Source organism: Hydrogenophaga flava NBRC 102514 (assembly GCF_001571145.1).
Taxonomy (GTDB): Bacteria; Pseudomonadota; Gammaproteobacteria; order Burkholderiales; family Burkholderiaceae_C; genus Hydrogenophaga; species Hydrogenophaga flava.
This window is the reverse complement of sequence record NZ_BCTF01000037.1, coordinates 1-46,043: the sequence shown is the minus strand read 5'-3', so window position 1 is coordinate 46,043 and position 46,043 is coordinate 1. Positions and strand designations below refer to the sequence as shown.

39 protein-coding genes and 2 tRNA genes are annotated in these 46,043 nt (G+C 67.6%); 10 read left to right on the top strand and 31 right to left on the bottom strand.

Features of this window, described 5'->3' with window-relative positions; translation table 11 throughout:
* The first annotated feature begins 126 nt into the window (after window positions 1–126).
* The 4 genes from HFL01S_RS23035 (at window position 127) to yidD (ending at window position 4,838) form a co-directional block, all read left to right on the top strand.
* The gene (locus HFL01S_RS23035) at window positions 127–636 is read left to right on the top strand and encodes a phage integrase N-terminal SAM-like domain-containing protein (protein WP_084383590.1); all 510 of its coding nucleotides are present in this window, start codon (window positions 127–129) and stop codon (window positions 634–636) included.
* Between the two features lie 82 nt (window positions 637–718).
* A complete protein-coding gene (gene hemE, locus HFL01S_RS23030) occupies window positions 719–1,816 on the top strand; it encodes a uroporphyrinogen decarboxylase (RefSeq protein WP_066263280.1) in 1,098 nt (365 codons plus the stop codon).
* A 390-nt stretch (window positions 1,817–2,206) separates the two neighbouring features.
* A complete protein-coding gene (priA, locus tag HFL01S_RS23025) occupies window positions 2,207–4,333 on the top strand; it encodes a replication restart helicase PriA (RefSeq protein ID WP_066263278.1) in 2,127 nt (708 codons plus the stop codon).
* 58 nt (window positions 4,334–4,391) lie between these two features.
* Window positions 4,392–4,838 carry a membrane protein insertion efficiency factor YidD gene (gene yidD / locus HFL01S_RS23020; protein ID WP_169802371.1) on the top strand — a complete coding sequence of 149 codons (447 nt, stop codon included), beginning with the start codon at window positions 4,392–4,394 and terminating at the stop codon, window positions 4,836–4,838.
* On the opposite strand, the gene HFL01S_RS23015 is transcribed toward yidD, so the two are convergent.
* The 7 genes from HFL01S_RS23015 to peaA form a co-directional block, all read right to left on the bottom strand.
* Window positions 4,835–5,401 carry a histidine phosphatase family protein gene (locus HFL01S_RS23015; RefSeq protein ID WP_066263273.1) on the bottom strand — a complete coding sequence of 189 codons (567 nt, stop codon included), beginning with the start codon at window positions 5,399–5,401 and terminating at the stop codon, window positions 4,835–4,837. The two genes, yidD and HFL01S_RS23015, sit on opposite strands and share 4 nt — an antisense overlap.
* 33 nt (window positions 5,402–5,434) lie before the next feature.
* A complete protein-coding gene (locus HFL01S_RS23010) occupies window positions 5,435–5,821 on the bottom strand; it encodes a response regulator (RefSeq protein ID WP_084383589.1) in 387 nt (128 codons plus the stop codon).
* Window positions 5,809–6,315, bottom strand: a complete 507-nt coding sequence (locus HFL01S_RS23005) for a GAF domain-containing protein (protein WP_066263271.1) — start codon at window positions 6,313–6,315, stop codon at window positions 5,809–5,811. Before HFL01S_RS23005 ends, HFL01S_RS23010 begins: the two co-directional genes overlap by 13 nt.
* 88 nt (window positions 6,316–6,403) lie before the next feature.
* Complete coding sequence (gene peaD, locus HFL01S_RS23000; protein ID WP_066263268.1) at window positions 6,404–7,531, bottom strand: quinohemoprotein amine dehydrogenase subunit beta; 1,128 nt, start codon at window positions 7,529–7,531, stop codon at window positions 6,404–6,406.
* Between the two features lie 20 nt (window positions 7,532–7,551).
* Window positions 7,552–7,872, bottom strand: a complete 321-nt coding sequence (qhpC, locus tag HFL01S_RS22995) for a quinohemoprotein amine dehydrogenase subunit gamma (RefSeq protein ID WP_066263262.1) — start codon at window positions 7,870–7,872, stop codon at window positions 7,552–7,554.
* A 1-nt stretch (window position 7,873) separates the two neighbouring features.
* On the bottom strand, window positions 7,874–9,304 hold the full coding sequence (peaB, locus tag HFL01S_RS22990) for a quinohemoprotein amine dehydrogenase maturation protein (protein WP_066263260.1): 1,431 nt from the start codon (window positions 9,302–9,304) through the stop codon (window positions 7,874–7,876).
* Window positions 9,305–9,327: 23 nt separating this feature from the next.
* Window positions 9,328–10,911 (bottom strand): quinohemoprotein amine dehydrogenase subunit alpha, encoded by a 1,584-nt coding sequence (gene peaA, locus HFL01S_RS22985; RefSeq protein ID WP_066263258.1) that lies wholly within the window; start codon window positions 10,909–10,911, stop codon window positions 9,328–9,330.
* A 189-nt stretch (window positions 10,912–11,100) separates the two neighbouring features.
* Between peaA and HFL01S_RS22980 the strand changes: the two genes are divergently transcribed.
* Window positions 11,101–12,096 (top strand): helix-turn-helix domain-containing protein, encoded by a 996-nt coding sequence (locus tag HFL01S_RS22980; protein ID WP_084383588.1) that lies wholly within the window; start codon window positions 11,101–11,103, stop codon window positions 12,094–12,096.
* A gap of 20 nt (window positions 12,097–12,116) precedes the next feature.
* On the opposite strand, the gene qhpG is transcribed toward HFL01S_RS22980, so the two are convergent.
* From qhpG to HFL01S_RS22965, 3 genes are read right to left on the bottom strand one after another with little or no spacing between them, the layout of a single operon-like run.
* A complete protein-coding gene (gene qhpG, locus HFL01S_RS22975; protein WP_218008665.1) occupies window positions 12,117–13,463 on the bottom strand; it encodes a flavin-dependent monooxygenase QhpG in 1,347 nt (448 codons plus the stop codon).
* Window positions 13,460–14,122: a subtilisin-like serine protease QhpE gene (gene qhpE / locus HFL01S_RS22970; RefSeq protein ID WP_066263255.1), complete on the bottom strand. Its 663-nt coding sequence runs from the start codon at window positions 14,120–14,122 to the stop codon at window positions 13,460–13,462. The genes qhpG and qhpE overlap by 4 nt, the downstream gene beginning before the upstream one ends.
* A complete protein-coding gene (locus HFL01S_RS22965) occupies window positions 14,115–15,854 on the bottom strand; it encodes an ABC transporter ATP-binding protein (protein WP_157539056.1) in 1,740 nt (579 codons plus the stop codon). The genes qhpE and HFL01S_RS22965 overlap by 8 nt, the downstream gene beginning before the upstream one ends.
* Window positions 15,855–16,039: 185 nt before the next feature.
* Between HFL01S_RS22965 and HFL01S_RS22960 the strand changes: the two genes are divergently transcribed.
* Window positions 16,040–17,731, top strand: a complete 1,692-nt coding sequence (locus HFL01S_RS22960; protein ID WP_066263254.1) for an AMP-binding protein — start codon at window positions 16,040–16,042, stop codon at window positions 17,729–17,731.
* Between the two features lie 75 nt (window positions 17,732–17,806).
* Here the strand turns inward: HFL01S_RS22960 and katG are convergent, their stop codons facing one another.
* A complete protein-coding gene (gene katG / locus HFL01S_RS22955; protein ID WP_066263251.1) occupies window positions 17,807–20,023 on the bottom strand; it encodes a catalase/peroxidase HPI in 2,217 nt (738 codons plus the stop codon).
* 326 nt (window positions 20,024–20,349) lie between these two features.
* Here katG and HFL01S_RS25465 point away from each other — a divergent pair, with 326 nt between their 5' ends.
* Both HFL01S_RS25465 and HFL01S_RS22945 read left to right on the top strand, forming a co-directional pair.
* On the top strand, window positions 20,350–20,910 hold the full coding sequence (locus HFL01S_RS25465; RefSeq protein WP_066263246.1) for a hypothetical protein: 561 nt from the start codon (window positions 20,350–20,352) through the stop codon (window positions 20,908–20,910).
* 2 nt (window positions 20,911–20,912) lie between these two features.
* Window positions 20,913–22,250: a phospholipase effector Tle1 domain-containing protein gene (locus tag HFL01S_RS22945; RefSeq protein WP_169802370.1), complete on the top strand. Its 1,338-nt coding sequence runs from the start codon at window positions 20,913–20,915 to the stop codon at window positions 22,248–22,250.
* Between the two features lie 10 nt (window positions 22,251–22,260).
* Here the strand turns inward: HFL01S_RS22945 and HFL01S_RS22940 are convergent, their stop codons facing one another.
* On the bottom strand, window positions 22,261–23,223 hold the full coding sequence (locus HFL01S_RS22940) for an AEC family transporter (protein WP_066263242.1): 963 nt from the start codon (window positions 23,221–23,223) through the stop codon (window positions 22,261–22,263).
* A 112-nt stretch (window positions 23,224–23,335) separates the two neighbouring features.
* On the opposite strand from HFL01S_RS22940, the gene HFL01S_RS22935 reads away from it, so the two are divergent.
* Window positions 23,336–25,408, top strand: coding sequence for an ATP-dependent helicase (locus HFL01S_RS22935; protein ID WP_066263240.1), 2,073 nt, complete (start codon window positions 23,336–23,338; stop codon window positions 25,406–25,408).
* Between the two features lie 59 nt (window positions 25,409–25,467).
* The gene (locus HFL01S_RS22930) at window positions 25,468–25,905 is read left to right on the top strand and encodes a hypothetical protein (RefSeq protein ID WP_157539054.1); all 438 of its coding nucleotides are present in this window, start codon (window positions 25,468–25,470) and stop codon (window positions 25,903–25,905) included.
* A gap of 12 nt (window positions 25,906–25,917) precedes the next feature.
* Here HFL01S_RS22930 and HFL01S_RS22925 read toward each other — a convergent pair whose 3' ends face one another.
* From HFL01S_RS22925 to HFL01S_RS24905, 19 genes are all read right to left on the bottom strand, one after another.
* Window positions 25,918–26,301: a hypothetical protein gene (locus tag HFL01S_RS22925; protein ID WP_245644909.1), complete on the bottom strand. Its 384-nt coding sequence runs from the start codon at window positions 26,299–26,301 to the stop codon at window positions 25,918–25,920.
* Between the two features lie 5 nt (window positions 26,302–26,306).
* Window positions 26,307–26,729 (bottom strand): YkgJ family cysteine cluster protein, encoded by a 423-nt coding sequence (locus HFL01S_RS22920; protein ID WP_066263234.1) that lies wholly within the window; start codon window positions 26,727–26,729, stop codon window positions 26,307–26,309.
* A 54-nt stretch (window positions 26,730–26,783) separates the two neighbouring features.
* Window positions 26,784–26,859 (bottom strand) — tRNA-Phe (locus HFL01S_RS22915).
* A 38-nt stretch (window positions 26,860–26,897) separates the two neighbouring features.
* The gene (locus HFL01S_RS22910) at window positions 26,898–27,590 is read right to left on the bottom strand and encodes a response regulator (RefSeq protein ID WP_066263232.1); all 693 of its coding nucleotides are present in this window, start codon (window positions 27,588–27,590) and stop codon (window positions 26,898–26,900) included.
* Window positions 27,591–27,620: 30 nt separating this feature from the next.
* Window positions 27,621–29,882 carry a sensor histidine kinase gene (locus HFL01S_RS22905; RefSeq protein WP_066263285.1) on the bottom strand — a complete coding sequence of 754 codons (2,262 nt, stop codon included), beginning with the start codon at window positions 29,880–29,882 and terminating at the stop codon, window positions 27,621–27,623.
* Between the two features lie 13 nt (window positions 29,883–29,895).
* Window positions 29,896–30,501 (bottom strand): DUF4390 domain-containing protein, encoded by a 606-nt coding sequence (locus HFL01S_RS22900; RefSeq protein WP_066263229.1) that lies wholly within the window; start codon window positions 30,499–30,501, stop codon window positions 29,896–29,898.
* 64 nt (window positions 30,502–30,565) lie between these two features.
* A complete protein-coding gene (rsmB, locus tag HFL01S_RS22895) occupies window positions 30,566–31,903 on the bottom strand; it encodes a 16S rRNA (cytosine(967)-C(5))-methyltransferase RsmB (protein ID WP_084383586.1) in 1,338 nt (445 codons plus the stop codon).
* Between the two features lie 4 nt (window positions 31,904–31,907).
* Window positions 31,908–32,891 carry a M48 family metalloprotease gene (locus HFL01S_RS22890; RefSeq protein ID WP_066263227.1) on the bottom strand — a complete coding sequence of 328 codons (984 nt, stop codon included), beginning with the start codon at window positions 32,889–32,891 and terminating at the stop codon, window positions 31,908–31,910.
* Between the two features lie 20 nt (window positions 32,892–32,911).
* Window positions 32,912–33,505, bottom strand: coding sequence for a LemA family protein (locus tag HFL01S_RS22885; RefSeq protein WP_066263225.1), 594 nt, complete (start codon window positions 33,503–33,505; stop codon window positions 32,912–32,914).
* 161 nt (window positions 33,506–33,666) lie between these two features.
* Window positions 33,667–37,881 carry a DNA-directed RNA polymerase subunit beta' gene (rpoC, locus tag HFL01S_RS22880; protein WP_066263223.1) on the bottom strand — a complete coding sequence of 1,405 codons (4,215 nt, stop codon included), beginning with the start codon at window positions 37,879–37,881 and terminating at the stop codon, window positions 33,667–33,669.
* A gap of 26 nt (window positions 37,882–37,907) precedes the next feature.
* On the bottom strand, window positions 37,908–42,032 hold the full coding sequence (gene rpoB / locus HFL01S_RS22875) for a DNA-directed RNA polymerase subunit beta (protein WP_066263221.1): 4,125 nt from the start codon (window positions 42,030–42,032) through the stop codon (window positions 37,908–37,910).
* A 262-nt stretch (window positions 42,033–42,294) separates the two neighbouring features.
* Window positions 42,295–42,672 carry a 50S ribosomal protein L7/L12 gene (gene rplL / locus HFL01S_RS22870; protein ID WP_066160529.1) on the bottom strand — a complete coding sequence of 126 codons (378 nt, stop codon included), beginning with the start codon at window positions 42,670–42,672 and terminating at the stop codon, window positions 42,295–42,297.
* 41 nt (window positions 42,673–42,713) lie between these two features.
* A complete protein-coding gene (gene rplJ / locus HFL01S_RS22865; protein WP_066263219.1) occupies window positions 42,714–43,241 on the bottom strand; it encodes a 50S ribosomal protein L10 in 528 nt (175 codons plus the stop codon).
* A 248-nt stretch (window positions 43,242–43,489) separates the two neighbouring features.
* Window positions 43,490–44,185 (bottom strand): 50S ribosomal protein L1, encoded by a 696-nt coding sequence (gene rplA / locus HFL01S_RS22860; protein ID WP_066160536.1) that lies wholly within the window; start codon window positions 44,183–44,185, stop codon window positions 43,490–43,492.
* Between the two features lies 1 nt (window position 44,186).
* Complete coding sequence (rplK, locus tag HFL01S_RS22855; protein ID WP_066160539.1) at window positions 44,187–44,618, bottom strand: 50S ribosomal protein L11; 432 nt, start codon at window positions 44,616–44,618, stop codon at window positions 44,187–44,189.
* Between the two features lie 113 nt (window positions 44,619–44,731).
* Window positions 44,732–45,301: a transcription termination/antitermination protein NusG gene (gene nusG, locus HFL01S_RS22850; protein WP_066263216.1), complete on the bottom strand. Its 570-nt coding sequence runs from the start codon at window positions 45,299–45,301 to the stop codon at window positions 44,732–44,734.
* Window positions 45,301–45,684 carry a preprotein translocase subunit SecE gene (secE, locus tag HFL01S_RS22845; RefSeq protein ID WP_066160545.1) on the bottom strand — a complete coding sequence of 128 codons (384 nt, stop codon included), beginning with the start codon at window positions 45,682–45,684 and terminating at the stop codon, window positions 45,301–45,303. The genes nusG and secE overlap by 1 nt, the downstream gene beginning before the upstream one ends.
* 152 nt (window positions 45,685–45,836) lie before the next feature.
* Window positions 45,837–45,912, bottom strand: a tRNA-Trp gene (locus tag HFL01S_RS22840).
* Between the two features lie 34 nt (window positions 45,913–45,946).
* The coding region (locus HFL01S_RS24905) for an EF-Tu C-terminal domain-related protein (protein ID WP_084383521.1) at window positions 45,947–46,043 on the bottom strand (97 nt) is incomplete at its 5' end.

Below are 46,043 nucleotides of genomic sequence, written 5' to 3'. Positions count from 1 at the left end.
ACCATCCCTAACTTTGATTTAAACCGGCGAAACGGCGGATAACACCGCGGGCAGTCGTTCAACAAAGTCGCATGGCATCCTAAAAATTTGTTTGAAATCAAGCCTGTAGCGAATCATGCTGGATGTATGAACAGGCTTAACAGATCCGACAAACCCGACTGGGTCCCTCCCAGGTCCGCCAGGCTGCTGGATCAGGTGCGCGAACGGGTTCGCTACCTGCATTGCAGCCTACAGATCGAAAAGGTTTACGTCTACTGGGCCAAGGCGTTTGTGTTCTGGGCCGCCCGCAGCGGCGACGAATTCCGGCACCCACGCGACATGGGACAGCCCGAAGTGGAGGGTTTTCTGATCATGCTGGCGACCGAAAAGCAGGTGGCGCCGGCCACACACCGGCAGGCATTGAATGCGCTGTTGTTCCTGTATCGGCAGGTGCTGGGTATGGATCTGCCGTGGCTGCAGCAGATCGGCCGCCCTCCCGAGCGCAAACGCATACCGGTGGTGCTGACGGTGCAGGAGTTGCTGGGGCATGCCGACGTGTCAACCACCAGGATCTACACACATGTGCTGCAGGTGGCGGCCGGGGGCACGGTCAGCCCGCTGGATGCTCTGGCGTCGACGCTAGCCCTGCACGCCTGACCCCTGCGCCACCGCAAACCCGGCGCGAGAGTCCACGCGGGATAATCGCCGCTTCCTCCCGCAGCCCGACCCGGACACCCCCATGAGCTTTGCCCCCCTGCAGAACGACACCTTCCTGCGCGCCTGCCTGCGCCAAGCCACCGACCACACGCCGGTGTGGCTGATGCGCCAGGCCGGGCGCTACCTGCCCGAGTACTGCGCCACGCGCGCCAAGGCGGGTTCGTTCATGGGGCTGGCGACGAACGTGGACTACGCGACCGAGGTGACGCTGCAGCCGCTGGAGCGATACGCGCTGGACGCGGCGATCCTGTTCTCCGACATCCTGACCGTGCCGGACGCGATGGGCCTGGGCCTGTCGTTCGCGCAGGGCGAGGGCCCGAAGTTCGCGCGCAACGTGCGCACCGAGGCCGACGTGGCGACGCTGGCCGTGCCGGACATGGACAAGCTGCGCTACGTGTTCGACGCAGTCACCAGCATCCGCAAGGCGCTGAACGGCCGGGTGCCGCTGATCGGCTTCTCGGGCAGCCCCTGGACGCTGGCCTGCTACATGGTGGAGGGCGGCGGTTCGGACGACTACCGCGCCGTCAAGAGCCTGATGTACAGCCGCCCGGACCTGATGCACCGCATCCTGGCCATCAACGCCGATTCGGTGGCGGCGTACCTGAACGCGCAGATCGACGCCGGCGCACAGGCGGTGATGATTTTTGACAGCTGGGGCGGTGTGCTGGCCGACGGCAAGTTCCAGGAGTTCTCCCTGGCGTACACCAAGCGCGTGCTGGCGCAGCTCAAGCGCACGGACAGCTCGGGCGCGACGATCCCGAGCATCGTGTTCACCAAGGGCGGTGGGCTGTGGCTTCAGGATATGAAGGGTCTGGACTGCGAGGCGCTGGGTCTGGACTGGACGGTGAACCTCGCCAAGGCCCGCGCGGCCGTGGGCGACAGCAAGGCCTTGCAGGGCAACATCGACCCGAACGTGCTGTTCGCGCCGCCGGAGGCGATCGAGCGCGAGGTGGCGGCGGTGCTGGAGAGTTTCGGCACACCGCACCAGGGCGCGGGCACGGGCCCCACGCACATCTTCAACCTGGGCCACGGCATCAGCCAGTTCACCCCGCCAGAGAACGTGAAGGTGCTGGTGGACGCGGTGCACGCGCATTCGAAGCGCCTGCGTGCGCAGTCTTAAGACTCCATCGGCCTGGAAGCCGCGCCGGGCCTAGCGGAGCGCCGCCGTGGCCCCGTGTCAAGCCACCCGGCGCAAATTTTTCTGAAAAACAGCGCTTGACAGGCCTTGGTTATGCACAAATTTTTTGCTGCGGTGCGGAAGGTACATTGCATCACCATCGCCCACTACCCCGGAGGGGTTAGTTTTGCAAGCCATTGATTTCATTGGGTTTTGTGGTTTGCCGTTTTTCCGGGCAGTTTAAGAAAGCCCTTGATTTACAAGGGCTCCCGAGCGCAAAAACACACCTATCAACAAAGTTATCCACAGAAATTCTGGAAAGCTGTGGAAGCCATGACAAATCAATGACTTACCCGGCTTTTCGACAGTTCAACTGAGGAAAAAGCGCCAAATATGCCTACTTGGTCCAGCGTGGTCGTTGCGACCCCGGCCCACAGCGGTCTGGGGCCAGCGCTGAGCTACCGAAGTGAGTTGTCGCTCGCGCCGGGAACGCTGGTGCGTGTGCCGCTGGGCGCGCGCGAGGTGCTGGGCGTGGTCTGGGGCGGGCCGGACGAACCGCCGCCGGGGCTGGACCCGGCGCAGGCGAAGTCGGTGATCGGGGCACTGGAAGGGCTGGCGCCGCTGAGCGCCGCCTGGCAACAACTGGTCACATTTGCGGCGCGCTACTACCAGCGCAGCCTGGGCGAGGTGGCGCTGGCGGCGCTGCCGCCGCAGCTGCGCGAGCTGGACGCGGTGCAGCTGGCGCGGCGGCTCAAGCGCCGGGCCAAGGCTGCGGCGCCAGCAGACCAGGCCGAGGCCGCCGCGGCGGCGGTGCCACCGGCCAGCGAGGAACAGGCGGCGGTGCTGGCCGCCTTGCCGACGGCGACCGAGCCGGTGCTGCTCTACGGCGCCACCGGCAGCGGCAAGACCGAGGTCTACCTGCGCGCGACCGAGGACGCGCTGGCGCAGGCCGCGCCCGACGGCGAACCGCCGACCCAGGTGCTGGTGATGGTGCCGGAGATCAACCTCACGCCGCAGCTCGAAGCCCGCTTCCGCGAGCGTTTTGCCCCGCTGTACGGCGAGGGCGCGGTGGTGTCCATGCACAGCGGCATGACGCCGGCACAGCGGCTGGGCAGCTGGCTGGCGGCGCACAGCGGGCAGGCGCGCATCGTGCTGGGCACGCGCATGGCGGTGTTCGCGTCCATGCCCGGGCTACGCCTGATCGTGGTCGACGAAGAACACGACCCCAGCTACAAGAGCCAGGACGGTGCGCGCTATTCGGCGCGCGACCTGGCGGTGTACCGCGCCAAGGTGGAGAGCGAGACGCTGGCGGCCAAAGGCCAGCGCTGCCAGGTGATCCTGGGTTCGGCCACGCCCTCTCTGGAGAGCTGGCACGCGGCGGACCAGGGGCGTTACAAGCGGCTGGAGATGCCGGCGCGTATCGGCGGCGGCGCCCTGCCCCGGCTGCGGCTGGTGGACATGAACCACCAGCCCAAGGGCGCGAGCATTGCGCCGCCGCTGCTGGCGGCGATGGAGGCGCGCATCGCGCGTGGCGAGCAGTGCCTGGTGCTGCTCAACCGCCGCGGCTACGCGCCGGTGCTCTCGTGCGACGCCTGCGCCTGGAAAAGCCAGTGCCCGCACTGCAGCGCCTTCCGCGTGTTCCACAAGCTCGACCGCACGCTGCGCTGCCACCACTGCGGCTTCAGCTCACGCGTGCCGCGGTCCTGCCCGGACTGCGGCAACCTGGACATCGCGCCCGTGGGCCGCGGCACAGAGCAGATCGAGGAACAGCTGGCCGGCCTGCTTTCGGACGTCAAGCGACCCGACGGACAGACGGCCAAGGTGGCGCGCATGGACGCCGACACCACGCGGCTCAAGGGCAGCCTGGAGCAGCAGCTGGCCGCTCTGCACAGCGGCGAGGTGGACGTGCTGGTGGGCACGCAGATGGTGGCCAAGGGCCACGACTTCCGGCGCATCACCCTGGTCGCCAGCGTGAACGCCGACGCTGCCCTGTTCGCCAGCGACTACCGCGCGCCCGAGCGCCTGTTCGCGCTGCTGATGCAGGCGGCGGGCCGGGCCGGGCGCGACGCGGCGCAGGCCGGCGCCAGCGAGATGTGGTTGCAGACCTGGCACCCGGAGCACGCGCTGTTCGCATCCCTGCGCAAATACGACTTCCCCGGCTTTGCCGCCGCCCAGCTGGCCGAGCGCGAGGCCGCAGGCATGCCGCCCTTCGGCGCCCAGGCGCTGCTGCGCGCCGACGCGCGCACGCAGGAGGCGGCCCAGGCCTTCCTCAACGCCGCCGCCGAAGCCGCGGCCAGCCTGCCGTACCGCGACGAGGTGACGCTCTACCCGGCGGTGCCGCTGACCATCCAGCGCGTGGCGAACGTCGAGCGCGCGCAGCTGCTGGTGGAAAGCGCCTCGCGCGCGGCGCTGCAGCGCTTCCTCGCGGCCTGGCAGCCGCTGCTGCTGGACGGCCGCAGCGTGCCGGGCGCGCGTGGCCTGATCCGCTTCGCGGTGGACGTGGACCCCTTGTCGATATGACGCCCCACGCTCCGCCGCTGCGCGGGTCGCGGCCCCCTACACTGGGCCGATGGATCTGATGCGTTCTGCGGCGCTGGGCGCCATCCGTCTCTATCAGCGCTGGCTCTCGCCCCACAAGGGTTTTGCCTGTGCGTACCGCGTGCACACGGGCCGCTGCAGCTGTTCGCAGCTCGGTTTCCGCGCCATCCGCCGCTTCGGCGTGGCCGGGGGCTGGCACCTGCTGCGGCAGCGCACGGCGCTGTGCGGGGTGGCCCACCGCCGGCTCAGCCCGTTGCCGCGCCGCCCGCCGGCGCGCGAGCGGGGCGACTGCGACCTGGGCTGCGACTTCGACTTTCTGCCGGGCAAGGGCCTGGACCTCTGGGACATCTTCAGCTGCTGCGATGTGGGCAGCTGCGACTGGGGCAGCGACAGGAAGAAAAAGCGCCAGCAGGAGCGGCACGTCCACATCCCGCCCTACGCGGATCTGGGGCAGCGCCGCCGGCGCGGCGACGGCGCGGCCCGTTAGGGCGCCAGGGTCCGCGTCAGGAAGTGGCCGTTCGGGATGCGCGCGGCGGTGAAGAACTCGGCCTCGGGCACGCCGTCGATCAGGTGGCGCAGGCAGCGCACCACGAAGCCGTGCGAGACCAGCAGCACGGTCTGGCCCGCGTGCCGTTCGCGCAGGCGCTGCAGGCCGCGTGCCACGCGCCCGACCACATCCCGTGTGGGCTCGGCGCCGGGCGGCTCCAGGTCCCAGCGGTAGGCGGCGTTGCGCGCCGCGAGTTCGGGGAACTGCGCCGCGGCCTCGGCTTCGGTCAGGCCGTCGAACACGCCGAAGTCGCGTTCGCGGAAGTCGGCGTCAAAGGCGATGGGCAGGCCCAGCCGGGCGGCGGCGGGTTCGGCGGTCTGGCGCGCGCGCTGCATCGGCGAGGCGACGATGGCCCCGATGCCGGCCGGCAGCTCGTCCGCCAGGCGCTGCGCCTGGGCGAGGCCGGCGGCGTTCAGAGGGGCGTCGATGCGCCCCTGCCAGCGCTCTGCGCTGTTCAGATCGGTCTCTCCGTGGCGGGCCAGCAGCAGGGTCAGGTGGGTCATGCGGCAGCATACCCGTCCGGGTGCAGGCGCCTCTCAGCCGGACACCGTGGCGACCAGATCGCGGATCTTGAACGGCTTGAGCAGCAGCCGCCGGATGCGCAGTTCCTTGAGCCGCGCGGCCATGGTGGCGTCGATGCCGGCGGCCGTCATGGCCACGGGCATGCCGGCCGGGCAGGCGAACGATCCCTCGCGCAGCTGGGTGAGCAGGTCCAGACCCGATCCACCGTCCGACAGGGACAGGACGCCGGCCTGCAGCGAATCGTCCTGCAGACACTTCAGCGCCAGGTCGCAGCTGCCCGCCTGGACCACGTCGGCCAGCTGGAGGTCGCGGCAGACGGACACCACCGTCCCCCGGACCAGACCGTCCGGTTCGACCAGCAGGATGCGCGGCAACCGGCGGGCCCCGATCACGGTTGGCATGGGGCGGCCTCCTGGCGGAGCATCTCTTCCACCACGAGGTCTCGCAGGGACCCCAGGATGGACAGGTCCACCGGGTCCATCTGGCGCGGCCGGGTGTCCATCACGCACAGGGTCCCAAGCGCCGCGCCATAGGGCATGCGCAGCACGGCCCCTGCGTAGAAGCGGATCCAGGGCTTGTTGATCACCAGCGGGTTGTCGTGGAAGCGTTCGTCCTTCAGCGCGTCCGGGATCACCAGGATGTTGCGCTCCAGGATGGCGTGGCCGCAGAAGGAGATGTCCCTCGGCGTCTCACGCTCCTCGATGCCGAAGTTCGACTTGAACCACTGCCGGTCCCGGTCCACCAGGGAGACCAGGGCCATGGGCATGTCGAACTCCCGCATGGCGAACTGCGTGATGCGGTCGAACCGCTCTTCCGCGGGCGTGTCGAGGATGAGCAGCTTGCGCAGCGCCTTCAGGCGCTGGCTGTCGTACTCGGGAATCGGGGCCAGGATCATGGTTGCGCTTCCGGGGTGGATTGCACCCTTTCCGGCGTTTTCGGCCGCAACGGCCGAAAACTTGAACCACGACCCCGCCCCTACTGCCTCAGCGCGTGAAGGTCTGCGGCGCCGCCGCGCCCATGTCGCCGCCCGGCAGCGCCAGCGTGCTCAGCGGCTTGAGATCGGCCGCGTCGTACACCGCCAGGTTGTTCCAGGTGCCTCCCAGGTACACCTTGCTGCCGTCCCGGTTCATCGAGACCGTGTAGTGCGAGTGCGGGATCTCGGCGGCCTTGAGCAGCTTCTTCTGCTTGATGTCGTACTTGGCGAGCCGGTTGAGCACGCCGTACATCAGGCTCGGGTCCTTGGGCGAGCGCACGCCGGTGAAGTAGATCTCGGTGAAGGGCCCGAAGTCGCGGGTCTCGGTCTTGCCGGTCTTGAGGTTGACGTTGAAGTAGCCGTAGATCCAGTCGGCCGTGGCCGGGTCGTCGGTCTTGCCCTTGAACTTCGCCGTGGTGTAGAGGATGGTGAAGTCGTCGTTGGCGTTGCGCAGCGGCCAGACGCTCAGCACGTCGGGCTGGGCATAGCGCGCGCGCTTCCAGTTGCGCGAGGGGATGGCGACGGTCTTCTCGCCGGTCTCGGGGTTGAACTTGTAGATGTCGGGCCCGACCATGTAGAGCGAGCCGTCGTGGCCGGTGGCCATCACCGTCACCTGGCGCGGCGCGGGCAGGGTGCGCAGCGGCTTGGCGCCCTCGCCGGCCAGCGCGTCGTAGACCGCCAGGCGCGGCTCGCCGACGCGGTAGTGGTCGGCGTTGAGCGTGGTCGGCGTCTGGATGACGTAGAGCTGCTTGCTGTCGTTGCTCAGCGAGAGCGCGAACAGCGCCTTGGCGCGCTCCTCGGGCTTCTGCGACATCTTGGCGCGGAACACCAGCTTGCAGCTGTCCAGCGCGATGCCGTGCACCTCGTCGAAGCGGTTGGTGATGAGGTAGGCCGTGGCCTTGTCTGGCGACATGACCAGGGTGGCGGGGCCAACCGAGCCGGGCACGGCGCAGGTCTTGTAAAGGCTGTCGGTCTTGAGGTCGACGACGTGCAGGTTGTCGGGGTAGTTGCCGACCACCAGGTACTCGTCGCCCGGGACCAGGGGCTTATCGGTGTTGAGCGGCGCAGCGTGCACGGCGGCGGGCAAAGCGGCGGCCAGCGCGAGGGCCTGCCACGCGGGGGCAAAGGTCTTGTTCATGCGGGTTCTCCGGTGGCGGGTCACTCGTTGGGGAAGACGGAGCCGAGGTTGCGCCAGTCGTCCCTGGTGCTGGCGGTCTGCTTGCCCCAGTCCGGGTAGGTGTTCATGGTGTCCGGCACCTGGGCCGGCCACCAGCAGGGGTCGGCGCAGCCGTAGAGGTCGGACTCCATCGGCTGGCACAGCGAGGCGACGCCGCCGAAGGCGTCTACTTCCCAGCCGGGGTCGAAGGTGGCGGTGCAGCCGGCCACGCTCTGCATGGCGACCACGTCTTCCACTTGGTTCTGTTCGGCCGCCTGGTCCAGCAGCTGGGCCTTCTGGTTGATGGCTTGGAGGTGTTTCATGTCAGTGCACCTTTCGCGGTGAGATGAAGCGGTCGATGAAGGACGGGTTCTTGGCCATGATTTCGCTGTAGACGCCGATGCCGAAGTCGACCCAGTCGCGCATGAGTTCGCAGTAGTGGTAGGTCGGGTGGATCGGGTCCTGGTAGCGGGCGTAGCTCTCGTGGTAGCAGCCGCCGGCGCAGAAGTTGCGGATGCGGCAGGTCTCGCAGCCGGTGCCGGTGCGGTCCAGCCGCTGGTCGAGGAACGCGCCCAGGGCCTCTTTCTCGATGCCGGTCTTGACGTCGCCGAAGGTCGGCAGCGAGGAGCCGGTGAAGCGGTGGCAGAGGTTGAGGCCGCCCTCGTGGTCCACCGCCAGCATCTTCAGCCCCGCGCCGCAGGGCAGCGCCTTGCGCTGGCCTTCGTGCAGGTCGGTGATGAGCTGGTGCAGGTTGGAGAAACCGGTGGTGCGGCCCTGCAGCGCTTCGGCGAGGTAGCGCTCACCGAGACGCTTGAAGCCGGCGAAGACCTCGTGCAACTCTTCCACCGAGAGGTTGAAGGTGTCGATATCGCCCGAGGTGACGGGCGCGAAACCGACCTCCGCAAAGCCCAGTTCGTTGAACAGGTGGTCCCAGATGCGCTCGACCTCGGTGGTGCCGTGGGTGAGCGTGACGCGAGCGCCGATGGGCCGCGCGTGGTAGCGGGCCAGCAGCTTGCGCGCCTTGTCGCTGACCGTGCGGTAGGTGCCCTTGCCGCCCACCGTGCGCCGGTTGCGGTCGTGGATCGCCTCGGGGCCGTCCATGCTGATCGAGAGGCCGAAGCGGTGCTCGTCCAGCCAGTCGACGATCTCGTCGGTCAGCAGCGTGGCGTTGGTGGTCATGACGAAGTCCACCTGCTTGCCCAGCTGGGCGAAGCGCGCCTCGCAGTATTCGACCACCGCACGGATCAGCTTGAGGTTGGACAGCGGCTCGCCGCCGAAGAACACCACGGAAAAGCGCTTCTCGTTGGGCGACTCGGCCAGCATCAGCTCGATCGACTGCTTCGCGGTCTCCAGCGACATGCGCCGCCCTTTGTCGGGCGTGTCGAGGTCTTCCTTGTAGCAGTAGGTGCAGCTGAGGTTGCAGCCGGTGTTGACGTTCAGCACCACGGTGTTGATCGCCAGGTTGCCCACCGTGGTGACCGGCTTGGCGGCGGGCGCGGGGCGGCCGTCGCTCAGCAGGTCCAGCGTCAGCAGCTCGCCGACGGTCTCGCGCAGGTCCTGCTCGTCGAACCGGCCGCGCAGTTGCTGCACCAGCTGGTCGGCCGAGAGGGATTCGGCGCGCACCCGCTCCAGCACGGTGTCGGTCATCTCGTCGATGCCGTACAGCGCGTTGGTCGGGATGTGCAGCATCATCGTGCGCTCGCCCACCCGCACCTTGTGCAGGTTGTGTTCGCGCAGGCTCAGGATCTCACTCATGTTGTGCTCCTTGTGGTGTGCGCTCAGGGCAGCGGCGGGTTGTTCCAGCGCTGCACGGTCACGATGAAGTGGCCCTTGCCGGTCAGCGTCTTCTTGCCTTCGGTTACCGTCGCCACCGCGTTGAGGTTGCCGGCGTTGTTGGTGCTCATGCGGCGCTTGGGGTTGGGGCCCGCGCCGGCCGGGGTGAAGACGCCGGTGTCGGCGTCCATCAGGCCGGCGAACTCGGCGTCGCGGTCTTCCTTGGCCACCTCGTTGAAGGGCTCGACCGACCACTTGGCGGGCACCGGGCCGATGGCCCAGTCGTCCTTGGTGCCCTTCTTGCCGTCGCGCCCAACCGAGTGGGCGATGGCCTCGAAGCGGCCCTGCACCACCGGCGTCGATCCGCCGTTGCCGCCGATGCGGCCGACCGCGTACTCGGGCGCCACCTTCACATAGTCGATGCGGTCGTACACCGCCAGCGGGCTGCTGGCCGCGCCCACCTGCAGCGCCTTCACGCCCTTGGCTGCGGACTTCGCCGCGCTCACCTTGAGCACCAGCTGGTTCGCATCGCGCGAGACCGTCTCGGCCACGCTCAGGCCCTTGGGCAGCTTCACCTCGCCGTCGAGCCCGGTGCCGACGATGCGCAGCGTGGCCGTCTCGCCAGCGCGGATGAGCGCCGGCTGCACCGCCAGCACCACCGCGCCCTTGTCCTGCCGCGCCGCGTTCAGGTCACCGCCGCTGGCGTCCTGCTCGCGCTCGTACATGCGGCCGCTGGCGCGGTCACCGTCCAGCGCCATCACCTGGCGCATCTTCACGCCGCCCACGTCGAGGTCGGCGCGCCATTCGTAGCCGGTGTAGACCAGGGCCGCGCCGCTGCCCTTGAGCGGGCTGCCGTCGGCCCAGCTGCCGTCCAGCTCCACCGCGTAGCGGTCGGCCGAGCTGCCTGCGGCTACCGTCATCACGCCCGCGTAGTCGCCCTTGCCGGGCCAGCGGCCGGCCACCGTCCAGCGGCCCACCGGGCTCACCGGCGCACTGGCCTTCCATTCGTCCCAGGCCTTGGACTCGTAGGGGTAGGTCTTGGCGAGGTAGGGCACCATCTCTTTCAGCGCAATGCCCAGCCAGTCGCGGTCGCGGCCGCCGGCCTGGTACTCGGTGGTCGGGAACTGGCCGAGGTGGAAATGCACCAGGTGCTCCCACTCGGCCATCGGGCGCCGTTGCAGCTCCACGCGGGCGCCGGAGTGGCAGCGCGCGCACATCTGGCCAAACAACTCGTTCTTGTGCTGCTCGATGGTGTTCAGGCGCCGCTCCATCGCGAAGCGCGCGCCTTGCGTTTCCGATGGCGCCAGGCCCTGCGTGTCGGCCAGGTGCTTCACCACGGTGCGCACCTCCTCGGGCGAGAGCTGCGCGCCGTGCATGGTGCGCATGCGCGTGACGGTCATCAGCCAGCTCTCTGGCGATTTGCGCTGCTGCAGGCGGTTGACCTGGTCGCCCACCTTGGTGTGGCAGGCGACGCACTTGCTGTTGATGATCTCCTGCGCAGTGGCGGCGCCCGCAGCCGGCGTTGCCGCCAGCCACGCCAGCGCCGCGCCCAGCGGCAGCAGCGACCTGAGTGTCTGTTTCCAGTTCATGGGGGTTCTCTCCTCGCAAAGTCACCGCCTTCGTGGCGGCGTGCGATTCACTGTAGGGAGATTCCCGATGGCGCCGTATCCACTTTTGGCAAACGCTTGCGCACCTGCCCGGCGGCATGTTTTTTGCACCGCAGCACAGGCGCGCACCACCCGTGTGCAGATCCCGCCCCACGAATTGCGAGTCGCCCCATGAACCGCTTCCTAGGTCCCAGCATCCCGCGCAACGCCACCGCCGACGTGGTGGACGTGCGCGTGAGCGACACGCACGACGCCGACGAACAGGCCGCCTGCCTGACCGACTGGGGCCAGTGCTACGAGCAGATGAGCCACGGCAGCTTCGACGGCCACTTCGAGAGCTACCGCTTCGACGGCATCGAGATCTTCCGGGAAGACACCAACCAGGTGGTGCAGCAGTACGGCCAGCCGCAGGCCGGCACCATGACGCTGGCGACGCTGCTGGACACCAGCGACGACGGGCGCTTCTGCGGCACCCAGGTCACCCCCGCGCACTACTTCTTCCTGCGCGGCGGCAAGGAGTTCCACTTCCGCACGCCGCAGCGCCTGACCCTGGCCGCGGTGACGATGGACATGGAGCGTTTTGCCGCCTACTGCCAGCGCGTGGGCGAGCTGCCACCGCCCGGCGCCTGCGTGGACAACGGCCTGATCCGCAAGGGGGCGCAGGACGAGCTGGGCGGCGTACTCACCAGCCTGATGCAGAGCCTGCGCCATTCGCCCGACAGGCTGCGCCACGACACGCTGCGCCGCTGCCTGGCCGAAGGCCTGCAAAGCACCGTGCTGGGCCTGTGCGGTCCGACCGAAAACACCAGCAAGGATCTGACCGCCTGCACGCGCCAGTACGTGGTGAACAAGGCACGCGACTACATGCGCGAACACGTGGACGAGCCGATCACCGTGAGCGACCTGTGCGCGCACATCCGCGTCTCGCGCCGCACGCTGCAGTACTCGTTCCAGGACGTGCTGGGCACCAACCCGGCGCGCTACCTGCGCAACATGCGCCTGAACGGCGCGCGGCGCGAGATCCGCCGCCAGACCGACGAGCGCGCGCCGGTGGCCGACATCGCGGCGCGCTGGGGCTTCTGGCACCCCTCGCGGTTTGCGTCGGAATACAAGTCGCTGTTCGGCGAGCTGCCCTCGGCCACGCTCAAGGCCGCGGTGAAGCACTGACCGGCCGCCGGTCGCGGCCCCTACAGCCCGCCTTGCGCGCGCAACCAGCGCAGCGCAGCCTGCGCCCGCGGCACCGAGCCACCCAGCAGCGGCGCCAGCGCCTCCACTTCGCGCCCCGGCGCGGCCTGCGCGGCGCGCCACAGCGGCGCCACCTCGACCCCGTCCACATGCCAGATGCCCAGCGGCTGGTCCGTGGTGACCAGCACCTCGGCCAGGCGGATGCGGTCGCGGTCGACCACCGGCCGTTCTTCGATGTGCGGTGGCACGTGGCCCGCCGCCCCATGCGCCGGCAGCGCGTCGGGCCAGGCGCGGCGTGCGGCCCAGAATGGCTCGCCGGCCCAGCGCGCCTCCTGCGCGTAGAAGTCGCGGCCGATGCGCGCGAAGCGATGGAACAGGCCCTGCACCCGCTCGGTGTGGAAACGCCGCGCGTGCGGCGCGTCGGCCGGGTGGTTCAGCAGGGTGTGCACCACCATCGGCGCCTGCAGCGCGGACGAGAGCGACTGGAAGATGCCGTTGCCCGAGAGCGGGTCGGCCGCCATGGCCGCGTCTCCCACGCGCAGCCAGTTCTCCGCACACACCTCGGGCGCAAGCACGGCGCCGCTGGTGCGCGCCAGCGCGTGCACCTCGGCTGCCGCGGTATCCAGAAATGGCAAGGCCGCGTCGACCGCTGCCAGCCGTTCTCGGATGAAGGCCCCGAGTTGTACGCGCGGCGGCAGCTCCACCGCCGACGGATCGACCGTGAGCTGCAGCGCGACGGCGCCCGTGGGCAGCCGCGCACACCAGGCCCAGCCGCCTGGCAGGCTTTCCACCGCCGAGCCCGCCTCGCCACCCGCCGCGCCCTGGCCGCGCCAGAGCAGGGCCACGGTCTCGGGCCCGCGGACGACGCCCTGCGGCGGGTGCGGCGCGAGCCGGCCGCGCGCCTCGACCACGAAACGCGCGCGCAGGGTCTGCGACTGCGCATCGCCGGGACGCTGGACCTGCAGCGTGTGGCCTTGGTCACCGTGCTCGCCAGGCGTCCAGCGCATCACGCGCGCGGCCAGGCACTCGACGCCGTGGTCTTGCTGCTCCTGCCACAAAAGCCGGTCGAAGGCGGCGCGGTCGACCAGGCGTTCGCTGTTGAGCGCGGTGGTCTGGCCGGCCCAGGTGGCAAGGCGCGGCGACGGTTCGGCGATGGCCGCCAGCGCCGCTTCGATGCCGACACCGCTCAGCCCCGCCACCACGCGCTCGGACACGCCCTCGATGGCGTCGAAGGCGCGCGGCACGCCGACCACTGTCACAGCATGGCCCAGCCGCCGCAGGCCCAGCGCCACGGCCGCACCGGCCGGGCCGGCGCCCAGCACCACGATGCCGCGTTCGATCCGCGTCACCGCGTTCTCCGCTCAGGGCCGTGGAAGGCGGCACTATCGACCAGCGCCTGCCAGACCGCATCGCGCGTGGGCGCTACACCCGCCGCCAGCAGCGCGGCCACGCGCCCGCTCAGGTGCGCGCAGCCCAGGCTCGCGCCGGCGTGGGCCCGGTCGCCATCGGGCGGCAGCACGCAGGCGCCGAAGTCGGCGTGGGGCAGCCCCAGTGCCGAGTGCTGGCCGGCTGCGCAGCGCGCATCGCCCATGGCGCGGATCGCGCCCGGGTAGGCGGCCGGGAACACCGGCCCGCCGCGTGCGGGCGTGGACGCGACCAGCAAACAGCCACTCGCCACGGCGCGCTCGCAGGCGGTGCGCAAGGCCGGGTAATCCTGCTGCACGCCCAGGCTGAGGTTGATGAGCGCAACGCCCTCGCCCACCAGCCAGTCCACCGCGCGCGCCACCGTGCCCATGTCGGTGCGCAGCGCCTCGCCGAACACCTGCGCGACCACGAAGCGGGCGTCGGGCGCTTGTGCGGCCATCGCCTGCAGGGTGCGCGTGCCGTGGCCCAGGCGGTCCTGCGCGTTGCCACCGCCGGCCACGAAGCTGCGCGCCGCGAGCACCCGGTCCTGCAGCGCCAGCGGCCAGCCGCTGTCGACCACGCCGACCCGCACCGGTTCAGCCATGCGCACCCTCCGCGCCCACCTGCGTCTGCACTTCGATGCGCCCGCCGGCCAGGTGCAGCCGCATCGAACAGCCTGCCCAGGCGCTGGGCCGGTGGCTGACGATCAGCCGCGTGCGGCCGGCAAAGCAAGTGTCGATCTGCGCCAGGATCTGCGCCTCCATGGCCTCGTCCACGGCAGAGGTGGCCTCGTCCAGCACCAGCACGGCAGGGTCCTGCAGCAGCGCGCGCGCGATGGCGATGCGCTGGCGCTGGCCGCCCGAGAGCGTCTGGCCGCGCTCGCCGACCGTGGTGTGCAACCCCTCCGGCAGCGCGGCGATCCACTCGCCCAGCCCCGCGCGCTGCGCCGCCTGCGCCACCGCCGCGTCGTCGGCGTTCGGGCAGGCGTAGCGCAGGTTTTCCAGCAGCGGCGCGCGGAACAGCACGATGTCCTGGCTCACCACCGCCACCGCGCGGCGCAGGTCTGCCAATGCCAGCTGGCGCAGGTCGATGCCGTCGAGCAGGACCGCGCCGGCCTGCGGGTCGTGGTGGCGCAGCAGCAGGTCGATCAGCGTGCTCTTGCCTGCGCCCGAGGCGCCGGTCAGGGCCACGCAGGCTCCGGCCGGGATCAGCGCGCTCGCGCCGGTCAGCACCGGCTCGCCGCCACCCGCGTGCGCGAACACCACCGCCTCCAGCCGCAGCTCGCCCCGCAGCGGCGACGGCAGCGCCCGCGGCTCGGCCGGGTCGCTCACGGCCACCGGCTCGTCGCGCAGCTCGGCCACGCGCTCCAGGCTCACGCGCACCTTCTGCAGCCCCACGTACCAGCCCAGCAGGCTGTTGACCGGCCCGCTGGCCATGCCCAGGTAGGTCGAGAACGCGACCAGCGAGCCCAGCGCCCACTGGCCGTCGATGACCCAGGCGCCGCCGATCAGGAATGCCAGCGCGCGCGTCCAGGCGGTGAGCTGGCCGGGCACGGCGTGGGTGGCGAACTCGATGATCTGCAGCCGCAGCAGCGACGACAGGTAACCCGCGTGCAGCCCGTCCAGCCGCTGCGCCTCGCGCGCCTCCTGCCGGCTGGCCTGCACGAACTTGAGCGCCGGCAGCACCTCGACGAAGAAGCTGGACACATCGCCCGAGCGCTCGCGCAGTGCGCGTGTGCCGTCCGCCACGCGCGGGCGCATGCGCCGCAGCCACCACCACTCCAGCGGCAGCAGCAGCGCCACCAGCAGGGTCAGTTCCCACGACAGCCAGAGCATCCAGCCCACCGCGCCCACCAGCCCCAGCAGGTTGGACAACACGGCGAACAGGCTGTCGACCGCGAAGCGCTGGATCTCGGCCATGTCGCCGTCCAGCCGCGACATCACGTCCCCCGTGCGGCGCCGCGCCCAGAACGACGGTGAGAGCCGCTGCAGGTGCGCGAACAGGTCGTGCCGCAGGTCGAACAGCACCGCGGCCGAGAGCTTCGTGTGCAGGTAGCGGTTGAGGCCGGCCAGCAGCGTGGCCGCCAGCCCGGCCAGCAGCATGAAGAGCGCGGTGGTCCAGAGCACCTCGTGGCTGCGCGCGATCAGGCCGTCGTCGATCAGCCGCTTGACCAGCAGCGGCTGCAGCAGCACCAGGGCCGAGGCGATGACCGAAAGCGCCATCACGCTCGCCATGGCGCGCGCGCGCGGCCGCACGAAACCGAGCAGCCACGCCCAGTGCCGGCGCTCGCCCTCCGGGCGCCGCCGAGCCAGCAAGGGAACGAGCAGGCCGAACATGCGGGCATGGTGGCACAGGAGCGCCACGGCCCCAAGGTGCGTGTGGCGGGCGGGCCGCAGGCCGCCACGATTGCCAAAAGTGGCTACCGCAGCGCGCGGCTTGTCGGCCAAGGTGACGCGCCAGCCGAAGTTCCGGGATGACAATGTCCTTCGGCCGTCCAGCACCAAAAACAGGAGACAACACCATGAGCGCTGTCCGCGACTTTCTGGCCGCACGCGACTTCCTGCTGCAGCACCGCAGCGACTACGCCACCGCGTACCAGGGCTTCCGCTGGCCACGCATGGAGCACTTCAACTGGGCACTGGACTACTTCGACGCCATGGCCGAGGGCAATCACCAGCCCGCGCTCTGGATCGTCGAGGAAGACGGCCGCGAGGCCCGGCTGAGCTTCGCCGAGCTCTCGGCGCGATCCAGCCGCGTGGCCAACTGGCTGCGCGAACAGGGGGTGCGGCGCGGCGACCGCATCCTCCTCATGCTGGGCAACGAGGTGCCGCTGTGGGAGACCATGCTCGCCGCGTTCAAGCTGGGCGCGGTGGTGATCCCGGCGACCACGCTGCTGACGCCGGACGACCTGCTGGACCGGCTGGAGCGCGGCCAGGTCCGGCACGTCGTGGTCGGCGCGGCCCACACCGCCAAGTTCGACCCGCTGCCGGGCGGCTTCGGCCGCATCGCCGTGGGCGGCGCCCCCGCGGGCTGGAAGGCCTTCGAGGACGCGGCGGCGGCGTCCGACCGCTTCACCCCGGACGGCGCGACGCACGTCGACGACCCGCTGCTGCTGTACTTCACCTCGGGCACCACCTCCAAGCCCAAGCTGGTGCTGCACACCCACCAGTCCTACCCGGTCGGCCACCTGTCCACGATGTACTGGATCGGCCTGCAGCCCCACGACCGCCACATGAACATCTCGTCGCCGGGCTGGGCCAAGCACGCCTGGAGCTGCTTCTTCGCGCCCTGGAACGCGGGCGCCTGCGTGTTCCTCTACAACTACAGCCGCTTCAACGCCGCAGCCCTGCTCGATGTGCTGGTGAAGTACGAGGTGACCACGCTGTGCGCGCCGCCGACGGTGTGGCGCATGCTGATCCAGCAGGACCTGGCCGCGGTCAAGACCCGGCTGCGCGAGCTGATCGGCGCCGGCGAGCCGCTGAACCCGGAGGTGATCGACCAGGTGCAGAAGGCCTGGGGCATCACCATCCGCGACGGCTTCGGCCAGACCGAGACGACGGCGCAGATCGGCAACCCGCCCGGCCAGCCGGTCAAGCCCGGCTCCATGGGCCGCCCGCTGCCGGGCTACACCGTGGCGCTGCTGGACGTCGACGACCGGCCCGCGCGCGAGGGCGAGGTGGCGCTGGTGCTGGGTGAGCAGCGGCCCCTGGGCCTGATGGTTGGCTACGCCGGTGATGCCGGCAAGACCGCCGAGGCCACCCGCGCCGGCCACTACCGCACCGGCGATGTCGCCAGCGTCGACGACGAGGGCTACATCACCTACGTCGGTCGCGCCGACGATGTGTTCAAGTCCTCCGACTACCGCATCAGCCCCTTCGAGCTGGAGAGCGTGCTGATCGAGCACCCGGCGGTGGCCGAAGCGGCGGTGGTGCCCAGCCCCGACCCGGTGCGCCTGTCGGTGCCCAAGGCGGTGGTGGTCCTGGTCGGCGGCCAGCAGCCCAGCCCCGAGCTGGCGCGCGACATCTTCGCCTTCACCCGCGAGCGGCTGGCGCCGTACAAGCGCATCCGCCGCCTGTCCTTCGCCGACCTGCCCAAAACCATCTCGGGCAAGATCCGCCGCGTCGAGCTGCGCCGCGCTGAACAGGCTCGCGGCGTGGACGAGCGCCTGCCGGACGAGTTCTTCGACCGCGACTTCCCCGAGCTCAAGGACTGATCCACCCAAAAAAATGCCCCCGGGGTCCTGGGCGGACACCGGGGGCCCGGGCAGCACACGCGCCCGTTCGGAGTCTTACTTCTTCAGGTCGAAGCGGTCCAGGTTCATCACCTTGTTCCACGCGGCCACGAAGTCGCGCACGAACTTGCCGCCGTTGTCGCTCTGCGCGTAGACCTCGGCGATGGCACGCAGTTGCGAGTTGGAGCCAAAGGCCAGGTCGACGCGGGTGGCGGTCCACTTCACGGCGCCGGTCTTGCGATCGCGGCCCTCGTAGGCGTTGTCACCGCTCGGCTTCCAGGCGGTGGACATGTCCACCAGGTTGACGAAGAAGTCGTTCGTCAGCTGGCCGGCCCGCTGGGTGAACACGCCGTGCTTCGAACCGCCGTGGTTGGCGCCGAGCACGCGCAGGCCGCCGACCAGCACCGTCATTTCCGGGGCGCTGAGCGTGAGCAGCTGCGCCTTGTCGAGCAGCATCTCCTCGGGCGAGACGCGGAACGCCTGCTTGCGGTAGTTGCGGAAGCCGTCGGCCACCGGTTCCAGCACCGCGAAGGACTCGGCGTCGGTCTGCTCGGCAGTCGCGTCGGTGCGGCCGGGGGTGAAAGGCACCTCGACCGTATGGCCCGCAGCCTTGGCCGCCGACTCCACACCCGCGTTGCCGGCCAGCACGATGAGGTCGGCCAGCGAGACCTTCTTGCCGCCCGTGGCGCCGGTGTTGAAGCCGCGCCGGATCTCTTCCAGCACCGCCAGCACCTTGGCCAGCTGGGCCGGCTGGTTGGCCTCCCAGTCCTTTTGCGGCGCCAGGCGGATGCGGGCACCGTTGGCGCCACCGCGCATGTCGGAGCCGCGGTAGGTGGAGGCCGAGGCCCAGGCGGTGGAGACCAGCTCGCTCACGGAGAGGCCGCTGGCCAGCACGCGGGCCTTGAGCTCTTTCGCGTCGGCGGCGTCGATCAGCGGGTGGTCCACTGCGGGCACCGGGTCCTGCCAGATCAGGTCTTCGGCCGGCACTTCGGGGCCGAGGTAGCGGGCCTTCGGGCCCATGTCGCGGTGGGTCAGCTTGAACCAGGCGCGGGCGTAGGCGTCGGCGAACTCGTCCGGGTGGTTGAGGAAGTGGCGGGCGATCTTCTCGTAGGCCGGGTCGAACTTGAGCGAGAGGTCGGCCGTGGTCATGTGCGGCGGGTGCTTCTTGCCGGGGTCGTGGGCGTCCACGATCATGTCCTCGGCGTCGACGTTCTTGGCGCGCCACTGGATCGCGCCGGCCGCGGTGGTCATCTGCTCGTAGTCGTACTTGAACAGCACCTTGAGGTAGCCCATGTCCCATTTCGTCGGGTTGGGCTTCCAGGCGCCTTCGAAGCCGCTGGTGGTGGTGTCGCCGCCCTTGCCGGTGCCGTGCTTGTTGATCCAGCCGAAGCCCATGTCTTCCATCGGCCCGGCCTCGGGCTCGGGACCGACCAGGGCCGCGTCACCGGCGCCGTGCATCTTGCCGAAGGTGTGGCCGCCGGCCACCAGGGCCACGGTCTCGTAGTCGTCCATGGCCATGCGGGCGAAGGTCTCGCGCACGTCGCGCCCCGAGGCCACCGGGTCGGGCTTGCCGTCCGGGCCCTGCGGGTTCACGTAGATCAGGCCCATCTGCACGGCGGCCAGCGGGTTCTCCAGGTCGCGCTCGCCGCTGTAGCGGCTGTGGGGCTTGTCGCTGGTGGCCAGCCACTCTTTTTCAGCGCCCCAGTAGATGTCTTCTTCCGGTGCCCAGATGTCCGGGCGGCCGCCGGCGAAGCCGAAGGTCTTGAAGCCCATGGTCTCCATGGCCACGTTGCCGGCCAGGATGAACAGGTCGGCCCAGGAGATGGCGTTGCCGTACTTCTGCTTGATCGGCCAGAGCAGGCGGCGGCCCTTGTCGAGGTTGCCGTTGTCGGGCCAGGAGTTCAGCGGCGCGAAGCGCTGGTTGCCGGTGTTGGCACCGCCGCGGCCGTCGGCCGTGCGGTAGGTGCCGGCGGCGTGCCAGGCCAGGCGGATCATCAGGCCGCCGTAGTGGCCGTAGTCGGCCGGCCACCAGTCCTGGCTCTGGGTCATCAGGTCGGCCAGGTCTTTCTTCAGGGCCTTGAAGTCCAGCTTCTTGAACGCTTCGGCGTAGTCGAAATCCGGGTCCATCGGATTGGACACCTGCTGGTGCTGGTGCAGGATGGACAGGTTCAGCTGGTTGGGCCACCAGTCGGCGTTGGACTGGGCACCGTGCGTGGCCCGGGCGCCGCCGGCGGCGTGGAAGGGACACTTGGCTTCAGAGGACGGTTGGCTCATGGAGATCTCCTGTGGTGTGGGACGGGGCCGGAAACGGGACTCAGTGTGCAGCAGCCAGGGCCGCCAGCACCTCGATCCAGTCGCTGTGAACGGTGGGGGACGATGAGGACGGCTTCATGACAGGCTCCGGTGTTGGGTTGAGGAGCCCAGACTTTAGAAGTTCACTATCAAGAAGTCGATTCAATTGCTTCCATCAATTTCATAGCAATTCCCAATGCGGCGGCGCAACACGCCGGCCTGACAAGACCTGCAAGGGGGATGGAAGCCGAGCGCCCGGTCGTGCTCCAATGCGCGCCTGAGTGCAATCAACCTGGGGAGGAAAAAAGATGATGACGATTCACACTGTGCTGGGTCGCCTGTGGCGGCATTGGCTGGCGCTGAGCCTGTTGGTGATGATGGCTGGCTGTGCGACGGGGCCGAAGGTGGTGTCAACGGTGGTGCCGCACGCGTTCAGTTTTGACGGACAGAAAGATGGATGGGCCGAGTCGGTCGATCTGCTGGCTTACGCCTATGGCGACCAGTACCACATGGTTCGCGAAGACCTGGCAAAGCCCAGCTCATCCTTGTACGCGGGCAAGCAGGGGCTGCCACCAACCACAGGTGTCAACGGTCCCATGCCGGTCGGTGAATTTCTTCGCGTCAAATGGCGCCTCAAGGCCACAGGCGAGGTTTTCGAAGAGCAGGTCGATTTGCGGGACCGGCTGCCCAAGGACATGACCGACCACGAACTCACTTTTGTGATCGATGGGCGTCGACTCTATGTGTATGTGATGACGCCCGTGGCACAAAAGCCTTGGGGCAAGACCGCCACCCATCGCACCTGGCACTCCAAATACAACGTGACTTACGAGATCTTCCCGACCATCGAAAAAGCGGGGGGGAAATAGCCATGGGTACGTCACTTGTGCGTCCTCTGAACGATGAAGAGATGGCAGGCTTGCCGTCCGCCCGCGCAGCCATGGAAGAAGCGGGCAAAGGCGGAACCACCAGCCGCTTCAGCTTCTTCGCGACCTTTGACGGTACGAACAACCACAAAGACAAACTGGAACTGTCTGGGGACCCTCACCCTACCAACGTTGGAAATCTGTTCAAACAGGCAGAAAGCGCAGCGTCGGACACGCTTCAAACAAGGTACTACCCCGGCGTCGGCACCGGCGGCGACCAAGGCAACATCGTCAACGCCGGCCCGAACCCCACGCCCGCCATCGATGCCGCCGCCGAAAAGGCTTACCGTGACTTCGTGAAGTCGTCCAACGAGTACCTCTCCACCCACCCCGGCGCCACCCCCGCCGACCTAGGCGCCTCCGTCACCGGCTTCAGCCGAGGCTGCGCCGCCGCCGTGCGCTTTTCCCAGCTGGTCAACGACCGCGGCCTGGTCGCGCCCGACGGCACCGTCATCGCCCCGCCCGGCAGTGTCCCCATCACCGGCATGGCGCTGATGGACCCGGTGGCCACCGGCGTCCAGGGCGAAACGGGCATCCCGGCCAACGTCAAGGGCCAGGTGCTGGTGGTGCAGGCCGAGCACGAGAACCGCAGCTGGTTCCGGCCCGTGGACTACAGCGACGACCCGCGTGTGACCACGGTGAAACATCCGGGCAACCACGTCGGCGTGGGCGGCGGCTACGACCGCGACGGCACGGCGGCCAACGTGCACGAAGGTGTGACGGCCTACTTCCAGCGCCGCGGCGTGCCGCTGGCCGACGTGCCGCCCGAGCAGCGCCACAACCCCAATGAGCGCGCCATGATCCGGACGGAGAACTACCAGACCGCACGCAATGGCGATGTGCTCACCGACGAAAACGGCAACAAGCAGCCGCGCTGGCCGCTGGACGACGAGACCAGGCCCCGCATCACGGTCAAACCCCTCATGTCCGAGCAGACCAAGGCGCAGCTGCGCCAGTCCTACACCGAGCTGGCGCCCGGCCTGAAAGCGCGCGGGCTGGACGGCGAGCAGTGCCTGCAGGTCAGCGCCGCCTGCGTGGCCAAGGCGGCCGAGCACCCGGACTGGGGCAATCCGCAGCGCTACCTGCTCAGCAAGAACGGCGAACAGGTGGCGGTGCAGCACCAGAACGGGCGCTTCAACGAGGTCCGTGTGAACGAGGCGCTCCAGAGCAGCACCACCGCCCACCTGGACCGGGTGCAGGACCTGCAGCAGGCGCAGGCCACACCGGCCGCTCAACCCGAGCGCGCCGCGCCCGTCCAGACCGAACCGGCCTTGACGCGCTGAGACCGCCGGCTCAGGTCAGCAGCGACACCGCGCCCGAGAAGGTGATGAACGCGGCGACGGTGGTCACCAGGATGATGCGGGCGATGCGCCCGTTGTCTGCGCCCAGCCGCTCGGCCAGCAGCGAGACGTTGCTGGCGCTCGGCAGCGCGGCCACCAGCACGATGACCGTGAGCGCGAAGCCGTCCAGCGGCACGCCCAGTTGCCGCACCGCCAAGCCCACCGCCAGCACCAGCAGCGGGTGCAGCAGCAGCTTCATGACCGCCACCGGCAGATAGTCGCTCACCGGCATCGGGTGGCTGGACTGGATCTGCGAACGCGCCAGCACCGCGCCGATGGTGAACAGCGCCACGGGTGACGCCGCGTCGGCCAGCAGCCAGGCGGTCTTCTCGACCGGGCCGGGCAGGCGGAACTGCAGATAGGAAGCCAGGGCACCGAGCAGGATGGCCCAGGGCATGGGGTTCGCGGCCACACCCTTGAGCGCCTTCTTGCCCGCATCGATCATGGCCTCGCGCCCGTGGCCTTCGCCCTCGTCCAGGCGCGAGAGCGCCACGCACAGCGAGCTGGTGACCACCATGTCCACCAGCATGGTCAGGATGGCTGGCCCCGCCGCCGCGGGTCCGAGCAGCGCCACCAGCAGCGGCACACCCATGAAACCCGAATTGGGAAACGCCGCCACCAGCGCACCCAGCGAGGCGTCGTTCCAGCGGATGCGGCGGTCCATGGTCCAGACGATGGCAAACGCCACCATCACCAGGGCACAGAGCAGGTAGACACCCGCCACGGTCGCGTCCAGCAGCTGCGCGATCGGCGTGGTCGAGCCGAAGCGGTAGAGCATGCAGGGCAGCGCGAAGTACAGCACAAAGCCATTTAGCCCCGGAATCGCCTCCAGTGGCAGCATGCGCCGGTGGGCGGCGACAAAGCCCGCAGCCACGAGCGCGAAGAAGGGGAAGGTGACGATCAGGATGTTGAGCACAGGGGGCGATTGTCTCAGGGTGCACGTTTGGGCCTGCGCAACGGGTGTCGCGCCGGCGCGGCCGACACCCCGCCGGTATCATTCGCCGCTCCGCCCTGCCCCCTCCCGCCCCATGTCCTCCCCCGGCCCCGGCCTCAACCTTGCCCAGCTCGACGCTGTGAACCACCTGGGCGGCCCCAGTCTGGTGCTGGCGGGCGCCGGTTCGGGCAAGACGCGGGTGATCACGCACAAGATCGGCCGCCTGATCCAGGCCGGGCTGGCGGCCGACCGTATCGCGGCCATCACCTTCACCAACAAGGCCGCCGCCGAAATGCGCGAGCGCGCTGGCCACCTGGTGGGGCGCGACGCGCGCAAGGTGCTGATCTGCACCTTCCACGCGCTGGGCGTGCGCCTGCTGCGCGAGGACGGTCAGGTGCTGGGTCTCAAGCCGCAGTTCTCCATCCTCGACACCGACGACATCACCAGCCTGCTCAAGGACTGTGGCGGCACCACCGACGCCAACACCGCGCGCGCCTGGCAGTGGACCATCAGCAGCTGGAAGGGCGAGGGCATGACCGCCGCCGACGCCCTCAAGCGCGCCAAGGACGAGAACGAGCGCGTGGCCGCGACCATCATGGCGCGCTACGAGGAACGCCTGACGGCCTACCAGAGCGTGGACTTCGACGACCTGATCCGCCTGCCGCTCAAGCTGCTGGGCGAGCACGCCGAGGTGCGCGAGAAGTGGCAGAAGAAGCTGGGCCATGTCCTGGTGGACGAGTACCAGGACACCAACGCCACGCAGTACGAGCTGCTCAAGCTGCTGGTGGGCGAGCGTGCGCGCTTCACCGCCGTGGGCGACGACGACCAGTCCATCTACGGCTGGCGCGGCGCCACGCTGGACAACCTGAAAAAGCTGCCGATCGATTTCCCGCAGCTGCGCGTGATCAAGCTGGAGCAGAACTACCGCTCCACCAGCGCCATCCTGCGCGCGGCCAACAATGTGATCGGCCCCAACCCCAAGCTGTTTCCCAAGACGCTGTGGAGCGACCTGGGCGAGGGCGAGCCGGTGCGCGTGGTGGACGCCGACAACGAGGAGCACGAGGCCGAGCGCGCGGTGGCGCGCATCCAGAGCCTGCGTGCGAACTCGCAGTACAAGGAGTGGCGCGACTTCGCCATCCTCTACCGCGCCAACCACATGGCGCGCTCGTTCGAACAGGCGCTGCGCCGCGCGCAGATCCCCTACAAGGTCTCGGGCGGGCAGAGCTTTTTCGACAAGGCCGAGATCCGCGACCTCTGTGCCTGGCTGCGCCTGATCACCAACAACAACGACGACCCAGCCTTCCTGCGCTCGGCCACCACGCCCAAGCGCGGCATCGGCCACACCACGCTCGGCCAGCTGGGCACCTTTGCCACGCAGTACAAGCTCAGCCTGTTCGAGGCGCTGTTCTCGCACTCACTGCCCAGCGCGGTGAACAGCCGCGCCATCACCGCACTGCACGAGTTCGGCCGGCAAGTGAACGACCTCGAATACCGCGCCCGCCACACCATCGGCCACGAGGCTGCGCTCGCCTTCCTGCTGCAGTGGCTCAAGGACATCGGCTACGAACAGCACCTGTACGACAGCGAGGAGAACGAGAAGATCGCCGCCGCGCGCTGGACCAACGTGATGGACTTCATCGACTGGGTCGCGGGGCGCTGCGGCGGCAAGATGGAAGACGATGGCGCGGGCTTGCAGGTCGAAACCGAGCGCAAGAGCCTGCTCGAAGTGGTGCAGACCATCGCGTTGATCTCCACCCTCTCCGACCGCGAACAGGACCAGAACGTGGTCACGCTGTCCACCCTGCACGCCTCCAAGGGTCTGGAGTGGCCTCACGTGATGCTGGTGGGCGTGAACGAAGGTCTGCTGCCCTTCAAGACCGACGACGCCGACAGCGACCTCAGCGCCGAGCTGCTGGCGCTGCGGGTGCAGGAAGAGCGGCGGCTGATGTACGTGGGCATCACGCGCGCGCAGCGCACGCTGGCCGTGAGCTGGCTGAAGCGGCGCAAGAAAGGCCGCGAGAGCGTGCCCGGCACGCCCAGCCGCTTCATCAAGGAAATGGCGCTGGACCAGGCCACGGTCAAGGAAGACCCGCGCGAGAAGCTGCGCGCGCTGCGGGCCGAGTTTGCGCAGCGCGCAGCGGCCGCACCCAAGCCGGAGGCGATGTGAGGCGGCCTGCGCCTTCCGCGTGCGCCCTGGCGCTGGGCAGTCTGGCGCTGGTGGGCCTGATGGCCACCGCCCGCGCCCAGTCGCCGCAGCCCCTGCGGGCAGCCACGTGCCCCACCGCAACCGAGCTCAGGGCCCAGGACCTGCACGGTCTCTGGCGCCTGGTCCTCTGGCCCGAAGACGGCAGCGAATCGGCACCCGCCTCCACCGGCGCCATGCTGTTCGGCCCCCATCCCGAGTACCCCGGCAGCGTGCGCGGACGGCTGCGGCGCTCCAGCCCGGGGGCCGACCTCGAAGCCGAGGTGGCGGGGGACGTGGGCGACGACGGCGAGTTCAACCTCGACGAATCAGCCGACGGCCGTGCCATGGACGCGGTGTGGACCGGCCAGCCCTCGGACTGCGGCCGGACCATCCGGGGCCAGCGCCGCCCCGCCGAAGGCAGGCCCGACGCCGGCCCGGCGATGCAGTTCCTGCTGCAGCGGGCGCCCGCGGGACACTGAGTCGCCGGCCCTTCAGGGCCGGGTGTCGTCCAGCAGATCCGCGCCCAGTTCGCGAATGCGCTGGTCCTCGTAGTAGCCGCCGTATTCGGTGTAGCGCAGGAAGGGGCGCGCGCAAGCCCTGCAGACCCACACATCGCACCGGTTGTAGGGAAAGAAGGCCGGGGCGATCGGTGCGTCGGGCGACCAGGTGTGCGTGCCGCGCGGATGGTGTTCCAGCAGGGTGGGGTCTTCGATCTGCCCGTCGCGCAGCGTGCCGATGCGGCACAAATGGGACTGATCGAAGGTGGCGGGCACCGAGTCCCAGCCAGCCCCCACCAGCGGCGCACAGGCCGGGCAACGCCCGGGCTTTCGGGCCGCCGCCAGCGCGCGCAGGTTGTCACCCAGCAGGCGTGGCAAAAAACTCAGCGGTCATGGCCTGGGGACCCGACGTGGCGCTTGGCTCCGTAAGGGCAGTGGTTCGGCCGCGGCCCCACCTGCGGGTGCTTGCGGCAGGTGTCCGGCCGCTGCTCGTACACTGTGCAGCGGCGCGTCTTCGCATCCAGGAAATGGCAGTCGCCGCTGGCACGCCGCGCGATGGTGAAGACTTCGCGTTTGAAGTTGAAGTGTTCGATCAGACCAGCCTTCTCCAGGCGCTTGGCGATCTGCTTGGGCGCCTCGTGTTCGACCTCGAACGGGTCCACCAGCCCCAGCCGTACCAGATCGGGCAGCCGCACTTCCAGTGGCATGGTGCAGCAGTTGGCCACGCAGCTGTCGCACAACCCGGCGCGGTAGCGCGTCCAGGTCTCGATGCGGTCGACATCAACGATGTGGATCGAGGATCTCATGAGGAAGACAGCCACAAAGCAGAACGCCCAGCGGGTGCTGGGCGTTCTGGAATTTGGTGGCCTGGGACGGAATCGAACCATCGACACGCGGATTTTCAATCCGCTGCTCTACCAACTGAGCTACCGGGCCGGAGCCTGTGATTATAGCAGCAGTTTCGGCGCCCGGGATCAGAGCGCGTTGCGCTTGCTGCGTGCGAGATCCACGCCCAGCTGCTTGAGCTTGCGGTAGAGGTGGGTGCGCTCCAGGCCGGTCTTCTCCGCCACGCGGGTCATCGAACCGGACTCCTTGGCCAGGTGGTATTCGAAATAGGCCTTCTCGAACTCGTCCCGCGCCTCGCGCAGCGGGCCATCGAGGTTGAAAGACTGCTGGGACTGCGGCCCGATGTCCAGCACCATCTCGGGCAGGGTGCCACCGGTCATGGCCGCCTCGACCGTGAGCTCGGCGGGTGCCATCTGCAGCCCGGGCTTGTGCGTCACCGGGGCCGCTGGCTTGTGCACGGACTTGTTCAGGCCGACATCCACCGCCTTGAGCAGCTTCTGCAGCGTGATGGGCTTTTCAAGAAAGGCGGTGGCGCCGATGCGCGTGGCCTCGACGGCCGTGTCGATGGTGGCGTGGCCGCTCATCATGATCACCGGCATGGTCAGCATGCCCGAACTGGCCCATTCCTTGAGCAGGGTCACGCCGTCGGTGTCGGGCATCCAGATGTCCAGCAGCACGAGATCGGGTCTGAGCTGGGTGCGCACACTGCGCGCCTGGGCGGCGTTCTCCGCCAGTTCGACGGTGTGCCCTTCGTCGTTGAGGATCTCGGAGAGCAGGTCGCGGATGCCCAGCTCGTCGTCTACCACCAGAATAGTTGCCATGGTCCCGAAAGTGTCCCTCGTTCGATGTTGTCAATTCGCAACTGCGAATGATAGCGACACTTGCGCCCCTGTCACTTTGTCCTCCGTCATGCGGTTGCCGATGTCGACCCGGCCGCCGTGCTCCTCCATGATCTTCTTGACCACCGCCAGTCCCAGTCCGGTGCCTTTGGACTTGGTGGTCACGTAAGGCTCGAAGGCCCGCTTGAGGATGTGTTCGGAAAAGCCTGGCCCCTGGTCGATCACCGCCAGCCGAACCCAGGGTCCGCTGTCGGAACGGCGCGTGCGCAGCAGCACGAAGGCGTCCGTCTGACCGGCCATGGCGTCCTGTGCGTTCTGGACCAGGTTGTGCACGATCTGGCGCACCTGCTGCGGGTCGGCCATCACGGGTGGCAGTTGCTCGGCCAGCTCGGTTCGCACCGGGATCGCCGCGTGGTCGTAGAGCACCAGGATGTCCTTGATCAGGGCGTTGAGGTCGGTGGGTGCCAGGTGCGCCGCCGGCAGGCGGGCGTAGTCGCGGAACTCGTTGACCAGGCGCTTCATCGCGTCCACCTGGTCGACGATGGTGCGCACGGACTTGTTCAGGATGGTCTGCTCGGGGGGCTGCACCTTGCCTTCGAGCTTCATCGCCAGCCGCTCGGCCGAGAGCTGGATCGGCGTCAGCGGATTCTTGATTTCGTGCGCCAGCCGCCGGGCTACATCTCCCCAGGCCTGCGCGCGCTGGGCCGACACCATTTCGGAGACGTCATCGAACACCAGCAGCCGCTCGTTGTTGGGCAGTAGCGCACCGCGGGCGATCAGGGTGATGCTGCCTTCGACTGGCAGGCGGTCGTGTTCTCCCAGTTCAAACGACTGCTGCCAGTGGCCGCCCCCGTGCGGCGTGTCGTCCGACAGAAAGCGCTCGAACTGCTGCATCACGCCTTGACCGAAGGCCTCAAGGCCCGGCACTTCTGCCAACGGCTGGCCGAGGTGCAGGGCCAGCGGTGTGCGCAGGATGCGCGAGGCGCCGGGGTTGACGCTGTGCAACCTCCCCTGCTCGTCCAGCACTGCCACGCCCGCGGTCAGGTTGTCCAGGATCGTCTGCAGGTTGTCGCGCGCCGCGTCCACCTGCTGCATGCTGCGCTGCACCGTCTCCCGCGCATCGGCCAGTTCCTGGGTCATGCGGGCGAAGGTGCGCGTGAGCCCGGCCAGCTCATCGCGCGAGGCCATGGCCGCCTTGGGCGAGAGGTCGCCCTGCGCCACCTCGCGCATGCCCTCGGCCAGCACCAGCAGCGGCCGCACCATCTGGTTGCCCAGGACCACCGCCAGCAGCACGGCGCCGAACACGGACAGGAACAGCGCCAGGGTCAGGGTGCCGATGTACATCCGGCGCAGGCCTTCCCGACCCAGGGCGCGCTCCTGGTACTCGCGGTTGGCCACCTGGACCGCCAGTGCGTCGGTGACCAGGGCCTCGGACAGAGGCACCACCACCTGCAGGTAGCGCGGTTCATCGTCCAGGTCGAAGCCCGGCGCGCTGACCAGGGCCAGCACCTTGATGCGGGCCTGGCCAAGCGCCAGCCCCTCGATGTCGTTGTCTCCGGCGTCCCGCTCCTCCAGACCTTCGACCTGCGCCACCACCCGCTTGGCGCGCACGGTGCGCAGCACCGCCAGCGGCGGCCGGTTGGGCGTGAAGTCGAAGCGGGACGCACCCGCCGTGGCCAGCGCCTGCCCGGACGCGCTCCAGAGCACCATGTCGCTGGCCCCCAGCCGCGTGCGCAGGCGCTCCATGGCCAGCAGGGCCGACGAGCGGGGCTGGCGTGCCAGTTCTTCGGCCACCATGCGGGTTTTGTCGCCCAGGTCGGCGCTCATGGTGTCCAGGGTGGTGCGCCCGAGGTTCAGGCCGGCGGCCAGGGCCGACTCAACGCGCACGTCGAACCAGCTTTCGATGGAGCGCGACACGAACTGGTAGGACACCGTGTAAATGAGCACCCCCGGCAACACGCCCACCAGCCCGATGATGGCGGCCAGCTTGAGCAGCAGCCGGCTGCCGAAGCGCCCGAGCCGGAACCGCAGGTAGAGGCGCACAGCCAGCCACACGATGATCAGTGCCAGCAGCACCGCCACCGCCACGTTCACCATGGCCAGCCAGCCGAAGTTCTGTTCGTAGAAGGCGCGGTTGCGGGTGGCCAGCGTGAGCAGGAACATCAGCACCAGGCCCAGACCGGCCATGAACACCAGCGCCACCAGCAGTGCCCAGCGCCGCCGCCGGGAGGCCTTGGGGTCGAGCTTGGGGTCGTCCCGGTTCACCTGGCTCACCTCCACCGCGGGGTCAGCGGCTGTCTGCCGCGGCAGCGGCGGGCCCGCCCTCGGCCTCGTTGCGGGTCGGCAGGTCGAAACTCCGCTGCACCTCGATCAGCCACTCGGGCTGGTTCGCCATGCCGATCTGGAAGGGTCGCGGCAGCAGCGACAGGTCCAGCCGGAAACGCCACTGGGCGCGGTAGTCCACCCCCTCTTCCAGCCGCCCGGGCTCCACGATCGTCCAGCCCGCCACCCGGCTGACGGAGGCCAGCGCCTCGTTCAGGTCCTCGAAGTTCTGGTGCAGCGCGTACTGCAGGCCGGCGGCATTCGGGGCGCCGTCGGTGGAGACGCTGACCCGCCAGCGCCGGGTCAGCGGCTGGTAGGCCAGCCGCACCGTGCGGGTTGCCGAGCCCATGCGCTTGTCGGTCCAGTACCAGCGCTCCCGGACCACGTCGGCCTGCCAGACGAAATAGAGCGGCACGCCCTTGAGCAGCGCGTCCTCCACCGGGGGAGTGGCTTCCAGGGCCAGCCGCACCGACAGCTTGGCACCATCGGCGCTGCGCTGGACCGTGCTCTGCAGAACCTCCGGCTCGCGGGCCATGGCCGGCGCCGCCTGCATCAGGCACCACAGCAGCAAGCCGGCCAGCAGACAGGTCCACCCCCGTCGCCACGGCCGGACCGTCGGTCCGGGCGTCACGGGATCAAGGCCGCGCCTTGTCCATGCGGGCGTAGAAAAATCCGTCGTATCCACCCGGATCATTGTCGTTGAACTGCCCGTCGGCGATGACAGTTCCGGGTCGCAAATGCCCCGGGGAAGGGAGCGCGAGGGCGTCGGTGTGGCGCTCAAGGAACGCATCGACCTGTTCCTGCCCCTCGGCGCGAAAGACCGAACAGGTGCAATAGACCAGGCGCCCGCCCGGCTTCAGCAGCGGCCAGAGGGTGTCCAGCAGCCGGCGCTGGATCGCCACCAGTTGCGCGACGTCGCCCGGGCGGCGCAGCCAGCGAACGTCCGGGTGGCGGCGCACGATGCCCGACGCGGTGCAGGGCGCATCCAGCAGGATGGCATCGAAGGGGCGGCCGTCCCACCAGCCCGCGGGCTCCCCGGCGTCGGCGGCCCGCACCTCGGCCTGCAGGCCCAGCCGTTGCAGGTTCTGGTGGATGCGCTCGCAACGGCGCGGATCGACGTCCAGCGCCAGCAGGTCCAGGTCGGCGCGCTCCAGCAGATGGGCCGTCTTGCCGCCCGGTGCCGCGCAGGCATCCAGCACCCGGTCGCCCCGGCTCCAGGCACGCCCGTCCAGCAGCAGACCAGCCGCCAGCTGGGCCGCGCCGTCCTGCACGGAACACAGGCCCTGCTCAAACCCGGGCAACCGTTCCACGGGTTGCGGCGAGGCCAGCAACAGCCCGTCGTCGCCGAGCGGCACCGCACCGATCCCCTGTTCGGCCAGCTGCGCCGCATACGCATCGCGTGTCACGCGGCGGCGGTTCACGCGCAGCACCATGGGGCCCGGCTGGTTGCTCGCCGCCAGGATGGCCTCCCAGTGGGCAGGATGGTCGCGCCGCACGCGCTCGACCCACCAGGCCGGGTGGTTCCAGAGGGCGGTCGCGTCCTGCCTGGCCTGCGCGAGCAGCGCCGACGATTCGCGCAGGTAGCGCCGCAGGCAGGCGTTGAGAAAGCCGGACTGCATGCGCGTGTCGCGCCCGCGCTTGGCGGCGTCGACCGCCTGGTCGACCAGGGTATGGGGCGGGTAGGAGGCGCCCTGCCCGTCGCCGATCAGCAGGGCCAGCGCGGTGTGCAGCAGCGCCAGCGCCGCGGGGGCCGGCGGGCGCCGGGCCAGCAGCCGAGCCACGGCGCGGGCCGTGCCGAGGTGGCGGAGCACCTGGAAGGTCAGGGACTGCACACCGGGTCGCAGGCCTTGTGGCACCTGGGGCAGGACCTCGGTCAGCGAGCGCCCCTGTTCGACCGCCAGCACGCAGCGCGCCACTTCGTGCAGCTGCTCGCTCAGGCGGGGCGCCAGGCGCGGAGAAAGAGCGTCGTTCAAAGGATCAGGCCTGGTTCAAGGGCAAAGGCGCCATGCGCCGTCCGTAAATGCGGCGCACACGTTCTTCGAGAGAGGGATGGGAGTCGAACCAGTGTGCCATGCGGCTCTCCTCGGTGCCGACCAGCAGCATGTGCTGCACCATGGACCCGATGCGACGCGACTGCACACCCTCGTTCTGCTGGCTCATCACCTTGCGCAGCACGCCACCGATGCCATCGCGGCTGCGCGTCCATTGCACCGAGCGTGCATCGGCCAGAAACTCGCGCTGGCGTGAGACCGCCGCCTGCAGTGCGTGGCCCGTCATCCAGCCCAGCCAGCCGGCGCCCATCAGCGCCAGTCCGAGCAGGGTCGCCAGGGTGCGGTGCTCGCGGATGTCGGGTTCGGCCAGGTCTTGGCCCATGCGAAACAGCATCTCCAGCCCGAACACCATGCCCACCAGCCGCATGTTCAAGCGGGTGTCGCCCTCACGGATGTGGCTGAACTCGTGCGCCACCAGCCCTTGCAGCTCCTCGCGGCTCAGGTGTTCCAGCGCGCCACTGGTCACCGCCACCACCGCATCGTCCTCGTCCCAGCCGGCGGCAAAGGCGTTGATGCCCTCGTCGCGCGCCAGCACCATCGCCGTCGGCCGCTTCATGCCCGACGAGATCGCCATCTCGTCGACGATGTTGGCAAAACGCTGCTCGGCGAAGTCGCTGGACTGCGCCAGCCGGGCGCCCATCTGTTCGGCCAGCATCCGGCCGCCACGCGACAGGCGGGACGTTTCCAGCCACCAGCCGCCCAGCACGAACAGCAGGGTCACAGCGGTGTTGACCTCGAAGAAGTAGTGTGGGTAGCCCGCCCCGGGCACCCAGAAGCTCCAGGTCAGCCCCCAGGCCAGGGCCAGCGCCGCATTGACCAGCACGATGAGCAACAACACCGCCAGGACAAACGCACCCAGCAGCTGCAGCGTGCGGCCGCGCGCCTCTCGCTGGGACTCGAAGATCAGCACGTGCCGAAAACGGTGTCAGGTCAGAACGAGACCTTGACCGGCTGGCGCTCGGCCTCGCTGGTGGTCGAGGCCAGCATGGACTGGGTCTGGAAGTTGAACAGGCGCGCGATGATCAGGGTCGGGAACTGCGCCGCCGCGTCGTTGAACTCCAGCACATGGTCGTTGTAGGCCTGCCGGGCGAAGCCGATGCGGTTCTCGGTGCTGGCCAGTTCCTCGCTGAGCTCGCGCATGGTCTGGTCGGCCTTTAGTTCGGGGTAGGCCTCGGCCACGGCCATCAGTCGCCCGAGCGCACCACCGAGCACCTGCTCCGCCCCGGCCAGCGCGCCGATGGCGCCTGCGTTCAGGGGGCTCGCCGCGGCCGACTGCTCGGCGCTGCGGGCCTGGTTGCGGGCCGCGATCACGGCCTCCAGCGTCTGCGCTTCGTGGGCCAGGTACTTGCGCGCGACCTCGACCAGGTTGGGAATCAGGTCGTAGCGGCGCTTGAGCTGCACGTCGATCTGCCCGAAGGCATTGGCGATCGCGTTCTTCAGACGGGTCAGGCGGTTGAAGGCCCCGATGGCCCAGAACACTACCAGCAGAGCGACGGCCAGCAGGATCCATGACACAGGCGACATCTCTAACGCTCCTTCTTGGGGCGCCGGGACCACCCCGGCGGGCGTGCGCAATATAGCCCAAGCCTCTGTCCACCGCGGTGTGGAGTGCCCATGAAAAACGCCCCCGGCCTGACGGCCGGGGGCGTTGAAGGATCGGACGGCTGTTCCGTCCTGGCGCCGGCTTATTCCGACGCTTCGCCGGACCCGGCCGCCTCGGCCTGGTCAGCGGCCAGCGACAGCGCGTCGGCCTCGGCGATGGCACGGCGCTCTTCGTCGTCCATCTTTTCCTTGACCTTGCGGGCTTCGTGATAAGCCATGCCGGTGCCCGCGGGGATCAGGCGACCGACGATGACGTTTTCCTTCAGGCCGCGCAGCTCGTCCTTCTTGCCCATGATCGCGGCTTCGGTGAGCACGCGGGTCGTTTCCTGGAAGGAAGCGGCCGAGATGAACGAGTCGGTCGACAGCGAGGCCTTGGTGATGCCCAGCAGCACGTTGGAGTAGGTCGCGGGGATCTTGCCTTCGGCGCGCAGGGCGTCGTTGGTGTTGAGGATCTCCGAACGCTCGACCTGCTCGCCGGCGATGTAGGACGAATCGCCCACGGCGTCGACGACCACGCGGCGCAGCATCTGGCGAACGATCACCTCGATGTGCTTATCGTTGATCTTCACGCCCTGCAGACGGTAGACGTCCTGCACCTCGTCGACGATGTAGCGCGACAGCTCTTCGATGCCCAGCAGGCGCAGGATGTCCTGCGGATCGGCCGGGCCGTCCACCACGCTCTCGCCCTTGTTGACCACCTGGCCTTCGTGCACCAGGATGTTCTTTTCCTTGGGGATGAGCTCGTCCCAGACCTTGCCTTCCGGATCGGTGATCTGCAGGCGGACCTTGCCCTTGGTTTCCTTGCCGAACGACACCGTGCCGGTCATCTCGGCCAGCATGCCCTTGTCCTTGGGCGAGCGGGCTTCGAACAGCTCGGCCACCCGCGGCAGACCGCCGGTGATGTCGCGCGTCTTCTGGCCTTCGACCGGGATGCGGGCCAGCACGTGGCCGGGGCCAACGTCCTGACCGTCGCGCACTTCCAGCAGCGCGCCGATCTGGAAGCCCACCGTCACCGAGTGGTCGGTGCCGGGGATCTTCACTTCCTGGCCCTGCGCGTCGAGCAGCTTGACCAGCGGACGCACCACCTTGGCAGAGCCGCGGTGCTTCGGATCGATCACCACCAGCGAGGACAGACCGGTCACGTCGTTGACCTGCTTGGCCACCGTCAGGCCCTCTTCCACGTTCTCGAACTTCACCTGACCGGCGAATTCCGTGATGATGGGTCGGGTCAGCGGGTCCCAGTTGGCCAGAATGGCGCCGGCCTTGATCTGCTGATCGGCCTTGACCGACAGCGTGGCGCCGTAGGGCACCTTGTGGCGCTCGCGCTCACGACCGTGTTCGTCGTGGATGATGATTTCGCCGGAACGCGCAATCACCACCAGCTCGCCCTTGGTGTTGGTCACGTAGCGCATCGTGGCGTTGAAGCCGATCACGCCCGAAGACTTGGCTTCCACGCTGGAGGCCACGGCCGCACGCGACGCTGCACCACCGATGTGGAAGGTGCGCATGGTCAGCTGCGTGCCGGGTTCGCCAATCGACTGGGCGGCGATCACGCCGACCGCTTCGCCGATGTTCACCAGACCGCCACGGCCCAGGTCGCGGCCATAGCACTTGGCGCAGATGCCGAAGCGGGTCTCGCAGGTCAGGGCCGTGCGGACCTTCACTTCGTCCACACCCGCGGCCTCGAGGTCGTCGAGCATGTCTTCGTCCAGCAGCACGCCGGCAGCGATCAGCACCTTGCGGGTCTCGGGGTGGATCACTTCCTCGGCCGTGGTGCGGCCCAGGATTCGGTCGCGCAGCGACTCGATCACTTCACCGCCCTCGACGATGGCGCGCATCAGCGTGCCATTGGTCGTGCCGCAGTCTTCCTGGTTCACCACCAGATCCTGCGTCACGTCCACCAGACGGCGGGTCAGGTAACCGGAGTTCGCGGTCTTCAGCGCCGTGTCGGCCAGACCCTTACGGGCGCCGTGGGTGGAGATGAAGTACTGCAGCACGTTCAGACCTTCACGGAAGTTCGCCGTGATGGGGGTCTCGATGATGGAGCCGTCCGGCTTGGCCATCAGGCCGCGCATGCCGGCCAGCTGGCGGATCTGGGCCGCGGAACCGCGGGCGCCGGAGTCGGCCATCATGTAGATCGAGTTGAACGATTCCTGGTCGACTTCCTTGCCCGACGCGTCGATGGTCTTCTGCTTGGCCAGCTGGGCCATCATGACCTTGGAGATCTCGTCACCGGCCTTGCCCCAGATGTCCACCACCTTGTTGTAGCGCTCGCCAGCGGTCACCAGACCCGAGGCGTACTGCTGGGCGATTTCCTTCACCTCGGCTTCGGCGCGTTCGATCACACCGGCCTTCTCCTTGGGCACCAGCATGTCGTCCACGCAGATCGAGATGCCGGCGCGGGTGGCCAGGCGGAAACCGTTCTGCAGCAGCTTGTCGGCGAAGACCACGGTCTCCTTCAGACCGCACTTGCGGAAGGAGGCGTTGATCAGCTTGGAGATTTCCTTCTTCTTCAGCGCCTTGTTCAGCACCTCGAAGGCCAGACCCTTGGGCAGGATTTCCGACAGCAGGGCACGGCCCACGGTCGTGTCCACCAGCTTGGTGGAGGGCACGAATTCGCCGGTTTCCTTGTTCTTGGTCCACTCGGTCAGGCGCACGCTGATCTTGGCGGTGATTTCGACCACGCCGTTGTCCAGTGCGCGCTGCAGCTCCGGCAGGTCGGCGAAGATCATGCCTTCGCCCTTGCCGTTGATGCGCTCGCGGGTCGCGTAGTACAGACCCAGCACCACGTCCTGCGAGGGCACGATGGAGGGTTCGCCGTTGGCCGGGAACAGCACGTTGTTGGAGGCCAGCATCAGCGTGCGGGCTTCCAGCTGGGCTTCCACCGACAGCGGCACGTGAACGGCCATCTGGTCACCGTCGAAGTCGGCGTTGAAGGCCGCGCAGACGAGCGGGTGCAGCTGGATGGCCTTGCCTTCGATCAGGATGGGCTCGAACGCCTGAATGCCCAGACGGTGCAGCGTGGGCGCACGGTTCAGCAGAACCGGGTGCTCCTTGATGACCTCTTCCAGGATGTCCCACACCACCGGCGTGCCAGATTCGACTTCCTTCTTCGCCGCCTTGATGGTGGTGGCGATGCCCATGGCTTCCAGGCGCGAGAAGATGAAGGGCTTGAACAGCTCCAGGGCCATCAGCTTGGGCAGACCGCACTGGTGCAGCTTGAGCGTTGGGCCCACGGTGATGACGGAACGGCCTGAGTAGTCGACGCGCTTGCCCAGCAAGTTCTGGCGGAAGCGGCCGCTCTTGCCCTTGATCATGTCGGCCAGCGACTTCAGGGCGCGCTTGTTGGCGCCCGTCATGGCCTTGCCACGGCGGCCGTTGTCCAGCAGCGAGTCCACGGCTTCCTGCAGCATGCGCTTCTCGTTGCGCGCGATGATTTCAGGGGCCTTCAGCTCCAGCAGACGGCGCAGACGGCTGTTGCGGTTGATGACGCGGCGGTACAGGTCGTTCAGGTCGGAGGTCGCGAAGCGGCCGCCGTCCAGCGGCACCAGCGGACGCAGGTCCGGCGGCAGCACAGGCAGCACGTCCAGCACCATCCACTCGGGCTTGATGCCGGACTTCTTGAAGGCTTCCAGCACCTTCAGGCGCTTGGCGTTCTTCTTGATCTTCAGCTCGGAGCCGGTCAGGTCGTTGCGCAGCTTCTCGATCTCGATGTCGAGGTCGATGGCCTGCAGCAGTTCCTTGATGCCTTCAGCGCCCATCTTGGCGATGAACTCGTCGCCGTATTCCTTGCGCTTGGCGTCGTAGTCGTCCTCCGACATGATCGCGAACTTCTTCAGCGGCGTCATGCCCGGATCGACGATCACATAGGCTTCGAAGTACAGCACGCGCTCGATGTCGCGCAGCGTCATGTCCAGGATCAGGCCCAGACGCGAAGGCAGCGACTTCAGGAACCAGATGTGGGCACAGGGCGCGGCCAGGTCGATGTGACCCATGCGCTCGCGGCGCACCTTGGTCTGCGTGACTTCAACGCCGCACTTCTCGCAGATCACGCCGCGGTGCTTCAGGCGCTTGTACTTGCCGCACAGGCACTCGTAGTCCTTGATGGGGCCGAAGATCTTGGCGCAGAACAGACCGTCGCGCTCGGGTTTGAACGTGCGGTAGTTGATGGTCTCGGGCTTCTTGACTTCACCGAAGGACCAGGAGCGGATTTTTTCCGGCGAGGCCAGACCGATGCGGATCGCATCGAAATGTTCGTCGGGCGTGAACTGCTTGAACAGGTCGAGCAAGGATTTCATGAATTGCTTTCCTTTTCTTCAGTGAATCAGGAGCGGTCCAGCTCGATGTCGATACCGAGCGAACGGATTTCCTTGACCAGCACGTTGAACGACTCGGGCATGCCCGCGTCGATCGAGTGCTCGCCTTTGACGATGGACTCGTACACCTTGGTGCGGCCCTGCACGTCGTCGGACTTGACGGTGAGCATTTCCTGCAGGATGTACGAAGCACCGTAGGCTTCCAGCGCCCACACTTCCATCTCGCCGAAACGCTGGCCACCGAGCTGGGCCTTGCCGCCCAACGGCTGCTGGGTGACCAGGGAGTACGGGCCGGTGGAACGGGCGTGCATCTTGTCGTCGACCAGGTGGTGCAGCTTGAGGTAGTGCATGTAGCCCACGGTGGTCTTGCGCTCGAAGGCTTCGCCGGTGCGGCCGTCGTAGAGCTGCGCCTGGGTGCGGGTCTCGGTCAGGCCCTTGGCCTTGGCGATGTCATCCGGGTAGGCCAGCTTGAGCATGTCCATGATTTCCTTCTCGGACGCGCCGTCGAACACGGGCGAGGCGAACGGGACGCCGTTGGTCAGCTCCTGCGCCATCACGCGCATCTCGTCGTCGGACAGCTGGGAGAGGTCTTCCTTGCGGCCGGTGACGTTGTAGATCTGCTCCAGGAAACCGCGCACTTCCGACATCGCGGCTTCGCGCTGCAGCATGTCGCCGATGCGCTGGCCAAGGCCCTTGCCGGCCCAGCCCAGGTGGACTTCCAGCACCTGACCGATGTTCATGCGCGAAGGCACGCCCAGCGGGTTCAGCACGATGTCGACCGGTGTGCCGTCGGCCAGGTGGGGCATGTCTTCCACCGGGGTGATCTTGGAGACCACACCCTTGTTGCCGTGGCGGCCGGCCATCTTGTCGCCAGGCTGCAGGCGGCGCTTGACGGCCAGGTACACCTTGACCATCTTGAGCACGCCCGCGGGCAGCTCGTCACCCTGGGTGAGCTTCTTGCGCTTCTCTTCGAAGGCCAGGTCGAAGCTGTGGCGGGTCTGCTCCATGGAGTTCTTGATCGACTCCAGTTGGGCGGCCACGTCGTCTTCCGCCGGGCGGATGTCGAACCAGTGGTACTTCTCGACCTCGTCCAGATAGGCCTTGTCGATCTTCGTGCCCTTGGCCAGCTTCTTCGGGCCGCCGTTGGCGACCTTGCCGGTCAGCAGCTTTTCGATACGGTCGAAGGCGTCGGCCTCGACGATGCGCAGCTGGTCGTTCAGGTCCAGACGGAAGCGCTTGAGCTCATCGTCGATGATCTGCTGGGCGCGCTTGTCGCGCTGGATGCCTTCGCGGGTGAAGACCTGCACATCGATCACGGTGCCCTGCGAGCCCTGGTCCACACGCAGCGAGGTGTCCTTCACGTCAGACGCCTTCTCGCCGAAGATGGCGCGCAGCAGCTTCTCTTCCGGCGTCAGCGTGGTCTCGCCCTTGGGCGTGACCTTGCCGACCAGCACGTCGCCAGGCTGCACTTCGGCGCCCACGTAGATGATGCCGGAGTCGTCCAGGCGGTTGAGCTGCTGCTCGGCCAGGTTCGGGATGTCGCGGGTAATTTCTTCGGCGCCCAGCTTGGTGTCGCGCGCCATCACCACCAGCTCCTCGATGTGGATGCTGGTGTAGCGGTCATCGGCCACCACGCGCTCGCTGATCAGGATCGAGTCCTCGAAGTTGTAGCCGTTCCAGGGCATGAAGGCGATCAGCATGTTCTGGCCGATCGAGATCTCGCCCAGATCGGTCGATGCGCCATCGGCGATCACGTCACCCTTGGCCAGCTTGTCGCCTTTCTTGACGATGGGGCGCTGGTGGATGTTGGTGTTCTGGTTGGAACGCTGGTACTTGATCAGGTTGTAGATGTCCACACCGACTTCACCGGCCACGGCCTCGTCGTCGTTGACACGGATCACGATGCGGGTGGCGTCGACGTAGTCGACCACGCCACCGCGGCGCGAGGTCACCACAGTGCCGGAGTCGATCGCGGCCACGCGCTCGATGCCAGTGCCGACCAGCGGCTTTTCCGGACGCAGCGTGGGCACGGCCTGGCGCGACATGTTGGCGCCCATCAGTGCGCGGTTGGCGTCGTCGTGCTCCAGGAAGGGCACCAGCGAAGCAGCCACCGAGACGATCTGCGCGGGCGACACGTCCATGTACTGGATGGTGTCGGCCGGGGTCAGGATGGATTCACCCTTCTCGCGGGCAGAGATCAGGTCACCGGTCAGGCGGCCTTCTGCGTCCAGCGTCGCGTTCGCCTGGGCGATGACGTACTTGCCTTCTTCGATGGCCGACAGGTAGTCGATCTGGTTCGTGACCTTGCCGTCCACCACGCGGCGGTACGGGGTTTCGATGAACCCGTACTCGTTCAGGCGGGCGTATAGGGCCAGCGAGTTGATCAGGCCGATGTTCGGGCCTTCCGGCGTTTCGATCGGGCAGACGCGGCCGTAGTGGGTCACGTGCACGTCGCGCACCTCAAAGCCGGCGCGTTCGCGGGTCAGACCGCCCGGGCCCAGGGCCGATACGCGGCGCTTGTGGGTGATCTCGGCCAGCGGGTTGGTCTGGTCCATGAACTGCGACAGCTGGGATGCACCGAAGAACTCCTTGAGCGCCGCGGAAATCGGCTTGGAGTTGATCAGGTCGTGCGGCATCAGCGGCTCTTGCTCGGCCTGGCCCAGACGCTCCTTCACGGCCTTCTCGATGCGGGCCAGGCCGGTGCGGTACTGGTTCTCGGCCAGCTCGCCCACGCAGCGCACGCGGCGGTTGCCCAGGTGGTCGATGTCGTCGACTTCACCGCGGCCGTTGCGCAGATCCACGAGGATCTTGACCACGGCCAGGATGTCGTCGTTGGACAGCACCATCGGGCCGGTGGCCTCGTCGCGGCCCACGCGGGCGTTGAACTTCATGCGGCCCACGCGCGACAGGTCGTAGGTGTCCGGGTTGTAGAACAGGCGATGGAACAGGGCCTGCACAGCGTCTTCGGTCGGCGGCTCGCCGGGGCGCATCATGCGGTAGATGGCCACGCGGGCAGCGAACTCGTCGACGGTTTCGTCGGTGCGCAGGGTCTGGCTGATGTAGGCGCCCTGGTCCAGCTCGTTGGTGTAGATGCAAGGCAGTTCCTGCACACCGGCCGAGCGCAGCTTCTTCAGCAGGGCTTCGGTCAGCTCGTCGTTGGCCTTGGCGATGATTTCGCCGGTGTCCGGATCGACGATGTTCTTGGCCACCACGCGGCCGATCAGGAAGTCTTCCGGCACGCTGATGTGCGTGGTGCCCGACTGCTCCAGCTCACGGGTGTGGCGCGCGGTGATCCGCTTGTCCTTGGCCACCACCACCTTGCCCGACTTGTCGGTGATGTCGAAGCGGGCCACCTCGCCGCGCAGACGCTCGGACACGAAGGCCATCTGGGCGCCGCTGTCCATCAGGCGGAAGTGGTCGTTGACGAAGAAGTTCGCCAGGATGGTTTCCGGCGTCAGGCCGATGGCCTTGAGCAGGATGGTGACCGGCATCTTGCGGCGGCGGTCGACGCGGAAGAACAGGACGTCCTTTGGGTCGAACTCGAAGTCCAGCCAGGAGCCGCGGTAGGGAATGATGCGGGCCGAGAACAGCAGCTTGCCCGAGCTGTGCGTCTTGCCCTTGTCGTGTTCGAAGAACACACCCGGCGAGCGGTGCAGCTGCGACACGATGACACGCTCTGTGCCGTTGATGATGAAGGAGCCCTTGTCGGTCATCAGGGGCACTTCACCCATGTAGACCTCTTGCTCCTTCACTTCCTTGACCACTTTGGACTGTGCGGTCGAAGACTCGCGGTCGTAGATGATCAGCTGCACGCGCGCGCGCACGGCAGAGGCGAAGGTCAGACCGCGGGTCTGGCACTCGCGCACGTCGAACGCTGGCTTGGCCAGGTTGTATTCGACGAACTTCATCTCGACAAAACCGTTGTGCGAGACGATGGGGAAGGCGGCTTCGAAGGCGGCCTGCAGGCCTTCAGCGGTGCGCTTCTTGGGCGCGGTATCGGCCTGCAGGAACGCGGTATAGGCGTCCTTCTGCATCTGCAGCAGGTAGGGAATCGCGAGCACATTCTCGCGGCTGCCAAAGCTCTTGCGGATGCGCTTGCGTTCGGTGTAGGAATATTTCGATGCGGATGCCATGAGATCTCCGGGCTTGAGGTCTGCGGCGACTGATCAGCCAAACCGTCGCTCTCAAGGCGGCGGGTGACGGGCTTGGCGGCAGGCCACTACCTGCCGTTGGCGGACGACCTGCGCATTGCACGCAGGTCCGGACCAAGTGGTCTTCTGCAGTCGGGGTCAGAAGACACGGATAAGAAGACTCTGCGAATCTGCTTATCGGTGTTCTGAAAGCACCAAAGGCTGGAGGCCCTTTCGAGCACTCCAGCCCCTGACCAGAACCGAATTACTTGAGTTCGGCCTTGGCGCCGGCTTCCACCAGCTTCTTGACGGCGGCTTCGGCGTCGGCCTTGGCAACGCCTTCCTTGACGTTCTTCGGAGCGCCGTCGACCAGGTCCTTGGCTTCCTTCAGACCCAGACCGGTGATTTCGCGCACGGCCTTGATGACGGACACCTTGTTGGCACCGGCTTCGGTCAGCACGACGTTGAACTCGGTCTTCTCTTCAGCGGCTGCAGCGGCAGCACCGCCGCCACCGGCGGCCGGAGCAGCCATGGCCGCGGCGGACACGCCGAACTTCTCTTCAATGGCCTTGACCAGGTCATTGAGTTCCATGACGGTCATGCTGTCCAGCGCCGTCAGAAATGCGTCTTTATCGAATGCCATTTTGATTTCCTAACAATTGGTTAAACGAACTGGCTGCGCCTTCAGGCGGCAGCAGCTTCTTCGGCTGCCGGAGCGGCAGCGCCTTCGCCTTTTTTGGCCGCCAGAGCGCCCAGCACCACGGCGGTGCGGGAGATCGGGGACATCAGCAAGCCACACAGCTGGGCCAGCAGCACTTCCTTGGAAGGGATGCTTGCGAGCTGCTTCACGCCGTTTTGATCCAGGACTTTGCCACCGTAAACGCCACCGCGAATGACCAGCTTGTCGTTGGTCTTCGCGAAATCGGCCACCACCTTGGCGGCGGCCACAGCGTCTTCGGAGAAGCCGTAGATCAGCGGACCGGTCATCTGGTCGCCGGCCACTTCGAACGGGCTTCCGGCCACAGCGCGGCGAGCCAGCGTGTTCTTCAGAACACTCAGGCTGACACCGTTGCTGCGTGCCTTCACGCGCAGTTGGTCCATGGCAGCGACCGTGATGCCGCGGTATTCCGCCATCACGAGCGTTTGAGCTTTTGCGGCGAGGCTGGTCACTTCGGAAATGACCGCTTCTTTCTCACTGCGATTCAGACTCAAGGTCTACTCCTTCAATGTGCTTGGGGCTTGCGCCCGTCCACACGCTTCATTGCAGCGACCAACTGTTGAGGGACACGGGTTCCATCTGCAGCGGGATCGCCATCTGCGCTGGCTTTCTTCGATTAAGTCGCCAGATCCGGGGATCCGTTGACACCAGCGGTCTTGGATGGCCCCACCTGCTGACCTTGCGGCCGGCGGGCGGGCCCACCACACCCGGTACGCCGAGGCGCCCCGGGGATCTCTTGCGATTACGCCGAGATGGACTGGGTGTCCACGCGGACGCCCACACCCATGGTCGACGACACCGCCACCTTGCGCAGGTACACACCCTTGCTGGTGGCCGGCTTGGCCTTGTTCAGCGCGTCGATAAGAGCAGCCAGGTTGCCCTGCAGCTTGTCGGCGTCGAACGAGCGGCGGCCGATCGTGCCGTGCACGATACCAGCCTTGTCAACGCGGAACTGCACCTGACCAGCTTTGGCGTTGCGCACAGCCTGGGCCACGTCGGGCGTCACGGTGCCGACCTTGGGGTTGGGCATCAGGCCACGGGGACCCAGCACCTGACCCAAGGTACCGACCACACGCATCGCATCGGGGGAGGCGATCACGACGTCGAAGTCCATCTTGCCGGACTTGACCTCGGCAGCCAGATCGTCCATGCCGACGATGTCGGCGCCAGCGGCCTTGGCTTCTTCGGCCTTGGCACCCTGGGCGAACACGGCCACGCGCTTGGTCTTGCCGGTGCCATTGGGCATCACGACGGCACCGCGCACCACCTGGTCCGACTTCTTGGCGTCCACGCCGAGCTGGATGGCCACGTCGATGGACTCGTCGAACTTGGCATTGGCGCATTCCTTGACGATCGCCAGGGCGTCGGTCAGGGCATACAGCTTGTTGCTGTCGACTTTGCCTTCAAAGGCTTTTTGCTTCTTGGTCAGCTTGGCCATGTCACACACCCTCCACGATCACGCCCATCGAACGGGCAGAACCAGCGATGGTCTTGACGGCTGCGTCGATGTCGGCAGCGGTCATGTCCTTCATCTTGGTCTTGGCGATTTCTTCCAGCTGAGCGCGGGTGATCTTGCCGACCTTCTGCTTGTTGGGCACCGGAGAACCCTTGTCCAGCTTGATGGCCTTCTTGATGAGGGTCGTCGCCGGGGGGGTCTTGATGATGAAGGTGAAGCTCTTGTCCGCGAAGGCGGTGATCACCACCGGCAGCGGCAGACCGGGCTCGACGCCCTGGGTCTGGGCGTTGAACGCCTTGCAGAACTCCATGATGTTCAGACCACGCTGACCCAGCGCCGGACCGATCGGGGGGGAGGGGTTGGCCTTACCAGCTGGCACTTGCAGCTTGATGAAGCCGACGATTTTCTTCGCCATGTTTTAGCTCCTGCGAGTACAGGCGGCTGCCATCAAGACAACCTCCTCGCGGTTGAAACCCGGAAAGGACGAAAGCCGCAGGCGCCGGGTGGAACCGTCTGCGACCGAGAGATTCAGGTCTTCTCGACCTGGCTGAATTCGAGCTCGACTGGCGTGGCACGACCGAAAATGGTCACCGACACGCGCAGCTTGTTCTTTTCGTAGTTGACCTCTTCGACCGTGCCATTGAAGTCGGTGAACGGGCCTTCCTTGACGCGCACGTATTCGCCCACCACGAACTCCACCTTGTGGCGAGGTTTGTCGGTGCCTTCCTGCATCTGGCTGACGATCTTCTGCACGTCCTCTTCGGAAATCGGTGCGGGCCGGTTCTTGGCACCACCGACAAAGCCTGTGACCTTGTTGGTGTGCTTGACCAGGTGCCAAGTCTCGTCGTCCATCACCATTTCCACCAGGACGTAGCCGGGGAAGAACTTGCGCTCAGTGGTGCGCTTCTGGCCGTTTTTGACCTCGACCACCTCTTCGGTCGGGACCAGGATGCGGCCAAACTTGCTCTGCATGCCTTCGCGGTTGATGCGCTCGACGATGCTGCGCTCAGCGGCTTTTTCCATGCCGGAATAGGCATGCACCACATACCAGCGCATGCCTTCCGTCGGCGTCCCCAGCAGACTGTTGTTTTCGCTCATTATTTTCTCCACCCCAGAATCAAGTCGTAGAACAGCCACTCCAGGGTCTTGTCGGTCAGCCAGAGGAAAAGCGCCATCACCACAACGAAGGCGAACACATAGGCCGTCATCTGGATCGCTTCTTTGCGGGCCGGCCACACCACCTTCTTGGTTTCACGCCAGGAATCGCGCCCGAAGGCCACCAGCTGCTTGCCGGACTCGGACACACCGAACACCGCAACCGCAGCCAGAACGCCAACGATCAGGGCACCCCATTGCGCAATAGCGCCTTGCGCGGACAACAGGTAGAACGCGACAAATGCACCCAGAAGCAAGGCGACGGCAACCGCCAGCTTGGCCTTGTCGGCACCTGTGTTGACGGTTTGTACTTCGGAAGTGGCCATGAGATACCAGAAGATGCTTGACTTGTGGGCGAGGCCAGAACCCGAAAGCCCCAGACACGCAAGCCCACCAGAAGTCCGGAGGACTTCGGCGGGCCTGATGACACTCAACAGACAGGGTTCAAAACCCTGAACGACTCACTGGTCCTGTTGGGTGGCAGGGGCAGAGGGAATCGAACCCCCAACCTTCGGTTTTGGAGACCGACGCTCTGCCAATTGAGCTATACCCCTACTTGGCTGAAATCCTGACTAGCAGGAAGGTTAGTTAGGCAATGATTTTTGCCACGACGCCGGCGCCGACGGTGCGGCCGCCTTCGCGAATGGCAAAGCGCAGACCTTCTTCCATGGCGATCGGGGCGATT

Excerpts from the sequence above, each read along its gene's own strand:
- HFL01S_RS23035 (WP_084383590.1), top strand. The coding sequence starts at position 127 with ATGAACAGGCTTAACAGATCCGACAAACCCGACTGGGTCCCTCCCAGG.
- hemE (WP_066263280.1), top strand. The coding sequence starts at position 719 with ATGAGCTTTGCCCCCCTGCAGAACGACACCTTCCTGCGCGCCTGCCTG.
- priA (WP_066263278.1), top strand. The coding sequence starts at position 2,207 with ATGCCTACTTGGTCCAGCGTGGTCGTTGCGACCCCGGCCCACAGCGGT.
- yidD (WP_169802371.1), top strand. The coding sequence starts at position 4,392 with ATGCGTTCTGCGGCGCTGGGCGCCATCCGTCTCTATCAGCGCTGGCTC.
- HFL01S_RS23015 (WP_066263273.1), bottom strand. The coding sequence starts at position 5,401 with ATGACCCACCTGACCCTGCTGCTGGCCCGCCACGGAGAGACCGATCTG.
- HFL01S_RS23010 (WP_084383589.1), bottom strand. The coding sequence starts at position 5,821 with ATGCCAACCGTGATCGGGGCCCGCCGGTTGCCGCGCATCCTGCTGGTC.
- HFL01S_RS23005 (WP_066263271.1), bottom strand. The coding sequence starts at position 6,315 with ATGATCCTGGCCCCGATTCCCGAGTACGACAGCCAGCGCCTGAAGGCG.
- peaD (WP_066263268.1), bottom strand. The coding sequence starts at position 7,531 with ATGAACAAGACCTTTGCCCCCGCGTGGCAGGCCCTCGCGCTGGCCGCC.
- qhpC (WP_066263262.1), bottom strand. The coding sequence starts at position 7,872 with ATGAAACACCTCCAAGCCATCAACCAGAAGGCCCAGCTGCTGGACCAG.
- peaB (WP_066263260.1), bottom strand. The coding sequence starts at position 9,304 with ATGAGTGAGATCCTGAGCCTGCGCGAACACAACCTGCACAAGGTGCGG.
- peaA (WP_066263258.1), bottom strand. The coding sequence starts at position 10,911 with ATGAACTGGAAACAGACACTCAGGTCGCTGCTGCCGCTGGGCGCGGCG.
- HFL01S_RS22980 (WP_084383588.1), top strand. The coding sequence starts at position 11,101 with ATGAACCGCTTCCTAGGTCCCAGCATCCCGCGCAACGCCACCGCCGAC.
- qhpE (WP_066263255.1), bottom strand. The coding sequence starts at position 14,122 with ATGGCTGAACCGGTGCGGGTCGGCGTGGTCGACAGCGGCTGGCCGCTG.
- HFL01S_RS22965 (WP_157539056.1), bottom strand. The coding sequence starts at position 15,854 with ATGTTCGGCCTGCTCGTTCCCTTGCTGGCTCGGCGGCGCCCGGAGGGC.
- HFL01S_RS22960 (WP_066263254.1), top strand. The coding sequence starts at position 16,040 with ATGAGCGCTGTCCGCGACTTTCTGGCCGCACGCGACTTCCTGCTGCAG.
- katG (WP_066263251.1), bottom strand. The coding sequence starts at position 20,023 with ATGAGCCAACCGTCCTCTGAAGCCAAGTGTCCCTTCCACGCCGCCGGC.
- HFL01S_RS25465 (WP_066263246.1), top strand. The coding sequence starts at position 20,350 with ATGATGACGATTCACACTGTGCTGGGTCGCCTGTGGCGGCATTGGCTG.
- HFL01S_RS22945 (WP_169802370.1), top strand. The coding sequence starts at position 20,913 with ATGGGTACGTCACTTGTGCGTCCTCTGAACGATGAAGAGATGGCAGGC.
- HFL01S_RS22935 (WP_066263240.1), top strand. The coding sequence starts at position 23,336 with ATGTCCTCCCCCGGCCCCGGCCTCAACCTTGCCCAGCTCGACGCTGTG.
- HFL01S_RS22930 (WP_157539054.1), top strand. The coding sequence starts at position 25,468 with ATGGCCACCGCCCGCGCCCAGTCGCCGCAGCCCCTGCGGGCAGCCACG.
- HFL01S_RS22920 (WP_066263234.1), bottom strand. The coding sequence starts at position 26,729 with ATGAGATCCTCGATCCACATCGTTGATGTCGACCGCATCGAGACCTGG.
- HFL01S_RS22910 (WP_066263232.1), bottom strand. The coding sequence starts at position 27,590 with ATGGCAACTATTCTGGTGGTAGACGACGAGCTGGGCATCCGCGACCTG.
- HFL01S_RS22885 (WP_066263225.1), bottom strand. The coding sequence starts at position 33,505 with ATGTCGCCTGTGTCATGGATCCTGCTGGCCGTCGCTCTGCTGGTAGTG.
- rpoC (WP_066263223.1), bottom strand. The coding sequence starts at position 37,881 with ATGAAATCCTTGCTCGACCTGTTCAAGCAGTTCACGCCCGACGAACAT.
- rpoB (WP_066263221.1), bottom strand. The coding sequence starts at position 42,032 with ATGGCATCCGCATCGAAATATTCCTACACCGAACGCAAGCGCATCCGC.
- rplL (WP_066160529.1), bottom strand. The coding sequence starts at position 42,672 with ATGGCATTCGATAAAGACGCATTTCTGACGGCGCTGGACAGCATGACC.
- rplA (WP_066160536.1), bottom strand. The coding sequence starts at position 44,185 with ATGGCCAAGCTGACCAAGAAGCAAAAAGCCTTTGAAGGCAAAGTCGAC.
- rplK (WP_066160539.1), bottom strand. The coding sequence starts at position 44,618 with ATGGCGAAGAAAATCGTCGGCTTCATCAAGCTGCAAGTGCCAGCTGGT.
- nusG (WP_066263216.1), bottom strand. The coding sequence starts at position 45,301 with ATGAGCGAAAACAACAGTCTGCTGGGGACGCCGACGGAAGGCATGCGC.
- secE (WP_066160545.1), bottom strand. The coding sequence starts at position 45,684 with ATGGCCACTTCCGAAGTACAAACCGTCAACACAGGTGCCGACAAGGCC.